Source organism: uncultured Comamonas sp. (assembly GCF_964277875.1).
Classification (GTDB): domain Bacteria; phylum Pseudomonadota; class Gammaproteobacteria; order Burkholderiales; family Burkholderiaceae_C; genus Comamonas; species Comamonas sediminis.
Genome location: NZ_CAXYJV010000044.1, coordinates 56582 through 113712 on the forward strand (window position 1 = coordinate 56582; position 57131 = coordinate 113712).

49 protein-coding genes (2 of these 49 running past the window's edge) are annotated in these 57131 nt (G+C 63.5%); 22 read left to right on the forward strand and 27 right to left on the reverse strand.

The genetic code is table 11. The features are described from left to right. The 6 genes from ACHWUQ_RS17865 to ACHWUQ_RS17890 form a co-directional block, all read right to left on the reverse strand. Positions 1 to 609, reverse strand: partial view of an arabinose transporter gene (locus ACHWUQ_RS17865; protein WP_394681937.1) — the 5' portion only. It extends 585 nt beyond the left edge of the window; 609 of the gene's 1194 nt are visible here — the first part of the coding sequence; its start codon is at positions 607 to 609; the stop codon falls past the left edge of the window. 229 nt (positions 610 to 838) lie between these two features. Continuing rightward, a complete protein-coding gene (locus ACHWUQ_RS17870) occupies positions 839 to 1279 on the reverse strand; it encodes a cyclophilin-like fold protein (protein WP_394681938.1) in 441 nt (146 codons plus the stop codon). A 95-nt stretch (positions 1280 to 1374) separates the two neighbouring features. After that, the gene (locus tag ACHWUQ_RS17875) at positions 1375 to 2463 is read right to left on the reverse strand and encodes an alpha/beta hydrolase (RefSeq protein ID WP_394681939.1); all 1089 of its coding nucleotides are present in this window, start codon (positions 2461 to 2463) and stop codon (positions 1375 to 1377) included. A gap of 18 nt (positions 2464 to 2481) precedes the next feature. Beyond that, positions 2482 to 3111 carry a cytochrome P460 family protein gene (locus tag ACHWUQ_RS17880; RefSeq protein WP_394681940.1) on the reverse strand — a complete coding sequence of 210 codons (630 nt, stop codon included), beginning with the start codon at positions 3109 to 3111 and terminating at the stop codon, positions 2482 to 2484. Beyond that, positions 3108 to 3902, reverse strand: coding sequence for a carboxymuconolactone decarboxylase family protein (locus ACHWUQ_RS17885; RefSeq protein ID WP_394681941.1), 795 nt, complete (start codon positions 3900 to 3902; stop codon positions 3108 to 3110). The genes ACHWUQ_RS17880 and ACHWUQ_RS17885 overlap by 4 nt, the downstream gene beginning before the upstream one ends. A 31-nt stretch (positions 3903 to 3933) precedes the next feature. Beyond that, complete coding sequence (locus ACHWUQ_RS17890; protein ID WP_394681942.1) at positions 3934 to 4401, reverse strand: cupin domain-containing protein; 468 nt, start codon at positions 4399 to 4401, stop codon at positions 3934 to 3936. Positions 4402 to 4963: 562 nt separating this feature from the next. On the opposite strand from ACHWUQ_RS17890, the gene ACHWUQ_RS17895 reads away from it, so the two are divergent. From ACHWUQ_RS17895 to ACHWUQ_RS17905, 3 genes are read left to right on the forward strand one after another with little or no spacing between them, the layout of a single operon-like run. Next, a complete protein-coding gene (locus ACHWUQ_RS17895) occupies positions 4964 to 5494 on the forward strand; it encodes a hypothetical protein (protein WP_394681943.1) in 531 nt (176 codons plus the stop codon). 5 nt (positions 5495 to 5499) lie between these two features. Further along, positions 5500 to 5982 carry a DUF6644 family protein gene (locus ACHWUQ_RS17900; protein WP_394681944.1) on the forward strand — a complete coding sequence of 161 codons (483 nt, stop codon included), beginning with the start codon at positions 5500 to 5502 and terminating at the stop codon, positions 5980 to 5982. A 42-nt stretch (positions 5983 to 6024) separates the two neighbouring features. Then, positions 6025 to 6744, forward strand: a complete 720-nt coding sequence (locus ACHWUQ_RS17905) for a dihydrofolate reductase family protein (RefSeq protein WP_394681945.1) — start codon at positions 6025 to 6027, stop codon at positions 6742 to 6744. 145 nt (positions 6745 to 6889) lie between these two features. Here ACHWUQ_RS17905 and ACHWUQ_RS17910 read toward each other — a convergent pair whose 3' ends face one another. After that, a complete protein-coding gene (locus ACHWUQ_RS17910; RefSeq protein ID WP_394681946.1) occupies positions 6890 to 7762 on the reverse strand; it encodes a LysR family transcriptional regulator in 873 nt (290 codons plus the stop codon). Between the two features lie 83 nt (positions 7763 to 7845). On the opposite strand from ACHWUQ_RS17910, the gene ACHWUQ_RS17915 reads away from it, so the two are divergent. Together ACHWUQ_RS17915 and ACHWUQ_RS17920 are read left to right on the forward strand one after the other, a co-directional pair. After that, positions 7846 to 8382 (forward strand): GNAT family N-acetyltransferase, encoded by a 537-nt coding sequence (locus tag ACHWUQ_RS17915; RefSeq protein ID WP_394681947.1) that lies wholly within the window; start codon positions 7846 to 7848, stop codon positions 8380 to 8382. 2 nt (positions 8383 to 8384) lie between these two features. Beyond that, positions 8385 to 9929, forward strand: coding sequence for an MFS transporter (locus ACHWUQ_RS17920; protein ID WP_394681948.1), 1545 nt, complete (start codon positions 8385 to 8387; stop codon positions 9927 to 9929). A gap of 1 nt (position 9930) precedes the next feature. On the opposite strand, the gene ACHWUQ_RS17925 is transcribed toward ACHWUQ_RS17920, so the two are convergent. The 7 genes from ACHWUQ_RS17925 to ACHWUQ_RS17955 all read right to left on the reverse strand — a co-directional run bounded on the left by ACHWUQ_RS17925 (position 9931) and on the right by ACHWUQ_RS17955 (position 19356). Next, entirely contained in the window at positions 9931 to 11163 is a 1233-nt protein-coding gene (locus ACHWUQ_RS17925) for an acyl-CoA dehydrogenase (RefSeq protein WP_394681949.1), read from the reverse strand. A 55-nt stretch (positions 11164 to 11218) separates the two neighbouring features. Continuing rightward, the gene (locus ACHWUQ_RS17930; RefSeq protein ID WP_394681950.1) at positions 11219 to 12523 is read right to left on the reverse strand and encodes an NtaA/DmoA family FMN-dependent monooxygenase; all 1305 of its coding nucleotides are present in this window, start codon (positions 12521 to 12523) and stop codon (positions 11219 to 11221) included. Positions 12524 to 12580: 57 nt separating this feature from the next. After that, positions 12581 to 14359: a dipeptide ABC transporter ATP-binding protein gene (locus ACHWUQ_RS17935; protein WP_394681951.1), complete on the reverse strand. Its 1779-nt coding sequence runs from the start codon at positions 14357 to 14359 to the stop codon at positions 12581 to 12583. After that, positions 14356 to 15276: an ABC transporter permease gene (locus ACHWUQ_RS17940; protein ID WP_394681952.1), complete on the reverse strand. Its 921-nt coding sequence runs from the start codon at positions 15274 to 15276 to the stop codon at positions 14356 to 14358. The genes ACHWUQ_RS17935 and ACHWUQ_RS17940 overlap by 4 nt, the downstream gene beginning before the upstream one ends. Further along, a complete protein-coding gene (locus ACHWUQ_RS17945; protein ID WP_312461900.1) occupies positions 15273 to 16190 on the reverse strand; it encodes an ABC transporter permease in 918 nt (305 codons plus the stop codon). The genes ACHWUQ_RS17940 and ACHWUQ_RS17945 overlap by 4 nt, the downstream gene beginning before the upstream one ends. Further along, complete coding sequence (locus ACHWUQ_RS17950; protein ID WP_394681953.1) at positions 16187 to 17725, reverse strand: ABC transporter substrate-binding protein; 1539 nt, start codon at positions 17723 to 17725, stop codon at positions 16187 to 16189. The genes ACHWUQ_RS17945 and ACHWUQ_RS17950 overlap by 4 nt, the downstream gene beginning before the upstream one ends. A gap of 89 nt (positions 17726 to 17814) precedes the next feature. Further along, complete coding sequence (locus tag ACHWUQ_RS17955) at positions 17815 to 19356, reverse strand: rhodanese-like domain-containing protein (RefSeq protein WP_394681954.1); 1542 nt, start codon at positions 19354 to 19356, stop codon at positions 17815 to 17817. Positions 19357 to 19638: 282 nt separating this feature from the next. Here ACHWUQ_RS17955 and ACHWUQ_RS17960 point away from each other — a divergent pair, with 282 nt between their 5' ends. Then, on the forward strand, positions 19639 to 21270 hold the full coding sequence (locus tag ACHWUQ_RS17960) for a phosphoethanolamine transferase (protein WP_394681955.1): 1632 nt from the start codon (positions 19639 to 19641) through the stop codon (positions 21268 to 21270). A gap of 24 nt (positions 21271 to 21294) precedes the next feature. Here ACHWUQ_RS17960 and ACHWUQ_RS17965 read toward each other — a convergent pair whose 3' ends face one another. Continuing rightward, entirely contained in the window at positions 21295 to 22512 is a 1218-nt protein-coding gene (locus tag ACHWUQ_RS17965; protein ID WP_394681956.1) for a sensor histidine kinase, read from the reverse strand. A 30-nt stretch (positions 22513 to 22542) separates the two neighbouring features. Then, positions 22543 to 23232 (reverse strand): response regulator transcription factor, encoded by a 690-nt coding sequence (locus ACHWUQ_RS17970; RefSeq protein ID WP_394681957.1) that lies wholly within the window; start codon positions 23230 to 23232, stop codon positions 22543 to 22545. Between the two features lie 820 nt (positions 23233 to 24052). Here ACHWUQ_RS17970 and ACHWUQ_RS17975 point away from each other — a divergent pair. After that, positions 24053 to 24205 (forward strand): hypothetical protein, encoded by a 153-nt coding sequence (locus ACHWUQ_RS17975; RefSeq protein ID WP_394681958.1) that lies wholly within the window; start codon positions 24053 to 24055, stop codon positions 24203 to 24205. Between the two features lie 69 nt (positions 24206 to 24274). Here the strand turns inward: ACHWUQ_RS17975 and ACHWUQ_RS17980 are convergent, their stop codons facing one another. From ACHWUQ_RS17980 to ACHWUQ_RS17995, 4 genes are all read right to left on the reverse strand, one after another. Continuing rightward, positions 24275 to 24445, reverse strand: a complete 171-nt coding sequence (locus ACHWUQ_RS17980; protein ID WP_312526742.1) for a hypothetical protein — start codon at positions 24443 to 24445, stop codon at positions 24275 to 24277. Between the two features lie 142 nt (positions 24446 to 24587). After that, complete coding sequence (locus ACHWUQ_RS17985; RefSeq protein ID WP_239812451.1) at positions 24588 to 24782, reverse strand: hypothetical protein; 195 nt, start codon at positions 24780 to 24782, stop codon at positions 24588 to 24590. Positions 24783 to 24984: 202 nt separating this feature from the next. Continuing rightward, complete coding sequence (gene ligD, locus ACHWUQ_RS17990; RefSeq protein WP_394681959.1) at positions 24985 to 27516, reverse strand: DNA ligase D; 2532 nt, start codon at positions 27514 to 27516, stop codon at positions 24985 to 24987. A 23-nt stretch (positions 27517 to 27539) separates the two neighbouring features. After that, positions 27540 to 28556, reverse strand: coding sequence for a Ku protein (locus ACHWUQ_RS17995; RefSeq protein WP_394681960.1), 1017 nt, complete (start codon positions 28554 to 28556; stop codon positions 27540 to 27542). Between the two features lie 298 nt (positions 28557 to 28854). On the opposite strand from ACHWUQ_RS17995, the gene ACHWUQ_RS18000 reads away from it, so the two are divergent. The 7 genes from ACHWUQ_RS18000 to ACHWUQ_RS18030 all read left to right on the forward strand — a co-directional run bounded on the left by ACHWUQ_RS18000 (position 28855) and on the right by ACHWUQ_RS18030 (position 34463). Continuing rightward, on the forward strand, positions 28855 to 29067 hold the full coding sequence (locus tag ACHWUQ_RS18000; RefSeq protein WP_394681961.1) for a hypothetical protein: 213 nt from the start codon (positions 28855 to 28857) through the stop codon (positions 29065 to 29067). A gap of 41 nt (positions 29068 to 29108) precedes the next feature. Beyond that, entirely contained in the window at positions 29109 to 29876 is a 768-nt protein-coding gene (gene otsB / locus ACHWUQ_RS18005) for a trehalose-phosphatase (RefSeq protein ID WP_394681962.1), read from the forward strand. Continuing rightward, entirely contained in the window at positions 29873 to 31306 is a 1434-nt protein-coding gene (locus ACHWUQ_RS18010) for a trehalose-6-phosphate synthase (RefSeq protein WP_394681963.1), read from the forward strand. The genes otsB and ACHWUQ_RS18010 overlap by 4 nt, the downstream gene beginning before the upstream one ends. 167 nt (positions 31307 to 31473) lie before the next feature. Then, a complete protein-coding gene (locus ACHWUQ_RS18015; protein WP_394681964.1) occupies positions 31474 to 32460 on the forward strand; it encodes an acyl-CoA dehydrogenase in 987 nt (328 codons plus the stop codon). Next, positions 32448 to 33206 (forward strand): PIG-L deacetylase family protein, encoded by a 759-nt coding sequence (locus ACHWUQ_RS18020; RefSeq protein WP_239812458.1) that lies wholly within the window; start codon positions 32448 to 32450, stop codon positions 33204 to 33206. The genes ACHWUQ_RS18015 and ACHWUQ_RS18020 overlap by 13 nt, the downstream gene beginning before the upstream one ends. Then, positions 33203 to 33781: a methyltransferase domain-containing protein gene (locus tag ACHWUQ_RS18025; RefSeq protein ID WP_394681965.1), complete on the forward strand. Its 579-nt coding sequence runs from the start codon at positions 33203 to 33205 to the stop codon at positions 33779 to 33781. Before ACHWUQ_RS18020 ends, ACHWUQ_RS18025 begins: the two co-directional genes overlap by 4 nt. Before the next feature lie 10 nt (positions 33782 to 33791). Next, the gene (locus ACHWUQ_RS18030; RefSeq protein WP_312415891.1) at positions 33792 to 34463 is read left to right on the forward strand and encodes a glycosyltransferase family 2 protein; all 672 of its coding nucleotides are present in this window, start codon (positions 33792 to 33794) and stop codon (positions 34461 to 34463) included. 170 nt (positions 34464 to 34633) lie between these two features. Here the strand turns inward: ACHWUQ_RS18030 and ACHWUQ_RS18035 are convergent, their stop codons facing one another. Then, positions 34634 to 40147, reverse strand: coding sequence for an Ig-like domain-containing protein (locus ACHWUQ_RS18035; protein WP_394681966.1), 5514 nt, complete (start codon positions 40145 to 40147; stop codon positions 34634 to 34636). 1027 nt (positions 40148 to 41174) lie between these two features. On the opposite strand from ACHWUQ_RS18035, the gene ACHWUQ_RS18040 reads away from it, so the two are divergent. From ACHWUQ_RS18040 to ACHWUQ_RS18060, 5 genes are all read left to right on the forward strand, one after another. Next, positions 41175 to 41840 (forward strand): hypothetical protein, encoded by a 666-nt coding sequence (locus ACHWUQ_RS18040; RefSeq protein WP_394681967.1) that lies wholly within the window; start codon positions 41175 to 41177, stop codon positions 41838 to 41840. A 635-nt stretch (positions 41841 to 42475) separates the two neighbouring features. After that, positions 42476 to 42745: a hypothetical protein gene (locus ACHWUQ_RS18045; protein WP_394681968.1), complete on the forward strand. Its 270-nt coding sequence runs from the start codon at positions 42476 to 42478 to the stop codon at positions 42743 to 42745. Positions 42746 to 42928: 183 nt separating this feature from the next. Beyond that, on the forward strand, positions 42929 to 43093 hold the full coding sequence (locus tag ACHWUQ_RS18050) for a hypothetical protein (RefSeq protein ID WP_312835513.1): 165 nt from the start codon (positions 42929 to 42931) through the stop codon (positions 43091 to 43093). A gap of 216 nt (positions 43094 to 43309) precedes the next feature. Continuing rightward, positions 43310 to 43483: a hypothetical protein gene (locus tag ACHWUQ_RS18055; protein ID WP_158400602.1), complete on the forward strand. Its 174-nt coding sequence runs from the start codon at positions 43310 to 43312 to the stop codon at positions 43481 to 43483. Between the two features lie 503 nt (positions 43484 to 43986). Continuing rightward, positions 43987 to 46188, forward strand: coding sequence for an ATP-binding protein (locus ACHWUQ_RS18060; protein ID WP_394681969.1), 2202 nt, complete (start codon positions 43987 to 43989; stop codon positions 46186 to 46188). Positions 46189 to 46282: 94 nt separating this feature from the next. Here ACHWUQ_RS18060 and ACHWUQ_RS18065 read toward each other — a convergent pair whose 3' ends face one another. The 6 genes from ACHWUQ_RS18065 to ACHWUQ_RS18090 form a co-directional block, all read right to left on the reverse strand. Then, entirely contained in the window at positions 46283 to 46786 is a 504-nt protein-coding gene (locus ACHWUQ_RS18065; RefSeq protein WP_312415868.1) for a DUF4142 domain-containing protein, read from the reverse strand. A 67-nt stretch (positions 46787 to 46853) separates the two neighbouring features. Beyond that, entirely contained in the window at positions 46854 to 47363 is a 510-nt protein-coding gene (locus ACHWUQ_RS18070) for a hypothetical protein (RefSeq protein ID WP_394681970.1), read from the reverse strand. An 85-nt stretch (positions 47364 to 47448) separates the two neighbouring features. Then, the gene (locus ACHWUQ_RS18075; RefSeq protein ID WP_394681971.1) at positions 47449 to 49260 is read right to left on the reverse strand and encodes a prolyl oligopeptidase family serine peptidase; all 1812 of its coding nucleotides are present in this window, start codon (positions 49258 to 49260) and stop codon (positions 47449 to 47451) included. Positions 49261 to 49503: 243 nt separating this feature from the next. Next, on the reverse strand, positions 49504 to 49683 hold the full coding sequence (locus tag ACHWUQ_RS18080; protein ID WP_312462305.1) for a hypothetical protein: 180 nt from the start codon (positions 49681 to 49683) through the stop codon (positions 49504 to 49506). Between the two features lie 188 nt (positions 49684 to 49871). Then, positions 49872 to 51035 (reverse strand): zinc-dependent alcohol dehydrogenase, encoded by a 1164-nt coding sequence (locus tag ACHWUQ_RS18085; protein ID WP_239812471.1) that lies wholly within the window; start codon positions 51033 to 51035, stop codon positions 49872 to 49874. Positions 51036 to 51076: 41 nt separating this feature from the next. Then, entirely contained in the window at positions 51077 to 51496 is a 420-nt protein-coding gene (locus tag ACHWUQ_RS18090; RefSeq protein ID WP_394681972.1) for a hypothetical protein, read from the reverse strand. 281 nt (positions 51497 to 51777) lie between these two features. Here ACHWUQ_RS18090 and ACHWUQ_RS18095 point away from each other — a divergent pair, with 281 nt between their 5' ends. The 3 genes from ACHWUQ_RS18095 to ACHWUQ_RS18105 form a co-directional block, all read left to right on the forward strand. Then, positions 51778 to 54177, forward strand: coding sequence for a catalase (locus tag ACHWUQ_RS18095; protein WP_394681973.1), 2400 nt, complete (start codon positions 51778 to 51780; stop codon positions 54175 to 54177). A gap of 110 nt (positions 54178 to 54287) precedes the next feature. Further along, the gene (locus tag ACHWUQ_RS18100) at positions 54288 to 55289 is read left to right on the forward strand and encodes a bifunctional heptose 7-phosphate kinase/heptose 1-phosphate adenyltransferase (RefSeq protein WP_394681974.1); all 1002 of its coding nucleotides are present in this window, start codon (positions 54288 to 54290) and stop codon (positions 55287 to 55289) included. Between the two features lie 392 nt (positions 55290 to 55681). Further along, positions 55682 to 57131, forward strand: the 5' portion of a protein-coding gene (locus ACHWUQ_RS18105) for a sigma-54-dependent transcriptional regulator (protein ID WP_394681975.1). The gene runs 2 nt beyond the window's last position; the window shows 1450 of its 1452 coding nt (coding positions 1–1450); it begins with the start codon at positions 55682 to 55684; the stop codon is cut by the window's right edge — 1 of its three bases falls inside, at position 57131.

Genomic DNA, 57131 nt, shown 5'->3' on the forward strand with positions numbered 1-57131 from the left:
CGGCGGCAGAGCTGGCAGGTGCCACAAGGCCACAAGCACCAGAAGCGGCAGCAGTGCCGTCACCAAGGCGATCGCGATAAAACCATAGGCCGAAAAGATTTGCGTGCCCACAGGTCCGCCGAGAGCCATCGCAGCGAACATCGCAGTGCCTACCCATGCAATGACCTTGCCTGCCTGTGATTTGTCAACCAGACCCAGTCCCCAGCTGACGCCGCCTGTGATGATGAAACTTTCTGCACCACCGAGCAATGCCCGGCCCAACAGAAGAATCGATACGGACAGCATGGGCTGGCTGGCAAAGACCAAAGACAACAGATAAAGCAGCCCGGATACGGTGGCAGCTACGAGACCTACCACCACCCCTCGCTTGGGGCCGTATTTGTCAGAAAACGATCCGGCCCAGACCCGTGATACCAATGAAGCGGCGAACTGTGCGCCTGCGACCAGCCCGACAACGAAGGTGCCATAGCCCAGATCACTTCTAACATGAAGGGGAAGAACAGGGAGAGCCAATCCGATGATCAGAAACCCTGCAAGCACTGCAGCCATGATGGGCAGGAGAACCCCCAGGCTAGAACGGGTGGAGGCGTTGGTTGTGTTGTTGTTCATGAGAAAGCCCTGTGACCCATTCGCGCGGCGCCCTCGCGTTACTTAGCGGCCGGCACTGAAGAATCTCCCGATAAAAATGGGAACACGCGCAAAACCCACCTAGGTGGCACGCCACCTGTGCGGCACACACTTGCGCGAAGGGAAAAATGTCCAGGAGAAAAAATTGACCCGCTGCAGCAAGCTGGTCAAGCCGCAAGCATGTCGTTGCAATTTTGTAGATGCGCCACCGTTATGGGGGCATCAGTTCAAACAGCACGTGGATGTCGCCCACGTTCGCTAGCTTCTCCACGCCGGAGTCAATGCGACCCACCTTCTGTAGCTCACTGATGCGCTCACCGTTCTGCGCATACATGATCACAAAGCTGTGGCGGGGCGCCCAATAGACGATGTCGCCGACGTCGTAGCCACTCGTCGTCTTTTGCTCAGCCGGTAGCGGCTGCGCAAAACGGTAGACGAGCTCACGGGAGTACAAATCCATCATGGGCACAGTAAGAGGGAACAACGCAGCCAGCGCTCTGCTGGTTGCGTTGTCCTGAAAGGTCGCAGTGAGCACCTGGCCTCCGGCTGTGATTTTGACTTTGATGCCACAGCTGGCCTTACCATCGGCGGCCATCACCGTCATGGGCAGGATGGCGGCCAATGCCATGGTCCATATCTTTGTTGTCGGCATGTCAATGCTCCTGGGTATGCGCCTGAGCGGAAGTCAGCTTCGTCAGAGCGCAGCACACTGGCCGCACCCCTCCGATGCTTGCAGAGCCAGCCTTCTTAGGAAGAAGCGGCATTGCGCAGATGCTGGTTAAAGAATGAAGTCAGCTTCGGCCAAGGGATGATCTCGGTGCGGTCGTAAAGATCAATGCGGTTAGCGCCATCGATGACAACCAGCTCTTTAGGCTCAGCCGCCAATTTGAAAGCCGTTTCGGTGTAACCACGCGATGGAGCGATGGCGCCCACCACGAAGAGAATAGGACGCGGCGAGATGGCCTCGATACCGTTGAACGGGTAGTAGTTCATGAACTTGGCGTAAGTAGCCGGCGTCGTCCTGCGATTGTTGGATGCGACCTTGCCACGCGCGGTTTCGTAAAAATCACGAGACTCTGCGGCTTCCAGGAACACCGGGTCGTTTTGGCCTGGGCCGTGTATGGGCTGGCCCGTCTCGAACTCCTTCCAGCGATTCGCAGAGGCGATCTGCAGATCTTTACTGCGCGTCTCAACCGTGCGTTCACCTCTGATTCCAGTGCGGTAGTACTCGCCCATGTCATACATGCTGACGGTCGCAACCGCTTTGATGCGTGGATCTATCTTTGCTGCCGCAAGGGAGAACCCACCGCTGGCACAGACGCCGATGACACCGATTTGCTCACGCGCCACGAAGTCTCGCGTCCCCAGAAAGTCAACCGCAGCGCTGAAGTTTTCCACATAGATGTCGGGCAGCACGGCGCCCCGGGGCTCTCCTGCACTTTGACCCCAGAATGACTGGTCGAAAGTGAGCGTGACATAGCCCTGCTCTGCCATCTTGGTGGCATACAGGTTGGCGGCCTGTTGGCGCACAGCACCGTAGGGATGACCGACCACCAATGCCGGTGCCTTCTTGTTGGGCTCCAACGCCTTGGGTGTAAACAAGGTGCCGACGACCTCCATGCCCAGGGTATTTTTAAAACGGACTTCCTGGCTGTTGACGTCCTTGCTGACGTAGAAGTTGTCTGCCCCTCGCGACATATCAGGGCCTGACGCATTCGCAAAGCTGGTGCCGCTGGCGAAGGCCGCTGCGGTGAGCACAGCGCCCCCCGCCAGAATTTTTCGGCGCTCGGTAGAAATGGGATCAGTCTTCAACTGGGGATGGTGTGTATGGGACATAGGATGTTCCTTGGGTTGTTATTGGTGGTTGGATGCAAGAGGAGTCGGCATCCGTCCAGGGTCCTGCTGAAGAATGGCAAGTGCATGGGTGTTCAGGGGCGGTTTGACGCCATCAGGTGCCGCAGCTACCAGGCGCAAAGTCCTCTCCAATCCGCTGACATTTGCACTCCGCATTCGGTCGAATGTGAAGACAAAATCGTTCTTCCCCTGTGGCTGGTGGCAGCCCATGCAGCGTGCTACGTTCTCAGAGCGATTGACAGATCGATCCGGTGCGAAGGACTGGAACTCCCAGTCGCCGTTGCGCACTTGCGGGTCATGCTTTTCTCCCCAGCCTTGGCGTTTCTCCATCACCACGTAGCGGAAAAGGCGGCCATCGCGGTAGTCCTCCATCGTGATGACAGTGCCACTCGGAAGAGGTTGGTTCTTCTTGGCAGCGTCAATGGCTTCGCTGCTGGTAAAAATCTCTTCTCGGATGTTCCCGCGCTCCACCGTGGCGTAGTGAACGCCGCGCTGGTAGCCCTCTGGAAACGCCACCCGCGTGTTGCCTTGTGACCAGGCATCATTGGCCACTGCTGTTAAAGCCATGAGCAGGGTTAAAGGCACGAGGCTGGCCTGAAGACCAGGTCGTCTGTTCGTGGGCTTCATCATGCGGGCCGCTTGGAAAAGGCATCCTTGACCACAGGCATTGCTGAAAAGACGTTGGGCCAACCGGCGTAGTAAGCCAGCTGGGTCAGCGTTTCAGACACCTCGCCCTGGGTCAATCCGTTGTCCATGGCTTTATTCAGATGAACCGGCACCTGAGCCACCTGACCGACGGCAATCAATGCGCTGAAGGTCACCAAGCTTCGATCTCGGGGGCTCAGACCCGGCCGCAACCAAAGATCGCGAAACAGCACATCCGTAGTGGCTTGAACCACGCCCGGCGCCACTGCGCCGAAGTTTGCTTCTACGCGTTCAGCACGGCTTGCCTCGGACTTCTCATCCAGTGCAAGCAGCCCGCCCTGCGCCGCAGGCAGTGCCTCTATGCCAATGCTGCGGTCCACAAACACCGACCGGGCAGCTGTCACAGCACTCATGGCATTGCCAAGGCTGGCATAGAAAGCCAGATGCGTAATGAGCTCGGACACCTCAGCGGGCGTCACGCCGTTGTCCAGGGCAAACGCGATCTGGTTGCCAAGCTCAGTCGATTGGTTTCGCGCGATTTGCGCGGACAGCGTGATGAGGCTGCGATCGCGGCGAGACAGGCCTGGGCGATTCCAGAGTCCAGCGTCAATCGTCTGCGCCGTGAATCGGGCCAGACCTGGTGAAACGGCTGCAATCTGCTCTGCCGATGGGCCTGTGCTTCGGGATGCTGGCTTGCCGGCTGGGGCTGGCTGTTTGCTGGCACAGGCCGTGAGCAGGAACGCTGCCGATGCGGCAAGCAAGAGGTGTGTTTTCATATCGTTCTTTCTAAAGCGTGCCCACACGCGCTCAACGCTTGCCGTAATCCGCATCACTGACTTGCTCCATCCAGGCGACGTTCTTGCCGTCCAGGTGGGGAGGGACTGCAACATGGCTCATCGCGTTTTTTTCAGTAGCCCCATGCCAATGTTTGACACCTGCCGGAATCCAGACCGCATCCCCGGCTTTCAGGGCTTGCACAGCCTGTCCTTCTTGCTGAACCCAGCCATTCCCCACCGTCACATACAGCCACTGGCCTGCGGGATGTGAATGCCACGCGGTGCGAGCCCCTGGTGCAAAGGCCACCAAGCCGGAGCCGGCGAATGCCGCGCTGCCCTTGGTCGTCAAGGCATCGATCGAGACGTTCCCAGAAAACTGCGACGGGTCACCGGGGCGAGTGGGATGTTGCCCACCGTGCGTGATCTCAATGCCTTGGGCATACACGGTGCTAGCAGCGACAGAAGCCAGTACGCCGGCGGTTGCCAAAATTTTCTTCATCTCAATTCCTTTATGGACAGGGTCATGACATCAGCAGCGCTTGCGTTATGAAAATTCTGTTGACGCTGAGGTTCCGAAACACCCTCGATCGCCTCACTTCATCCGGACTCAAGTGGCTGGCTCTGCCTCTGACGAGCAGATGAAATCCAGTTCAACGAAGGCTGAAAAAAGAAGGCATCGGGGCAATGAAGTAGTGAGTCTGACCACCACGATTCCTTTTGTTAAGAACCGGAATTCGATTGCAAATATGAGAATTTTTCATTAAAAAGACGCGTCGATATGGGTGATGACGGGCTGCGATCCAAGGGGCAGACAGCGCCCTTGCAACCACCGCCTCGTTTGGCACGTCGTCGTCACCAAGCTGGATACGCCTTTTTAGGGACCGCAACTCCATCGCAAGGCCGCATGCTTCTTGCGCAGAAGGTGGACTCATGAAATTCCTACATAAGTGCCATCGATTGCCGCAGGTACCGGCCTGCGGTTTTTGCACCTAGAGTGGGCACACCTCTTGGGCGGTCGCTCGTCCGCCTGGCTTTCATTGCCCCATCACTCAGGACATCAGATGAAGATTTCCAGCATCGCCAACGTATTTCTCAAGCTGCTTTTCGCAGTCGCTCTCGGATATGCATGGATGCCATACGCGTCCGCACACCACGGTTGGAGTTCCTTCAACACCCGCCATGCCTATTTCGCCGCAGGCACAGTGACCTATGTACGCTGGGGAAATCCGCACAGCGAAGTGCGCCTCAAGGTGGAGACCACGAAGCTGCCGGCCAATTGGAAAAGCCGTGCCGCCCCTCCCGGCGCAGACCCAGGCAGCGCTCTCGCGACCATGAATTCGGCCCGGCCCTACGGTGGCGAACAAAAGGAACTGCGCCTGGTGCTTGCAGGCCCCGAGTGGATGGAACGCTGGGGCCTGGACCGCGCGTTGAAAGTAGGCGAGAAAATGGAAGTCGTTGGATTTCTCAGTGCCAGCCAGGACCGTGAATTGCGTCCGATGATGTTCTGGCTAGCAAACGGTCAGGGCGTATGGCAGCAACTGACCTCACTGCCACAACAGCCAGAATCAGCGCCCGCCGCACCGTCGAAATAAACCGAATGTTCCGGGACATCTTGGGAGCTATTGAACGCTCAGGGGCTGGAGAAGTCGTACGCACTACCCCCGTCCTCTACCCTGTCCTGATGAGCTTGCATGTATTGGGCATTGCACTGCTGATCGGGCCAGCGTTCATCGTCGACCTGCGTTTGCTCGGCCTGGCACGCGGACACGTTCCCGTCACCGTCACCATGCGCCATCTGCTGCCGTTGTCGCATCTGGGATTTGGCATCGTCCTGTGCACCGGACTGCCCATGTTCAGCGCCATTGCGCTGGCGGTGGGCGAAAGTCCTGCTGCCGTTTGGAAGTTTGGCCTGATCGTTATTGCGGGCTTTAATATTCTCATCTTTCACCAGGGAATTTATAAAACCGTCATGACCTGGGACGAAGAGCAGACTCCACCAACATCGGCAAAAGCCGCAGCCTTGATTTCCATGCTGTGCTGGACGGGTACTGTTTTTGCAGGACGCTTCTTGGCTTATTAAAATACCTCATCCATTTACCCAACCATTTATACAAATATAAATATGCGACCCAAAATAATCTGCCACATGATAGGCTCGATCGACGGCCGTCTTATTTCCAACCGCTGGACGCCATTACCCGACAGTGCGGGTAAAAACAAGGTCTTGGAGATATACGAAGAATCTGCAGCAAAGTTGGGGGCACAGGGCTGGATCGTGGGGCGGAAGACCATGGCCGAGATGGTGCGGGGCGCAGAACATGCTTCCAAAACCTCGTCCCAAGCGACTGCAAGAACCAGCCACATGGGTAATCGCCAACAGCGCAATCTGGCCATTACGATTGATCCTTTGGGAAAGCTCCACTATGGCGTGGACCATATCGGCAAAGAGCACCTCGTCACTGTACTGGGCAGCCGAGTCTCGGAGGACTATCTCGCTGAGCTACGTGCCGACGGGGTTTCTTATCTATTTGCCGGAGATGATGGCCATGACCTTGCCACCGCCATGGGCTGCATCAGTGCTGATTTTCAAACCGAATGCTTGCTTTTGGAGGGCGGAGGAACCATCAATGGTGCATTTCTCAAAGCGGACCTCATTGATGAAATCAGCCTATTGGTTTATCCAGGCATAGACGGCTTGGCGGGCATCCCCAGCATATTTGATTACCAAGGCAAAGATGCCAACGAGCGGCCCGCTTCCGGACGAAGACTGCGGCTCATGTCAGTCGAAACGCTGGAAGCAGAAGTGGTTTGGATGCGTTATCGCGTTGAAAGACAGCAGTGATAACCCAAGTGATATCTATTCACTTGCTTAACATCATGACAGTGGAGTGTTAGTCGGCCCTAAAAATGCCGCATCCTGAAATTGGCGAAAAGTCAGCAATCCATTTATTAATACCAGGCCAGACCACAGATACAGCGGCGGAATATCAAATAGCCGCCAACAGCTGCCCAAAGCGCGTCTCCACATACTGCGCCGTCTGGCTGCGCTGCGCACCCTGGCGCCACAGCATGCGCACCGACAGCCGGGGCAGCGCCAGTGCCGGGCAAGGCACTTCGCGCAGCGCCTGGCGGTTGCCTTCGTAGTGCGCAATATTGACCGGCAGCACCGCCCAGCCCAGGTTGTCGGCCACCATGTCTGCGATGTTGTAGAAGCTGTCCGAGCGCCAGACGCGCGGGCTGTAGGCGCGCTCATGCACGTCCTCGGTATGCATCAGCAACTGCCGGTGCTGGGCCAGCGCCTGCAGGCTCACGGCCTGGCCATCGGCCAGCGGGTGGTCGGCGGCCACAAACACGCCCTGGGGCACGGTGCCCAGGTGGCGCTGCTCAAAATGGTGCAGCACGGGCCCCCGGTCGATGTGGATGGCGATGCCGGCGCGCCCCTGGGCCACATAGTCGGCCACCTCGGTGGCGGTGCCGTTGAGCAGCAGCAACTCCAGGCTCGGAAACCGCTGCGCCATCTCGCGCAGCATGGTCGCCACGGCGGTATAGGGCAGCGCCTCGTCAATCGCCAGTGCCAGCTCGGCATCGGCCCCGCCGCTGAGCGCCTGCGCGCGCTGGTCCAGCTGCTCGGCCTGGCGCAGCAGCTCGCGCGCCTCCAGCAGCAGCACCCGGCCCGCATCGGTCAGTTGGGCATTGCGGTGCGAGCGGTCAAACAGCACCACGCCCAGATCTACCTCCAGCATGCCCACCGCGGTGCTGACAGCAGATTGCGCCTTGCCCAGGCTGCGTGCAGCGGCTGAGAAAGAGCCGCTGTCGGCGGTGGCCACAAACTGCCGCAATTGTTCAATGGTCCATTCCATTGCCTGGCACTGTAACGCATTCATCTGTTTTATTGATGGATTCCAACTTTATCAATCTATTTTTATGGCGCAATATCCAGGCTATGCAATCGATCAACCAACAAGCACCCGCCCTGACGATGGCCTGGTGCCACGACCCCGCACAGTCGCCAGCGATCCTGGCGCTGTTCATGGGCCAGCTCAGTCCCCATTACATCTCCCATGGCGAGCTGCAGTCCCCGCGCGCCATCGCACCGGGCCAATGGAGCCCCCAGCTGGCCGACCACATGGCCCGGCAGATTGAGACCACCTTGGCCGCGCCCGAAGCCAACGCAATGCAGCGCATCGCCATCGCCCACCAGGGCGATGCGCTGGTCGGCATCGCCTTTGTCTCGCTCGACGAGGAGCAGCGCGCACCCACGCCGTTTGCCACCTTGGATGACCTGGTCGTCAGCCCCGCCGCACGCGGCCAGGGCCTGGGCCAGGCGCTGTTTGGCTGGGTCTGCGCGCAGCTGCAGGCTGAAGGTCTGCAACGCCTGTTTCTGGAAAGCGGCATCGGCAACCAGGGCGCGCACCGGCTGTTCGAGCGCCTGGGCTGCCGGCCCGTGTCCGTCACGATGATGAAAGAACTGGGAGTCTGACCATGGCACTGCATTCCAGAAGATGGCTGGTGCTGGCCATCGTATCCATGGCCCTGCTGCTGATCGTCGTCGACATGACGGTGCTCTACACCGCGCTGCCCACACTCACCCATGACCTGGCCGCGTCCACCTCGATGAAGCTGTGGATCGTCAACGCCTATGCGCTGGTCGTCGCCGGCCTGCTGCTGAGCACCGGCGCTTTAGGCGACCGCCTGGGCTACCGGCGCATGTTCATGCTCGGGCTGGTGGTCTTTGGCACCGCCTCGCTGGCGGCCGCCTATTCCCCCAATGCAGCCATGTTGATTGCCGCCCGCGCGCTGCTGGGCGTGGGCGCGGCCATCATGATGCCCGCGACCCTGGCCATCATCCGCATGAGCTTTCCCGACCAGCGCGAGCGCTCGGTGGCCATTGGCATCTGGGCCTCGGTCGCCTCGGGCGGCGCGGCGCTGGGCCCTGTCGTCGGCGGCGTGCTGCTGGAGTACTTCTGGTGGGGCTCGGTGTTTTTGGTCAATGTGCCTATCGTGGCGCTGGCGCTGGTGCTGACCGTGTGGCTGATTCCCGCAGACCGCCTCCAGCACAAGGCCAGCCTGGCTGGCTGGGACTACACCAGCTCGCTGCAGGCGATGGTCGCCATGGTCAGCCTGGTGCTCAGCATCAAGGAGCTGGCCAAGCCTGCGCCGTCACTGGGCTTTGCCGCGCTGATGGGCATCCTCAGCGCCGTGGTGCTGGCGGTCTTTATCCGCCGCCAGCTCAGCCGGCCCCAGCCGCTGATCGAGCTGCGCCTGTTCCGCATTCCCACGTTCTCGGGCGGTGTGATTGCCGCCGTGGTGGCAGCCGTCGCGTTGGTGGGCGTGGAGCTGGTGTTCAGCCAGCGCCTGCAACTGGTGCTGGGGCTGAGCCCGCTGCAAGCGGGGCTGGCGATCTTGCCGATCCCGGTGGCGGCCTTTGTGGCCGGCCCCATCGCCGGCTGGGCGCTGTCGCGCTTTGGCACGCACCGACTGATTCTGGCGGGGCTGTTGGTCAGCGCCGTGGCGCTGTGTGCATTAACGATGAGCCTCAACACGGGCGCCCACAGCCTGCAGAAAATTGCCGTGCTGGCCGTCCTGGGCCTGGGTGTGGGCGCCACCATCACCGCAGCCTCCAATGCGGTGATGAACAGCGCGCCGCCCGAGCACGCGGGCATGGCCGCCTCGGTCGAAGAGGTCTCCTACGAGTTTGGCGGCGTGCTGGGCGTCGCGCTCCTGGGCAGCGTGCTGTCTTGGCGCTATACCAGCAGCCTGGTGCTGCCGGCCAACCTGCAGGCCACCGGCGCCAGCGATGGCATCGATGCCGCGTTGCTGGCTGCAGAAAAGTTGCCGCCCGAGGCAGCGGCCCAGCTGCTGGGCCTGGCCCACGCGGCGTTTGACCAGGGCTTTATGGCGGTGATGGCCACTGCCGTGGTGCTGGTATTGGCCGCAGCGCTGGCGGTGGCGCTGCTGCGCAGCCGTGGTCAGCAACAGGCCACCGTGGGGCACCGCAGCGGCGCGGTGGCCAGCGAAGGGCACTGACCTAGAAAAAGTCCTTGTCGGGCAGCGGCTCGCCATGCACGGCCAGCTTGCCCAAGGCCAGCGCCTTGTACAGCGCCGGGTTGTGCGATGCCACGGTGCGGGCATTGCGCCAGTGGCGGTCCAGGTTCTGCGTGCGCAAGGTGGAGGAGGCGCCGCCCAGGTCAAACACTGCCGTGCCGGCCTGCAGCACCAGGCCATCGACGATGAGCTTGGCCTTGGCAGCCAGCACGGCGGCATGGTGGGCGGTGTCTTTCAGCGCGGGGTCGCCCTCCGCCGTGGCCAGCGAGGCATCCTGCGCATGGCTGGCCGCAGCCATCACTGCCTCAGCGGCAAACAGCTGGGCCGACAGATCGCCGACGATCTTCAGCAGCAACGGGTCTTCTGCCGGCGTATCGGCAGCGGCAAAGAAAAAGCCCTTGCGCGACCGCTTGTGCAGCATCGCCGACGCATCACGCACAATGGCCCGCAAGATGCCGGTGTTCACCGCCGTCAGGAACAGCTGGGGCAAGGTGCTTTTGTAGGGCCGGCTGTAGCCGGTGCCGGCGCTGTCCACGATGATCTCCTCGGGCTCCACCCGCACGCTGTCGAACAAGGTGGTGCCGCTGCCGGTCATGCGCTGGCCCATGGCATCCCAGTCATCGACCAGATTCACGCCTTCGCGCCGCGTGGGGATGATGGCAGTGACATCGCGCTCCTGCGCGTCGCGTGCCCGCACGATGACGAAATCCGCATACAGGCTGCCAGTGCTGTAGAACTTGGCGCCGGTCATGCGAAAGTGGGCGCCGTCGGGCACCAGGCGTGTGAAGGTCTTTTCGCCGCTTCTGGCCTGTGCCAGCTCGGTGTTGGCGAGGCCGAAGATCGCCCCCTGGGCCACCTGATCGCGCCAGAAATGCGCCTGCGCACTGACCGGGTTGCGCGCGAAGCGCTCCACAAAGACAAAGTGGTTGCGCAAGATATGCGCAACGTTGGAATCGGCTGCGCCCAGCGCTATCACCTGCTCCATCAGCCCCGCCATGCTGGCCCCTGTGCCGCCATCGGCCACCGGCAGGCGGTAGGCGCCAAAGCGGCGGTCCTTCAAGGCCTGGATCTGCGCAAACGGCAGAATGCGCTTTTCCTCGCGCTCGGCCGAGCCGGCGGCGATCTCGTCAAACAGCGCTTGCCAGTCGGTGCGGGCGGTTCCGCTGGCCGCGCTCTGTGCTGCGGGGGTCAGGGTCTGGGGAGGGTCGATTTTCATAAACGGTTCTGCAAAAAGCGCGGGCCGGGCCCGGCGGGGGTGTTGTAAGAGGGGCTCAGGCCGCAGCCAGCCCCAGGTTGCCGCGCAAGGTGCTGGCGTTATAGGTTTCGCGGTAGACCCCTGCCTTGCGCAGCAGCGGCACCACCTGGTCGACAAAGTCCTCCAGCCCCGAGGGCAGCACGTCATGCATCAGGTTGAAGCCATCGATGGCGCCACTGCGGAACCAGGTCAGCATGTAGTCGGCCACCTGCTCGGGCGTGCCGACGATGGTGTTGTGGTTGCTGCCGCCGCCGTTTTGCGCGCGGATCAGCTCGCGCACCGTCCAGCCATGGCTGCGCGCCTTGTCCAGCACATTCTTCGCAAAGGTGGTCATGCCGTTGCCTGGCAGTTGCAGGTCAGCGGGCAGCGGCTGGTCCAGGTCGGCATGGCCAAAGCGGGTCTGCAGCAGGTCGGACAGGTAGTTGAGCCCCTGCTCGATGGGCACCAGGTCGGCCAGCGCCCGGGCGCGCTGCTGCGCGGCCTGCTCGGTGCCGCCCAGCACGGTGACCAGGCCGGGGAACACCTTGACGGCGCTGGTGGCACGGCCCAGTGCCTTGAGCCGGGTATCCAGCGCTTGGCGGTAGCCTTGCGCCTGCGCTAGCGACGGCGCCAACGTAAACACCGCATCGGCATGATGGGCGGCCAGGTCCAGGCCGGCATCCGAGCCGCCGGCCTGCACCACCAGCGGCCGGCCTTGCGGGCTGGGCGGCACGTTGATGGGCCCTTCGACCGAGAAGAACTCGCCGTGGTGGGCGATCGGACGGATCTGCGCCGGGTCAAAGTACTGGCCCGTTGCGCGGTCGGCCACAATGCCGCCGGGCCCCCAGCTGGCCCACAGGTCCTTGAGCACCTGGCTGAACTCTGCCGCGCGCCGGTAGCGGTCGGCATGCGCCAGCGGCGCGCTGCGGCCAAAGTTGCGCGCAGCCTCCACATCGGCTGAGGTGACGATGTTCACCCCCGAGCGACCGCCACTGACCAGATCCAGCGACGCAAAGCGCCGCGCGATATTGAAGGGCTCGTTGTACGAGGAGGACACGGTCGCCAGCAGACCGATGTGCTGGGTCTTGGCTGCGATCAGGGCCAGCAGAATGCTGGGTTCGATCGCCGGAAACGGGCGATGCAGGCTGTTGCCGGGAAAGGCCGCGCGGTCCGAGAAGAACACCGCGTCAAAGCCGCCCCGCTCTGCCGTCTGCGCCAGGCGCACAAAGTAGTCGGGGGTCACCGGCCACAGCGGGTCGTTCTGCGGCCACAGCCAGGCAGCGGCATGGGCCCCTGCGCCGTAGATATTGAGGTTGAGGTGGAGTTGGGGGGGCTGGCTCATCGTGTTCTACACACTGTGGGAATCAAAAAATGGGGTCAGCGCAGGCGCTGCGCGGCATCAGGCCACCCGGGCCAGCGCGGGGCTGTCCGGCTCAGCCTCAGCGGGCCGGGTCTTGAAGCGGCTACGTGCGGGGTCGATGTCGAGCATCGCGTCCAGCAGACTGCGGGTATAGGCATGGCGCGGCGCGCCAAAGATCTGGTCACGCGGGCCGGCTTCCACCACCCGGCCCTTTTCCAGCACCACGATGTCGTCCGAGATCGCGTAGACGCTCTCGAGCCCGTGGGCGATGAACACCATGCTCAGCTGCAGGTCCTTTTTGAGCCGCTGCAGCAGCGCCAGGATTTCGGCCTGCACCGACACATCGAGGGCAGAGACAGGCTCGTCGCAGATCAGCAGCTGGGGCTGCACGCTGAGCGCCCGCGCAATGCAGACGCGCTGGCGCTGGCCACCGGAGAGCTCATGGGCAAAGCGGTCCAGGGCCGAGGCCGGCAGGCCGACCATCTGCAGCAACTGCGCCGCTTGCGCGCGCAGCTGTGCTGCCGCCCAGCCTGGTAGCTCGGCCAGCGGCTCGGTGATCAGCTGGCCAATGCGCATGCGCGGGTTCAGCGATGCATAGGGGTCCTGGAACACCATCTGGATGCTTGCGCCCGCGCGCACTGCCGGGTCGTTCAGATCGGCGCCATCAAAACGCAGCTGGCCGCCATCGGCCTGCGCCAGGCCGGCAATGAGGCGTGCGAGCGATGATTTGCCGCTGCCCGACTCTCCGACCAGGCCCAGGGTGCGGCCGCGTTGCAGAGAGAAGGACACGCTGTCGAGCGCCAGGTGCTTCTGGGCTTTGAAATGCCAGGCGCGGGGCTGCTGGTAGACCTTGCTCACGGCATCCAGCTGCAGAATCGCGGGCACATCCTGCGCAGCCTGCGGCGCTTGCACGCCGGCCTCTGCCAGCGGCTGGCGCACCACGGCAGGAATGCGCGGCGCCAGCGCCAGCAGCTGGCGCGTATAGGCCGCTTGGGGCCGGGCAAACAGCTGCTGTACCGGTGCCGACTCAACAATCTCGCCCTGGCGCATCACATGCACCTGGTCGGCCACCTGGGCGATGACCGACAGGTCATGGGTGATCAGCAGCACGCCCACATTCGACTGCTCGGCCGTGCGCACCATCAGCTCCAGCACCTGGGCCTGCACGGTGTTGTCCAGTGCGGTGGTGGGCTCGTCGGCAATCAGCAAGGCCGGCTCGCCCGCCATCGCAATGGCCAGCATCACCCGCTGGCGCATGCCGCCCGAAAGCTGGAAGGGGTAGTCCTGCAGCAGCTGCGCCGGCCGGGGCAGGCCCATGCGGGCCAGCAGGTCAATGGCCTCGGCCCGGCGCTGGCGCCGCGTCAGCTGGCGCTTGTAGTACAGCACCTCTTCGATCTGGTCACCAATGGTCAGCACCGGGTTCAGCGACGACAGCGGCTCCTGGAACACAATGCCCACATCGGCCCCGCGCAAGCTGCGCCATCCCGCCTTGTCCAGGTGGCGCAGATCGCGGCCATTGAGCAGGGCCTCATCCGCGCTGAAGCGGGCATTGCCCGGCAGCAGGCCCAGCACGCTCAAGGCCGTCAAGGTCTTTCCCGATCCGCTCTCGCCCACCAAGGCCACCACCTGCCGGCGTTGCACCTCCAGATCCACCCCGCGCACCAGGCGCAGCGGCTCGCCGCCATCCTGCGGTTGCAGCGTGACAGCGGCATTGCGGTAGCGCAGCACGGTATCTGTCAGGCTGGCCTGCAGCGCGGCGGGGCGAATGATGGCGCTGGCCGGGTTGGCCAGCTGGGCAAGGCTTGGGGCAGCAGTCATGGCAGGCGTGGGTCCAGGTAGTCTCTGAGCCAATCGCCCAGCAAGATGATGCTAAAAACCGTGGCCGTCAGCGCCACGCCGGGAAAGGTGCTGATCCACCAGCTGGTGGCCAGCTGCTGGCGTCCGTCGGCCAGCATCTGGCCCCAGGAGATGTCGGGAGGCTGGATGCCAAAGCCCAAAAAGCTCAGCGAGGACTCCGTCAGGATGACGGTGCCGATGTTCAAGGTGGCCACCACGACCAGGGCCGGCAGGATATTGGGCAGGATGTGGCGCAGCAGCAGGCGCGAGGTACGCACCCGGCTGACCCGCGCCGCTGCCACAAACTCCAGCTCCTTGACGCGCAACACCTCGGCCCGCGCAATGCGGGTGTAGATCACCCAGTTGGTGAGCGCTATGACCACGATCAGCGGAGCCAGGCCGGCGCCGGCCACCAGGGCCACCACCAGCATGAACAGCATGGCCGGAATCGCCAGGATGGCATCGACCACGCGCATCAGCATCTGGTCCAGCCAGCCGCCACGCAGCCCGGCCAGCACGCCAATGGCCACACCGACCGCCCCCGAGAGCGCGACCGCTGCCAGCCCCACCATCACCGAGCTGCGCGCGCCGTAGACGATGCGCGCCAGCATGTCGCGGCCCTGGCCATCGGTGCCCAGCGGATAGGCCCACTGGCCCTTGTCCAGCCAGACGGGCGGCAGGTAGCGCAGCGACAGATTGCGTTTGACCGGGTCGGCCAGCGGCAGCAGATCGGCGCCCAAGGTGGCCAGCAGGATCAGCAGCAACAAGATGGCGCCAAAGCGGCCACTGCGGCTGCGCCACAGCGCGCGCAAAAAGCGCTGCAGGCGCGGAGGCTGGGCCGCCACCGCTGGCGCATCGGCCTGCACGGCCGTGCCGGTGTTCAGAACCACGCCGCTCATAGTTTCATCCTCGGGTCAATCAGGCGGTAGACCACATCGGTAAGAAAGTTCACCAGCAAGGTCATCGCGGTGATCACCAGCACACTGATCTGGATCACCGCCATGTCCTTGGTGTTGATCGCCTGCACGATCAGCTGGCCCAGGCCAGGCCAGGCAAAAATGGTCTCGGTCACCAGCGCCCCGCCCAGCAGCGCCACGACGTGCAGCGAGGTCATCGTCACCGTCGGAATCGCGGCATTGCGCAGCGCGTGCTTGCCAATCACCAGCCAGTCGGGGATGCCTTTGGCATAGGCGGTGCGCATGTAGTCCTGGCTCAAGGTCTCAAGCATGCTGGCCCGCACCAGCTTGGCCAGGTCCCCGGCAAAAGCGGTGCCCAGGGTCAATGCCGGCATCACCAGATGCGCCCAGGTACCGCTGCCCGATACCGGCAGCCAGCGCAGACTCACGCCAAACACCAGGATCAGCATGATGGCGACCCAGAAATTGGGCATGGCCTTGCCCAGCACGGCCACGCCGGAGACCGCATGGTCCACCCAGCTGCCGCGCCGCAAGGCCGCTGCCATACCGGCCGGCACCGCGATCAGCACGGCCACCAGCATCGATGCAGCGGCCAGCAGCAACGTGGCGGGCAGGCGTTCGAGCACGATAGGCAGCGCCGAGCTGCCATAGCGGTAGGAGGTCCCAAAATCGCCATGCAGCAGGTTGCGCATGTAGTTGAGGTACTGCATGTGCACCGGCTGGTCCAGCCCCCAGGCGGCCACCATGGCCAGGCGGTCCGCCTCCGAGGCCTGGTCCGGGATCATCATCACGGTCGGGTCGCCGGCCAGAAACACCAGCGCAAACACGATCAAGGTGACCGTGAACAGCACTGGCACCGCCTGGAGCAGCAGCCGCCACAAGGCCGAGAAAATCATGCGCGCCGCACTTGTTCAGCTGGGATCATCTCGTCAAAGCGGCCGGCAAACTGCACCCGCTTGTTGACGCTGTAGATCGCCTTGGGGTAGAGCACGCCGATGCGGGCGCGGTCCTGGGTGATGATCTCCTGCGCACGCCAGATGATGGCCTGGCGCTCCTTTTCGCCCGTAGTGGCGGGCAGCTCGGCTGCCAGGCGCTCGAACTCGGCATTCTTCCAGTGCGGGTTGAAGCGCTTGAGCGAGCCCATGTTCAGGATGAAGGAGGCATCGGTGTAGGAGCCCATGCCCCAGAAGTAAATCTCGTCATGCGAGTCACTGCCCACGCGGGCGTTATAGATGCTCCACTCCTGCACTTCGAGCTGCGCATTCAGGCCCACATCCTGCAGGTAGCCGACGATGGCCTCGGAGACCTCGCGGTCCTTGATATAGCGGCCGCTGGGCGAGCCAAAGCGGATCTTCGCCCCCTTGGCGCCGGACGCCTGGATCAACTGGCGGGCCTTGTCGGGGTTGAAGGAGTTGGTTGCCGTCAGGCGTGTGTTGGCATTGGGAATCTCGGGCGGGAACAGGCCGCGCGTGGCGGTGGCGTAGCCATCGGCCACCACATCGGCCAGCTCCTGGCGGTTGATCGCCAGGTCGATCGCCTCACGCACCCGCGCATCGTGGGTGACCACACCGGGCTCGGTGCGCAGGTGCAGACCAAAGTTGCGCGCAATATTGAAGGCGACGATGCCGGTATCAGCATTGGACTTGAGGCGGCCGATATCCTCGGGCGGAATGTTCACCGCCAGGTCCACGCCGCCAGACAGCGCCTCCGCCACCCGGGTTGCCGTCTCGGGAATCGCACGGATCACCACACGCTCCCAGTGCGGCGCCCCACCCCACCACTGCGGATTGCGCGCCAGCACCAGGCGGTCGGCCTTTTTCCACTCGACAAACCGGTAGGGCCCGGTGCCGATGGGCTTGGCAAAGAAGGCCTCTTCGCTGCCTGCGGCCTGGAAGGCATGCTGGGGCAGGATCGAGCCGCCATTGCCGACAAAGTTGTGCAAAAAGAGCGGATCGGGCTTGCTGGTGACCAGGCGCACCCGGTGCGGTCCCAGCACCTCGACCTTCTCGACCGAGCGGAACTTCTCCACCGCGCTGAGCAGCTTGGGGTTGCCCTTCATGCGCTCGACGGTGAACTTCACATCGTCGGCGGTGAACGGTTTGCCGTCATGCCAGCGCACATCGCTGCGCAGCTCAAACACCCAGGTGCGCGGGTCTTCCTGCTTCCAGGACTTGGCCAGGCCCGGCGTGAAGGCCATCTTGCCGTTCGGAAATTCCTTGTTGACCAGGTATTCGTAGAGATTGACCAGCGCCGACTGGGTGCTGTTGTTCTCGTGGTTGGCGGGGTCGAGCGACAGGATGTCGTTGCTCTGTGCAATGGTCAACGTGGTGGACCCTGCGGCAAAGGCGATCTGCGGCAGCGCAAAGGGCAGCGCGGCCACGCTGGCGGAGGCGGCGGCGTTTTTCAGAAAGATACGGCGGCTGGTAGGCATGGAGTGTTCGAATCAAAAAGAGAGGGAGAAAGAGGCTGCCAACGGCCGCGCTACGGCCCCTGGCGAATGCAGGCAATGGAAGGTGCGGATCAGCGCAAACAGAACAGCGCCCGTTCCTGTGCATCGATCTGCGCGAGCAGGCCGGTTTCCCATTCCAGGTAGGCCCGTGCGGCCGCCTTGTTGCCGCTGTGGCGGTCATGCACAAAAAACAGGTAGTCGATGCGCTCGGCGTCGCTGGGCACATCGGCGCTGGCCACCACCTCCAGACCCGCGTGCCGCCACTGCGCGGGCCCCTCGGTCAGCACCAGCGCGGTGCCGCCCACATCGCGTGCCGCGGCGGCCGCCAGCGCTGGCTCCGCCGTGATGAACACGGTAGGACGGGCACCATCGTTACGCTGCAGCAGCGGCCGGATGGACCAGCGCGCGCCCGCAATATGGCCAGCGCGGTAGCTGGCGCTGTCGCGCAGATCGACCAGGTCATAGGCAGCAGGGTCTGCAGCCAGATCGGCACTGCGGATGCGGGGCAACGCCGCTGCGGCCGGCTGCACTGCGGGGATGGCAGGCAGCGCATCGGGCGTGGCCAGATAGGCCTCATGCCCCAGGCGGCGCAGCCAGACCGCCGTCATCGGCGCGCGCAGGCCGTCGGTATCCACCAGCACCAGGCGCGCATTGCGCGTTCCCAAATACTGGTCGGTGGCCTGCACCAGCTGGCCGCCGGGCGCATGGGCCACCCCGGCGATCGGGCTGGCAGCAAATTCTTCGGGCGAGCGCACATCCAGCAGATAGGTGGTGCGTTCCGGGTCGGCCAGCCAGGCAGCCAGGCCAGCCGCGCCGATCCGCTCCACGCCATGCTCGGCGCTCAGTTGGGCAAGGCGGGCGGCTACCTCGGGTGCCGGCGCACGGCGGTGTTCGGGGTAGCTGCGGCTTTGCCCATGGTCGAGCGGCAGGTCGTTCAGATACCAGCCCTGGGTGCCGTTTTCCAGCGCATAAATGGGGTTGGGCAGGCCCAGATCGCGCAGGGTCTGCGCGCCCACAATGGAGCGGGTGCGGCCTGCGCAGTTGACCACCACCGTGGTTTGCGCATTGGGTATCAGGTCTGCATGGCGCAGCGCCAGCTCCCCATTGGGGCAGCTGATCGCGCCGGGAATGCTCATCTTGTTGAACTCGGCCAGCGGCCTGCCATCCAGTACCACCAGCGGGTGACCCGATGCCTGCCATTGCTGCAGCTGCCGCGCGCTGATATGGGGCGTGCCCAGCGCGGCCTCGGCCAGCTCACCAAAGGTTTTGGAAGGCAGGTTGACGCCCTTGAACAGCACCAGGCCAGCGGCCTGCCAGGCGGCCACCCCGCCCTCGGTGATGGACAGATCGCTGTAACCCCAGGCGGCCAGGGCCTCTGCAGCGCGGCGGGCAACGCCGTTGCCGCCATCGATCAGGATGATGCGGGTGGACCGCCTGGGCACGAGGCGGTCGATATCGGCTTCGAGCCGGCTATAGGCCAGCGGAATCGCCAGGAACGGATGCCCCTCCCCAAACTCACCGGCTTCGCGCACATCCAGAAACGCGAACTCTTTGCCGTCCGCCAACAGGGCTTTCACGGACAGGGGACTCAGTGCTTGCATAAAAACCATCATCTCTCGGACACAGCCCCGGACGCAAAGGCGCCCGGGGGAGAGCTGCGATTGTGCGCAGGGGCCTACTCCGCGAAAACGAATTAAATCTACTTAGCATATTTGCTCAGCGACTATGGAGGTATTGCCAGCGTGTCCGGGTGCCGTCAAGAGGCTGCGCGCATAGTTGCCACGCCGCGGGGTGCTTAACAACTTTCTGACACTTGGTTTTTGACACTGCACACACCGTTCATTCCCAGGAACCTGTGCGTGCCAAGACCTTTTACCTCCATACGATTGAACCCCGTGCAGCTCAGCTGGGTCGCCGCTCTTTTTTTTACCACGTTGGGAAACCTGGTGCTGTGGCAAACCTTGTTCGCGAAGGTGGAAGTCAACAGCCTGCACAGCCTGCTGTTCATCCTCAGCCTGCCTGTTTTCCTTTTCTGCTTTTTGAATCTATTGCTCTCGCCTGTGCTGGCGCTGCCCTATGTGCGCAAGCCCATCCTGGTGTGCTTGGTGGTGGTCAGCGCAAGCTGTAGTTACTTCATGTACCACTACCAGGTGCTCATCGACCGCAGCATGGTTCAGAACTTCTTTGAGACCAACCAGGCGGAGTTCAGCTCCTATTTCTCCATTTCCCTGCTGCTCACCATCGTTGTACTCGGCGTACTGCCCGCAGCACTGATGGTGTCGATCCCGAGCAAAAGCCTCCCCAGTTCCTGGCACACTGCCTTTTGGTGGCTGGGCAATGTGGTGGTGGCAGCCACCATGCTGGCAACGCTGGCCATGCTGTTCTACAAAGACTACGCGTCACTGCTTCGCAACAACCAGGAAATCCGAAGCCAGGTCCTCTTCTTCAACTTCGTCCACAACACCAATAGCTACCTCAAGCGCAAGCACCAGGCACGCTCACAACCGATCCGGACCGTGGCAGAGGATGCACGGCGCACACAAAGCGCCACCGACAGCCGACCCAAGCTCGTCATTGCCGTCATCGGCGAGACAGCGCGGGCGCAGAACTTCCAGCTCAACGGCTACCCGCGCGCGACAAACCCTGAGCTCTCTCAAAGAGATGACATCATCAGCTTCAAAAATGTGTCTTCCTGCGGCACGTCCACCGCCGTGTCGCTGCCTTGCATGTTTTCGCGCCTGAGCCGGCAGCAGTTCGACCAGGTCCGCGCAGCGACCGAAGAGAACCTGCTCGATGTGCTGCAACGCACCGGCGTGGACGTTTTATGGCGCAACAACAACAACGGTGGTTGCAAAGGGGTCTGCGCGCGCGTGCCCACCGACAACATGCCCAAGCTGAAGGTGGCCGGGCTTTGCGTCAACAAGGATGGCACCTGCTATGACGATGTGCTGCTGCACGAGCTGGACGCCCGCATCCAAGCGCTGCAAGGGGATGCGCTGATCGTGCTGCACCAGCTGGGCAGCCATGGCCCGACGTATTTTGAACGCTTCCCTGCAGAAACCGCCAGCTTTCATCCTGTCTGCAATAGCAACCAGATTCAGAATTGCAGCAACGAAGCGCTCACCAACACCTACGACAACACACTGGTCTACACCGACCGCAAACTGAGCCAGGCGATTGCACTGCTGCAACGGCATGCGATCGTGCGCGATGTGGCGATGGTCTACCTCTCGGACCATGGTGAATCACTGGGAGAAAAGGGCATGTATTTGCACGGCACTCCTTACATCATTGCCCCTAAAGAGCAGACCCATGTGCCGCTGGTGATGTGGCTCTCACCAGAATTCGCCAAGAGCAGCCAAGTGGATGTCTCCTGCCTGCGCCAGAATGCGGACAGCGCGCACTACAGCCACGACCATTTCTACCACTCCATGCTGGGGCTCTTCAACATCGAAACCAGTGTCTACCAGCCGTATCTCGACCTGTTCTCGCCTTGCCGGGTAGCTGCCAACGCTCCCCGCTTTTGAGGGCTGTGAGCCCAAGCATGCCCTCTACCACTCCAGACCAAAGCGACAACCTCGGCTGCTGCTGTGCACCACCATACGCCAGCCCAGGTGGGCCACCATGCGTTGCGCGATCGACAGACCCAGTCCTTGCCCACGGGCGCTTGCGCTGGGCGCAAAACGCTCAAAATGCTGCGTGTCCATACCTGCAGGCAAGCCTGGCCCCGTGTCGGAGACCACCAGGCTGCGCGCACTGAGGGTAATACGCACTTCTCCACAGCTGGTGTATTGGCAAGCATTGCGCACCAAATTCCAGACCACGCTGCGCACCAATTCAGCGTTGGCGCTGGTTCGCGCCTCTGCCAATACGTCCAGTACCAGCAAGACAGGTTTGTCGGCCACCCAGGGCTGGCAGCGGTCTACGCAATCTTGCACTAAGGGAAGCAGAGGGATGACAGTGCGCGAGAGCTTTTGCGGCTCCCGAGATAGCAGCAAATAGCTCTCCAGCTGCAACTCCATCTCTTGCGCCGTGCGCACAATGCGCGCAGCGCTGGCAGTCAGGGCACTGTCCTGAGGCAGTTGGTACACGAGTGTCTCCGCTGCACAAGCAACAATCGCCAGCGACGTGCGCAACTCATGGCTGGCATCACTCACAAAGCACTGCTCACGCTGTAGAAACTGTTCGGCCTCCTGCTGGCGTTGTGCAATGGCGCGCGCCAACACCCCAATTTCATGGGTTTCATGGAGAAATGGAAACGACTTTTGCTTGCGCTGCAGGGCATAAACCAGATCGCTGATGGGCGCCACGGCTCGCTTGGATACCCAATGGCCTGCCCACGCTGCGCCCAGCAGGCACAGCAGGATAGCCAGCAAGGCATATCCTGCAATAACGCGTTCAAAATAGCTGCGCCGAGCATCGGTATGAACGAGGAAGTACGGCTGCCCCTGGATGTCAAATACCAACAGGTGCCAGCGGCTTCCGTCAACTTTGTGGTAACCCACGCCATAGTGCCTGAATGACTCTGCCACGTTGCGCATGTCATAGAGCTGGTAGTCATCGGCCATGACGGGAGACTTGCCCTGCTGCATCGCACGCTGGATACGGTCCTTCTCCTGGTGCAAATGCTCCGAGATGATGCATTCTTTCCGCGCCTCTGCATCCAGCCACTCCGCAGCGGCGATCAGGGCCAGTGCCGCCAACATCAACAGGACAATGCCGCATGTGATGCGCACTTTAAGCGTCATCTGGTTGGCAAAACGCATCATGCTGACCACCTCCTCGGCAATCGATCAGGGCTATGCCGCGTCCTGGCCCCGGTCCAGGCTCCAGCCGATGCCGTGCACGGTTTTGATAAGAGCCGATGAGAAGTTCCTGCCAATCTGCTGGCGCAGATCATGGATATGGGTGCGCAAGGCATCACTTGCGGGGGGCTCATCACCCCAAAGCAGGTAGACCATCTCCTGCTTTCGGACCACAGCCGGTGCCGTGCGCATCAGGCAGAGCAGCAGCTTATGGGTCGTTGGCGTCAGGCTGATGTGCTGGCCCTGCCGCCAGGCTTGCGGCAATTGGGTGTCCACCGTCAAATCCTCCCAGACCAAGCTGCCTTGTACCAACCTGCACTGGGCGCGGCGCACCATGGCCTGGATACGTGCATGCAGCTCTTGCAAAGAGAAGGGTTTGACGAGGTAGTCATCGGCCCCTTGTGCCAAGCCGCGCACGCGGTCATCGACGCTGGCCTGCGCCGTGAGCATCAGCACCGGAACCGGGTTTTGGAACTCTTGGCGCAACCTTCGGCACAGCGCAAGACCGTCGAGTTGCGGCAGCGTCACATCCAGCAAGACAGCGTCGTAGTCATTCTGGGTCGCCGTCCTGAGCCCTGTCAGCCCATCGCGGGCATCGTCCAGCACATAGCCCAGCGGCTCCAAAAAGGCATACAGACAGCCCACCAGCTCGGGGTTGTCTTCCACAATCAGCACTCGGGTCATGGTCAATAGGCATTTGGAATTGCTTGAATGATCTAGTCCCGGCAGGCTGGGGAAGATGATTGAAGCTATTGAATCAATAGCAGCACAGAGGGTCTCGGTTACGTTTTAAAAAGAATCTGAAGTTATAGAGAATCCCGAAACTAGCGGCATTGCGCTGCAAGGCATGACTCTAATCTTTATTTATCGTTAATTTCTATTCATTTTTGATTATTGATAAATTTAATGAAATTAGTTCAACTTGGGCTCACTGGGCTCTGCGTTGGTAGAGGCCTTGCTTGTTGACTCTGCACCACGCCGGGCCATCGCCGGGCCCAGGATCAGCAACAGCGCCAATGCAGCCCAAGCCGTTGCCAGCCAATGATTGGCCTGCAGACCCCCGCCATGCACCACCTGCCCTCGCCTCCCAGGCGCTCAGTGCAATGCCGGTGTTGAGCATCCCGACATACAGCGCTGCCGCGGCCTCCATCATCCAGCTCATCTAGTCGACGCCCCCGCCAACGATGATGGACGTCGCCAGCCCACCGCCGCTGCTAGCACCAAGTGCGTTGCCAATCCACCCGCTACCGCCCCAGACCCCCCATGCACAAACCCAGCAGCACGTGGGCGGCCAGCATCCAATCCCAGCTTGTTATTAAGGCCGATGAAACGCAGCCCAGCTGTCTGACCAGACAGTCAAGCCGCCGGGCACTGCGTTGACGGCAGCGCACCGCCGGCCACTACAGCCTTGCAAGCAACCCGACTACAGTCCCCAGGGCCTGGCAGCCTTAACCTGACAGGGCAGCGAAACAGATGCTGTGATTCCACTTTCAGGAGACCCCGAATGACCTACCAGCAGCAACGCAACCAGAACCCCAATGGCCAACAACCTGCAGAAAAGCAGCAGGACCAGCAAAACCAGCAACGCCCTGCGCAGCAGCAGCAACAAGGCCGCGAACAGAACCAGCGCCAGCAAGAGCAGTCGCAGCAGCAATAAGGCCTGTGCGGCAGCCTGTCTCAGGTAGGCATGAAAAAGCCCGCAAATGCGGGCTTTATGTCGTGTCGCTTAGCGGCGAAATTGCGCTTGGTAATGCTTCAGTGCCAATTCCACATCCTGCAGACGATCATATTGCGGCGAGCCCAACAGGGGCTCCAGATCCCGCAAACCAATCACTTCCAGTTCCAAACGCTCGTACTGCGCCTGTGTAGTCACAAGCAGGTCCTGTGCTTCTCGCATCAGACCCCCTTTCCACCCGAGCATAAACGGTGCAAAAGTGTTTATATATTCAGGTTATTCACCTTAACGCTTTTCTAGCAGATTGCAAAGTTCTTTTACATATACCAACGCCGGCAACCGGTGTTTGGCACCGATGCCCGGCTCACTCGTCGGGCAGCTTCCAGCTGCCGGCGGTAATCGGCCGGGTCAGCTGCTCGATTTTGGCGTCGATCAGCGACAGGCGGGCGTGTTCAATCGTGCCTTCGGCCGGCAACTCTGCCAGCAGCTCCGCACCCTGGGCTTTCAGGGTGTCCAGATAGGCATCTTTTTCCTGGTCGTTTCCGGTTTGCGTAGACATCTCTGGCCTCCAATGCTTTATGGTGCAGAAACTGTAACAAAACTACCAAGAATTTCTAGTCAGAAAACACTAAATTACAGAGAGAACCCATAAATTCCTACAGGCCCATCGGAAAGCGCTGCGCAGTTATTTGACTGACGGATAGCCATTTCAATATCCATTCAACAGCCGAAAGACCGGCTGCTCGCGCGCGCTGGCATCGTTAGCGCTGGGATGCGGATTGTTCAGCCGAATAGCCGAGCTGCTTCATCGCCGCGGTGATCGATACGGCTGCGGCGCTGTAGCCATCCCAGGGTGCATTGCCCTTGCGAAAACGCTCTTCCACCGAGGTGATGGACCAGTGCGCACCGCTCGTGACCTGATCCAGCTCGGCCCATTCGATAGGTACCGACACTCCCATCCCTGGCCGCGCCCGTGCCGACCAGGCGCTGACCGTGGTCGCGCCCCAGCCATTGCGCAGGTAGTCAACAAAGATCTTGCCTTTGCGGTTGCTGGGCCCGCTTTTCGCGACAAAGCGCTGCGCGATGGTCTCGGCCAGATGCTGCACGATCGCCTTGGAGAAACCCTTGACGGTGTCCCAGTCATGGCGCCGCTGGATCGGGACCACCACATGCAGGCCCTTGCCGCCGCTGGTCTTCAAGAAAGCAGGCAGCCCCAGCTCCTGCAGCAGCACCCGCACCAGTTCGGCGCCCTCCTGCACCGCAGACCAGGGCACGCCCTCGCCGGGGTCCAGATCAAAGGTCATGCGATCAGGCCGCAAGATCTTGTCGCGCTGGGCATTCCAGGTGTGAAACTCGACCACATTGAACTGTGCCGCCTGCAGCAGGCCCTGGATGCTGGCAATGCTCAGCAGCGGCGGATGCTCCGGATCCAGCGACTGGGGCAGCTGAACGATTCCCGCCATCTCGCGCGTCTGCAGATGCTTTTGGAAGAAATGCTCGCCCGCCACGCCGTCGGGCGTGCGCATCAGCGACGTGGGCCGGCCTTTGAGGTGCGGCATCATCAGCGGGCCGACCCGCTCGTAATAGCGCACCAGGTCCAGCTTGGTCACGCCGGTGGAGGCGTCCATCACGCGCTCCGGGTGGCTGACCTCGATCGCTGCAGCGGGCGCAGGCTTTGCTTTTTGCGTTGGGGGCATCGTCGCACTCTCCTCCCTGGTGATCTGGCGCGCAGGCTTGTCCTGCCGCAAGCCATGGAAAACTGCCTGGCGCACCCGGCCTTGTGCTGTCCACCCGGCAAACGCGACTTCGGCGACCAGCGCTGGCTTGACCCACTGCGCCTGGTAGTCAATGCGCTCAGGGTCTGCAAAGGGGCAGACGCGCACCTGGATGCGCTCGAGTTGCTGGGTCAGCTCGCGCAGGCTGGCCTCATTGAAGCCGGTGCCGACATTGCCGGCATAGACCAGCCGCCCGTGGCCATCATGCACACCCAGCAACAGCGAGCCCAGCCCGGTGCGCGATCCCTTGGGACTGGTGTAGCCGCCAATGACGAACTCCTGCCGCTTCTGGCATTTGAGCTTGATCCAGTCGGCCGTGCGTCCCGCGTGGTAGGCGGCATCCTTGCGTTTGCCGATGATGCCCTCCATGCCCAACGCGCAGGACGAGGCCAGCAGCTGCGCCGCATCCCCTGCGAAAGCCTCACTGAGGCGAATCGCGTCGCCCAGCCCCTCGCTGGACTGCAGCGCCGCCTGCAAGTTCTCGCGCCGCGCCTGCCAGGGCTGGCCGCGCAGATCGTGGCCATCGGCAAATGGCAGGTCAAACAGGTAGTAGACCAGCGGGGTCTGGGCGCTGCCATCGAACGCATTTTGCAGCAGCTGAAAATCGGGCAGCCCCTGGGCATTGAGTGCCACCACTTCCCCATCCAGCCAGGCATCGGCGAGGGGCAGCCGGCCCAGCGCCTGCGCCAGGCCGGGCATCTTCGCCGTCCAGTCCTTGCCATTGCGCGTCCATAGCTGAACCTGCGCACCCTTTTTCCGCGCCACCATGCGGTAGCCGTCAAACTTGAGCTCCCAGGCCCAATCTTCGGCATCGGCAGGCGGGGCATCAACCAGCACGGCCAGCTGGGGTTCCAAGGTCTTGGGCAGCGGCGATGTCTTGGTCCTGGTACTCGCCTTCACATTGGCCCTGGGCTTTGCCGGAACAGCGGGCGTTGCACGACCTGGGGCCTGGGCAGACGACAGCGGCGGCGCCAGGCCTGCCACGCTGTCGGGCTGGGCCTCGACCACCTCGAACTCTTCGGCACTGCGGGCAAAGTCGTCCGCCTCCTTGATCAACAGCCAGGGCGGCTGCCGGTCGCTCTCCTTGCCCTTCATGCGCACGAGGGTCCAGCGGCCTTGCAGCTTGTGGCCCTGCAACTCAAAGTGCAGCTTGCCTTTGCGGTAGCCCTCCAGCGGGTCGGCCAGCGGCGTCCACAGGCCCTTGTCCCAGACGATGACCTTGCCTGCGCCATAGTTGCCTGCGGGAATCTGGCCTTCAAAACGGTTGTACGAGATTGGGTGGTCTTCCACCTGCACAGCCATGCGTTTGTGGCTGGGGTCGAGGCTTGGCCCCTTGGGCACCGCCCAGCTTTTCATCACGCCGTCGAGTTCCAGCCGCAGGTCGTAGTGCAAATGGCTGGCCCAGTGTTTCTGGATGACGAACTGCAGCTGGCCGGCGACCGGTTCACCGCCCTCGGCCGGCTCGGGCGTGACCGCGAAATTGCGCTTGCTCTGGTATTTGGACAAGGAGCTGGGCATGCTGAAATCCTCCTACCAGCAGCTCAGGCGCTGCGGCGCCTGGGCGCAGCCTTGGCCGTCTTGGAAGTCTTGGACACCTTCGCAGTGCCGGCCCGGCCTTTGCTTGCAGCACTGGCGGACTGGGTGGCCGTGGCTGCCTTCTTCTTCGCGGGCGCCGCCTTGGGTTTGGACGCCGCCGGCGCAGGCTTGGCATCCCCGGTGGTTTTGGCGCCCGCTCCACCGGCCAGGCTTCGCTTGAGCAAGGCCGTCAGGTCCAGAATCTCGGCGCCTGCCGACAGCTCGGGCTTCTGCTCCACCTTGGCAACCTCTTCGACATCGCCCGATTTGACCTTGGCGTCGATCAGCTTGTGGATCTCCTCCGAGAACGAGTTGCGGAAGTCATCGGCATTCCAGGCCTGGGCCTTGTCCTCGATCAACGCGACCGCCATGTCCATCTCGGCGCTGGAAATGCCCGCCGCCTTGGCGGTCATCGGCGGCAGATCGAGCTGTTCGAACGAGCGGATATCGCCGCCCCAGCGCAGCAGGTTCAACACCAGCGCCCGCCCACACGGCACCAGCACCGCCAGGTGCTGCTTGGTCTGGATCACCACCTTGGCCACCCCCACCTTGTTGGTCTTGCGCAGCGCTTCGCGCAACAGCGCATAGACTTTCTCGCCGCGCTTGAGCGGCGCCGTGTAATAGGGCCGCTCCAGGTAAATCAGCGGAATCTCGTCGGCATCGACAAAGGCCTCGATCTCGATGGTCTGCGTCGTCTTCGGAAACGCCGCGCTGATCTCCTCAGTACTCAGGATCACATAGCGTCCGTTCTCATACTCGACGCCCTTGACGATGTCGCTGCTCGCGATCTCCTTGCCGGTTCGCTTGTTGATGCGTTTGTAGCCCACCGGCTCCATCGAGCGCTTGTCGAGCCAGTCAAAGTCGATGCCCGAGTCGCGCGTGGCCGTGTACAGGCCGATCGGCACATGCACCAGCCCAAAGCTGATGGCGCCTTTCCAGATGGTGCGTGTCGATGTTGGAGCGTTCCCTTGCTGGTCTTTCATGCCTGCCTCCTGTGGTTCGCTCCAGTGTGAACGTCTGGCCCCGGACCCTGTGAGAGGAAATGACAACTTGCGCAGCAGACGCGGGACGACGGGCCTGCCGGAGAGGTCCCACAAGCCTGGCGAGGCTATCGCAGGCATCGCGCTGCACGGCGCAGCAACGCGCCCGCAGGACTCCAAGCGCGGGCGCACAAATCCTACAGACCTGCGGCGCTGGCCGGGTCAATCTACAGGACATGCGGTCCCCGCCCGTGGCGGCGCTGACCGTTGGACCATCCACCCTTGATTTGAGGAGCGCACCATGGCCACTGCCCAACCCACCGGCGAACCCCGGAATTTCCCCGAAGACGAATCGATGGACCCGGTCGGCGAACCGTATCCCGAGCAGGAGCCGCTGACGCCCGATCCCGGCGATGACCCGCCCCACCCGCCCTTCTCCCCGGACAACGAGCCCGACATACCGCAGGACCCTGAAGCGGAGCGGGTCGTGAGCCCCGAGCCATTGGATCCCTGACAGCGCTTCGCTCCGTTCCTGAACCTGTTGCAAAGGCTGTGATGCCCACTGACCCGCTGATGCCGCCCTATCCGCAGCCGGATATGGCGCTTTTCCTTGACTTCGATGGCACCCTGGTGCCGCTGGCAGCGACGCCCGACAGCATCATCGTGCCGCCGGGACTGGTGCCGCTGCTGCAGCAGTTGCAGACCGTGCTGGGCGGCGCTGTGGCGGTCATCTCTGGCCGCGAGATTGCCGCCGTTGACCGGTACATCCATCCGCTGCGCCTGCCTTGCGCAGGCAGCCATGGTGCCGAGCGCAGACGGGCAGATGGGCAGCAAAGCCAACTATTGGGCGATGGTCTGGAGCACATCGCTACTGCCTGTTGGCAACTGGCCGCGCGCCACCCTGCGTTGTTGGTGGAGCCCAAACCCAGCGGTGTGGCGCTGCACTACCGCCGCGATCCGACCCTCGAGCCGCAATGCCTGCGGGTGCTGGAGGCAGCCGTCGCAGGACGCCCCGACTGGGTGCTGGTGCGTGGCAAATGCGTGATCGAGGCACTGCCGGCAGGCATCAACAAAGGCGCCGCCATTGCGGCGTTCATGCAAGAGGCACCATTTGCAGGCCGCACGGCCTGCTTTGCAGGAGATGATGTGACGGATGAAACCGGTTTTTCAGTGGTCCAGCAGCAGCAAGGGGTGGCCATCAAGGTCGGGCCCGGCGCCAGCTGCGCCCGCTATCGGCTCGGCGGCGTACCCCAGGTCCATGCCTGGCTGCATACCGCCAGTGCGCAGCTCACTGCGCGGCGCAGCCTGGAGGCGCGCGTATGAGCCGCCTGGTCATTGTCTCCAACCGCGTCGCAGACCCGCATGACACTGCGCCGGGCGGGCTCGCGGTGGCGCTGGAAGAGGCGCTGCAGCGCCAGGGCGGCCTCTGGTTTGGGTGGAGCGGTGCCGTCACCGACAGCGACACGCCACACATGCACTGCGAACAGTGGCATGACGTGACCCGGGTCACCACCGAGCTGCGCCGCCAGGACCATGACAGCCACTACGCCGGTTACTGCAACAACATGCTCTGGCCGGTGTTCCACAACCGGCTCGATCTGGCGGCCTTCGACGCGAGTTATTGGGATGGCTACCGCCGCGTCAACCAGCAGTTCGCCCGGCAGCTGCTGCCGCTGCTGCAGGAGGACGACGTGGTCTGGGTGCATGACTACCACCTGATCGGCCTGGCAGCGGAGTTGCGGGCGCTCGGATGCCGCCAGCGGATCGGCTTCTTTTTGCACATCCCGTTTCCGCCGCCGGTCATCTTCATGGCGCTGCCGCAGCACGAGGCGCTGATGCAGTCCCTGATGACCTATGACCTGGTGGGGCTGCAGAGCAAACAGGACCTGCGGCATTTCAGCAGCTATGTGGTTGACCAGGCGCGCGGCCAGGCACGGCCTGGCGGCCACTTCCAGGCTTTTGGCAAACGCACCCGGTGCGAGTCGTTCCCGATCGGCATCGATGCCCAGGCCTTTGCGTCGCTGACAACGACCAGCGAGGCGCTGCAGGTCCATGCGACGATGCAACGCGAATACAGCCAGCGCCGTCTGGTGCTCGGCATCGACCGGCTCGACTACTCCAAGGGCCTGCCCGAGCGCATCTGCGCCTTCCGCGATCTGCTGGCCCGCCATCCCCAGCACCGGCGCAGTGCCACGCTGGTGCAGATCGGCTCGCCCACGCGCGAAAGCGTGCAGGCCTATGCGGAGATACGGGCACGGCTCGAGACCTTGTGCGGGGCCATCAATGGCGACTTCGGTGAGCTCGACTGGATGCCGGTACGCTACATCCACCAGGTGCTGACCCGCGCCCACCTGGCGGGTCTGTGCCGCGCCGCCGCTGTCGGCCTGGTCACCCCGTTGCGCGACGGCATGAACCTGGTCGCCAAGGAGTTTGTTGCCGCCCAGGATCCGGACGACCCCGGTGTGCTGGTGCTGTCCCGCTTTGCCGGGGCGGCGGAGCAGCTGCACGAAGCGTTGCTCGTCAACCCCTACGACATTCATACGACGGCCAACACCATCGACCAGGCGCTGCAGATGCCGCTGGACGAACGCCTTGACCGCCACCGGCGGCTGCTGGCGCGCATCCAGGCCCAGGATGTGCATTGGTGGTGCAAGCGTTTCTTGGCAGCGCTTGCGCGGCCCACGACGTTCGGCATGCCGCCTCCCGCGCGCTACGCCTTCGAGCGCCATTCCACCGCGGTCAGCCGGCACTGACAAGGAGTCGGTGGGCCGTCCTTCCACGTCCACGCGGTATGCCATGCAGGATACATGGATGTGCATGTTTCCAGCCCCCGCCCCCGCTGTGCGGCCCCTGTCCGGTGCCGTAACGGGGCGGCCTCAAAATGATTGATTCCGACGATATATCCGACCTCTTGGACCGCATGCCCCAGGCGGAACCCATGGCCCAGCTGCGTGCGCTGATCGACCAGCAGCTGGACCAGTTGCCGCTGCCCGGCCATGGCCAGACACTGAGCCGCTGGCAAGCGCTGGCGAGCGTAGCTGCCTGCAATTTGAGCCTGGCCAAACTCTATGAAGGCCATACCGATGCGCTGGCGATTCTCGCCGAACTGGGCGCCACGGCCCTGGCGGGCAACCAGACCTGGGCCGTATGGGGCGCAGAGCCGCCCGGCAACCAGGTGCAGGCAACGCCGCTGAACACCGTCCATCGCCTCGATCCCGGAAGCCCGGTCCAGTTGTCGGGCACCAAGGCCTGGTGCTCCGGCGCACGCAGTGTGGACCATGCGCTGATCACCGCCTGGCTTCCCGGCGCGAAACGCTGCCTGGTGGCGGTCGCACTGGACCAGCCGGGGGTCGAGGTTACCGGCGACGGCTGGGAGGCCGTCGGCATGGCCGCCAGCGCCAGCGTCGATGTGCGTTTGAAGAACGCATCCGGCACGCTGGTCGGCAAGCCCGGCGATTACCTGGCCCGCCCCGGTTTCACCCATGGGGGCGCCGGCGTTGCGGCCTGCTGGTATGGCGCCAGCACCCGCATCGCCGACTACCTGCTTGCCAGCGCCTGCACCAGCGAAGACCCGCATGCGCTGGCGCACCTCGGTGCGGTCGATGTCGCACTCAGCAGTACCGCTGCGCTGCTGCGCGCCACTGCCGCCCGCATCGACACCCGTCCTGACCAGGGCTGGCACCTGGAGGTCAATCGCAGCCGTCTGGCGGCCGAGTCGGCGGCGCAGCAGGTGTTGCGGCGTGTGCCACGCGCGCTGGGCCCGGGGCCGCTGTGCAAGGACCGCCAGCTGGCGCTGCTGCTCGCCGATCTGCCGATCTTCATCCGCCAAAGCCATGCCGAGCGCGATCTGGCAGCGCTGGGCCAATCCATTACCGAACAGAAAGACACCCTTCCATGGAAGCTCTGATATCCCGTGAGATTTTCGGCGAAGGCACACCTGAACTGCAGTGGCAGCCCTGGCTGGCCCAGGCACCGCTGGCCGACGATCCCTTGTCCGGTCTGCTGCAAGGCTGCCAGCGGGTGGTCATCGTCTCCCCCCATCCCGATGATGAAATCCTGGCGACCGCCGGCATCATGCAGCACTGTGCCGATAGCGGATTGCCCTGCACGGTGATCGCCGTCACCTCCGGCGAGGCCAGCCACCCAGGTTCGCGCCTGTGGACGCCCGACCAGCTGGCCCAGGCCCGCGAGCGAGAAAGCGCGCAGGCACTGGCGCTGCTATGCCCCGGCAGCCAGATCATCCACCTGCGCATTCCCGACGGCCAGGTGCAGGACCACCAGCCCCAGCTGGAGTCGCGCCTGCAGCAACTGCTGCGGCCGACCGATGCGGTGTTCTGCCCCTGGCGCTACGACGGCCACCCTGACCACGAGGCGACCGGCGAGGCCTGCGCTGCGGCGGCCCAGGAAGTCGGCAGCCGCCGGTTCGAGGTGCCGATCTGGACCTGGCACTGGGCCAGCCCGGGCGATGTGCGGGTCCCCTGGCAGCAGGCCGTGCGCATTCCGCTCAGCGCTGAGCAGCTGGACCGCAAATGCCTGGCCGTGTCCTGCTTCCGCACCCAGCTTCTGCCCGATCCGTCGACCGGCCGGCCCGCCATCCTGCCCCGCTGGGCCACGGCGCGCCTGCTGCGCAACTTCGAGGTGGTACTGCGATGAGCCAGCGCCAGCATTTTGAGGCGTTGTACCAGGCCTGTGCGGATCCCTGGAACGTGCAAACCGCATGGTACGAGCGGCGCAAACGGCAGTTGCTGATGGCTGCACTGCCGCGCGAGCGCTACCGCCACGCGTTCGAGCCAGGCTGCGGCAATGGTGAAATGACGATAGCGCTGCTGGAGCGATGCGACCAGCTGGTCGCCGCCGACTTCTCCGAGTCCGCGATCCTGCTGTGCAATGCGCGCATCCAGCGCGAAAGCCGGCGGGACCTGCATCTGCAAAAGCTGGAGGTGCCCCGGCAGTGGCCGCAGGTGCCCGAAGGCGGCTTTGACCTGCTGGTGGTGTCCGAACTGGCTTATTACCTCAGCGACTCGGAGCTGGGGCTTTTCAGCGAGCGCTGCCTGCAATCGCTGGCGCCCGGCGGCCATTGGCTGATGTGCCACTGGCGCCACGAGGCCGCTGACCTGTTACAGGCCGCAGACACGCTGCATGCGCAGATGGGCGCCAATACCGCGCTGCGCAGCCTGGTGGAGCACCGCGAACCCGATTTCTTGCTGGACGTCTGGGAAAAACTCTAGAGGGCACACCATGATTGGCATCTGTATACCTGCACATGACGAAGAGGACCTGGTGGAGGCCTGCCTGCACAGCGTCCTGACGGCGGCCGCGCACCCCGACCTGGGCGGCGAGGCCGTCAAGGTAGTGGTCGTGCTCGACAGCTGCACGGACGGCACCGCTGCGCTGGTGGCGAAATGGCCGGTCGTCGCCTTGTCAGTGGACGCACACAACGTCGGCCGTGCCCGGGCCGCAGGCGCCCGCCATCTGCTGCACCACCAGGCCCGCTGGCTGGCCTTCACCGACGCGGACACCTGTGTCGCACCCGACTGGCTCGCAGCGCAACTTTCGCTGGGCGCCGATGTCGTCTGCGGCACGGTCGAGGTCGACAGCTGGGCCGCCCATGGGCTGCAGGCCCAGGCCGCGCGCAGCCGCTTCGAAGCCAGCTACCAGGACCGGGAAGGGCACCGGCATGTGCACGGCGCCAATCTCGCGCTGTCTGCCAGCTGTTACCTGCAGGCCGGGGGTTTTGATGCCCGCGAATGCGGCGAAGACCAGGCGCTGGTCGACAAGCTGGAAGCACTGGGCGCCCATATCGCCTGGACGGCACGGCCGCGCGTTCTGACGAGTGGCCGTCCTTTCTCGCGCGTCGAACATGGCTTTGCCGGTGCCATCCGGCTCCATCCGGCGCAGGCGCTGCGCTGAACGCGCCAGCCTGCCCTTTTGAACCTGCCGCGCCAGGCACCAGCGACGCGCTGAAAACAAGAAGCAGACATCAACAGGCCACCTCTACGGTGGCCTGCTGTTTTTTAGCTCTTTCCGCCTTCTGGCGGGACTGGCGCCCAGTGCCAGGCCAGGCGCCAGGCCCAGCGATATCAGCGCCGCCTGGCTCGGGCAGGCAGTTGGGTCCAGCCCCCTGCCAGCAAAAGCAGCGCCAGCAGCACCAGGGCCGCGTCTGAACCCAGAGGCACCGGGATCACCTCACCAGAGACGATGGCATCGCTGTCGGTGGCCGTACAGGGGGCATCCACCGTGCAGCGGCCACCCTCCAGCACGGCACTGTTGGCGGCAGTGCCACCGGCGGCGCCGTTGACCTTGGCGCGCACGGTATAGCTCACCTGGCCACCGGCAGCCACGCTGATGGCACTGCAGGTCAGGCCCGTGCAGGCGCCCGGGTCGGAGCCCTTGTCATCACCCGTTTGCCCGGTGATCGCCACATCGCTCAGTCCGCTGCCCGGGGTGTCCGACCAGCGCAATCCACTGACTGCCACACTGCCGGGGTTCGAAATACTGACGGTATAGGTCACCGTGCTACCCGCGGTCACGCTGCTTGCGTTGTTGGTCTTGCGCAGCACCAGCCCCGGCTGGGCGCTGACGGATGTCGTGGCGCTGGCGCAGTTCGCTCCCGCGCAGCCAGGACCCGGCACGGCCGGCGTGCCGCCAGCAGGGTCCACCGAGGCGTAGTTGGTCAGATTGCCTTCCACATCGGGCGCAGTGGCAGTCAGCACTATCGCTGCGGTGCCACCGTTGGCCGGCACCGGGCTGCCCACGGCGCAGCTGAGCAAGGCACCAGCGCTGCCCAACGGTGTGCAGACGCCGCCGGTGGCCGCCGTAGCCACCATGCCCGCTGGCAGCTGGTCATAGACCAGCACGCCTGCAGCAGCGTCGGTCTGGCCACTGTTGGACACCGTCAAGGTGTAGCTGAGGCTTTCACCACCGACCACCGACCCGGCACTGGTCTTGCTCAGTGCCAACGCAGGCGGTGTCAGGCTGACGTTCACCCCCGTGGAGGCGGAATTGTTGCTGCTGTCAGGGTCATAGCTGTTACTCCGGCCAGCGGTGGTGATGCTCACCACGCCGGGACTTGCCGGCGTGAAGGTGGTCGTGCAGCTGATGGCCGCGCCACTTGCCAGATTGGCCACCGGGGGGGTCACTGGCGCGCCGTCGACCGTGCATACCGTGCTCACATTGGTGGCATCAGCGGGCACGCCAGAGACCACGCAGTCCGCATTGCGCGCCGCCGCAGGGCCTTGGTTGGTACAGCTGCTGACAACGGTGACAGGGCTGCCCACGGCCACATTGACCGGCGGCTGCGTCGCTACCACCACATTGGCAGAGGCTGCGGAGGTGCTCACCGTGCAGTCAGCCCCGCAAGCGCCTGGCAGATCGCTGGTAATGGCATTGCTGATCGCCGCCTGCGCCAGTGGCGTATCCACCAGTACCGTGAAGCCCACCACGGCACTGGATGCGGCTGCCACCTGGACCGTTTGCGTGCAGCTGGTGCCTGCGGTCGTGCATTCGCCCGCACTCCAGCCTTCTGCCGTACCGGCGTAGCTGGTGCCCGCCGAGACGGTCTCCGTCAATGTGACCTGCCCCGGCGTACCGCCACTGTTGGTCACGGTGATGGTGTAGGTCAGGGTATCGCCGGGCTGCGCCTGGTAGCCGGCGGGCGACGCTGCGCCATTGACCTGGGTCAGCGCCTTCGCGATGCTGAGCGCTGCAGCGGTGCTGACGGAAGTGAGCTTGCTGGTGCAATGCGATGCATCCGTGCAGGCGGCACCCGGCTGCGGTGCCGCACCGCCGTTGTAGGGATCACCACCACCAGCGGCCGACGCGTGGTTGGTGACACCGCCCGTCGCACCACCGATGGCTGCAGCCGTGACGGTGACGGGCAGGTTGATCGTATCGCTGGCGCCGCCGGCAATGCTGGCCGCGCTGGTGCAGTCCACCTCCTGGCCGCTGACGGTGCAAACCCAGTTGCCGTAGGTGCCCGCTGCCGGGGTGATGCCCGCTGGCATGCTGTCACGCACGGTGATGGGGCCCACAGTGCCCACGCTGGCGTTGGTGTTGGTTACGGTCAACGTGTACTGGGCGCCTGCCTGGCCAACCACCCAGGGGCCATTGTCGGTCTTGCTCAGCTGCAGGCTGGGCGCATCGACGGCCGTGGTGTTGGTGACCTTGCAGTTGTCCGTCGTGGGGCAAGTGGGGTCACCACCGCCTTGCACGCTCGCTGAGTTGCTTACGCTCGGTGATGCGCTCGCCTGGGGGGTGACGGGCAGCACAAAGCTGATGCTCGATCCGGCCGCCAGGCTCGCGGCGCTCACGCAGTTCACTTGCTGGCCGGCGGCGGTGCAGCCTGCGGGCAAGGTGCCCAGGGTCATGCTCGATGGCACCAGGTCGGTCACCGTGATGGGCGCGTTGGTGGGCGCCGTACCGGTGTTGGTCACCGTCAAGGTGTAGCTCGAAGGGACACCGACCGACAGGCTACCGGCCGTTTTGGCCAGCGTGAGCTGGGGCGCATCCACTGCGGTGGTGGACTGGGGCTTGCAGCGTGCGGGCAGGTCAGCCGTGGCCGTGCCTGCTGCGCACAGCGGATCACCGCCGCCGGTAGCGGTCGCCTGGTTGCTGACCGATTGGCCGTTGACTGCGTTTTGCGCCGTCACACCGATGGTGAAGCTGGTGCTGGCACCACTGGCCAAGCCGGCCGCTGCCGTGCAGACCAGCGTCTGGCTGCCCGCTGGCGCTTGCGTGCAAGCGGCAGGAAGGCTGGCCGTATCGATGGTCAGGCCCGCCGGCATGGTGTCGGTCACCACCGCTGCCTCTGTGGTGGCAGCCGTGCCGGTGTTGCTCAGGGTCAGCACGTACTGGGCAGGCACACCAACGGTGAAGGCACCGACGGAGCTTTGCTTGGTCAAGCTCAGCTGCGGGGCGGTCACGGGGTTGTCGGTGGTGCCGCTGCAGTGGGCCTCAGCCGGGCAGCTGGGGTCGCCGGTGTTGGCATCGGCCTGCGCGGTGTTGACCAGGCTTTGGCCAATGGCACTGGGCTGGGGCGTCACGGGAATCGTGAAGCTGACCGCGCCGCCGGTGGCGATGCCAGCAGGGACCTGGCAAGTCACGGTCTGGCCTGCGGCCGTGCAGGCTGCAGGCAGGTTGCCGATGGCCAAGCCGGCCGGGATATCGTCGGTGATGGTGCCGGCCAAGGTAGGTGCCTGGCCGTTGTTGGTGGCCGTGATCACATACTGGCTGGCAACGCCCACGACAAACGGGCTGCTGAGGGTTTTGACGACATCCAGTCGGGGCGTGTTGACGCTGGTATTGACCGTGCTTTGGCAACCAGTCGTACAACTGGCGCCACCGCCGGAGACAGTCGCAGAATTGCTGACCAAAGCGGATGTGCCATTGGCCACGCTGACCGGTGCATTGATGACCGGGGCGTTGGAGCCCGGCAGCAGCACCGCATTGGTGGTACAGGCCAGTTGGCTGGACGAGCTGGCACTGCAATCCCAGCCCGTTGCGGTAACAGGCAGGTTGATGCTTACACCGGCGGGCATCGTGTCATTGACGGTGATGGGGCCCACCGTGCTGCTGGTGCCGCTATTGCCCACCAAAATCGAGTAGGTGCCGGGCTGGCCAACGGCAAAGGCCGCAGGGGTTGCCGATTTCTGGATACGTAGCGCTGGCGCGCCGCTGTTGGTGTTGGTGGTGGTGCTCGTCTTCGCGCAAGGCAGCACGCTGCAGCCCACCCCGGCCGGGGGCGTGACCGAGGCGCTGTTGACGATGTCACCGGTGGCGCTCAGTTGCGCCACGCCGCTGACATTCACCGTCACGCTCTGGCCGCTGGCCAGGTTGACGCCGGTCAGGTTGATGGCGTTGCCGGTGCCGCTGCTGCTGGCCCCGCAGTTGGCCACCGGCGTGCAGCTCCAGCTGCTGACTGCCACATTGGCCGGCACATTGTCCGTCACCGTGACGCCATTGGCATCGCTGGGGCCGGCGTTGCTGACGACGATCTGGTAGTTGAGGGCTTGCCCGGGCAGATAGCTGCCACTGGGACTGGCCGATTTGGTGATGCCCAGATCGGCCTGCACGGCCACTGCCGTACTGGTGCTGGCGCAGCGTGGATCGCCGGCGCTGCAACTGCCCGGTTCCGGCGCATTGCCGCCGTTGGCCGGGTCTCCGCCGCCGCCCACGGTGGCACTGTTGGCCACACCGGGCACCGCGGCGGCGCCCACCGTCACCGGCAGGGCAATCGCAGAGACCGCGCCAACCGCAATCGGCGCGCTGCTGGTGCAGCTGACCGCCTGGCCGCTGACCGCACAGTTCCAGCCGCCGTAGGTGCCCGCAGTCGCAGAAATGCCTGCCGGCAGGCTGTCACGCACGGTCACCAGGCCCGAGGTGGGCGCCGTTCCGGTGTTGCTGACGCTCAATGTATAAAGCGCCCCGCTCTGCTGCACCGCCCAGGGCCCGTTGCTGGATTTCGCCAGGCCCAGCCGGGGCGCCGGTGTCACCGTGATGATGATGTTGGCATTCGCCGTCAGTCCAGCCGCATCGGTGATTTGGTACGGTACGGTCACCACCCCGGTGAAGCCAACCGCTGGTACAAAGCCGTAGTCGCCCGCCGCGCTGACCGACAGCGTTCCGCCCGCCAGATTGCGCACACAGGGAAAGGCGGTGCAGGCAGCGCCGTTCAGACCGACCAATGCCACATTGGTCCCGGTATCGTTGGCGAAGATCGAAGCCGTCCCGTTGACTGGCACATCCATCAAGGTGGATTGGGTGTCGTCCGCTGCGAGCAGCAGCGAATTGGTCATCTGGCAACTGATGTTGGCAGCGGGATGGAGCACGCTGACTGGCAGGGAAATGGTATTGCCTGTGCGGCTGCCCAACAGGCCGGTGTTGCCGGTGATGGCGCTGTTGGCATCGGTGCAGGAAGCCGTTGCCAGGCGCCAACCCGGTGGAGACGCCGGCAGCGTTTCCGCGATGCTGACCGGCAATGTGGGATTGGGAACGTAAGCGGGGGCGCTGGTGACGGGCGTGTTGACAGACGTGGTCGTCAGCGACGCCGTGGGCGATGAAAGGTTGGTATGGGCAAACGCAAAATTGCCGGTTGCCCCGTAGCTCACTTTGCTTGTCGTGACGCAGGTCGGTATCGAGGCCAATCCATAACCTACCAGATCACCGTTGGCCAGGCCGGAGGTCGTCAGTGTCAGACTGGAGACGAGACTGCTGGAGTTACCGACAACGGCACCCGATTCTCTGACGGTCGGCGACGGGTTGCCTCGCGAGATCACACCCGTCGCGGGGTTGTAATTGAAGACATCATACGGTGCACCACCACCGGCCGACATCGTCGACAAAGAGAAATGGCTGGGGCTGGCCCCGCCGGTCACGGCCAGAGTCATGCTCGGCGTATAGGTGGGTGTCGACGCAATGCCGATGTCAAAAATGAACAGCGCTATGCGATTGGCAGGCACCGGAGGGGAAAACGTATAGCTGAGCACCGTGTTGCCGGTGGCTCGCAAAAAGGCCGGTGTCGTGACCGATCTCTCCAGGCCCTGGACATTTTGAAATGTCACGGTGCCGCCGTTGTTGAACGTGGAGGCGGTGCTCATCGTCACCGATGCGGTGCTGTTATAGCCCACCAGTGGAAACGTCTGCCCCGAGGCAGCGCTGTTGCCGCCGAGGTCACAGGTCTGCGCCCGCGCAGACCATGCACAAACCAGCAATACCCATAGCACCAGCCATCTCGAGCCTGAAGGCACATTAAAAACACCAATGGTTCTTTTCATCGGAAACCTCAAATGGTTAGAAGTCACTCACCGAAAAATCAAATGGCAGCGTGCCTCTGCACGCACATGCGGCACCAATTATTTAAAACATCTATCAATTTAAGTACTTTAATAATTAATGGGCATTATTAATATTCTAACCAGCCTGGCCCCAAATACAATTCATTTAATGGTCTTGTAGCAGGAATACTGCAAATGCTATGGAAAAATAGGTGTAAACCAGGGGATCGGCCGCATGCCTCATGGCATTTCGCGGCTGAAACTTGAAAAAGGTATTGACAAAATATACAAACGTATAGGTCGCGCGCAGCGCACTGAAAATACCTTCGCGGTATTCGGGCGCAGGCCAGGCATTAACGCCGGGCATTCACCATCGCTGCGCCCACTTTGCGCGGTATCGCCAGTTACAGGGCGTTGGCACCGGGTACCAAGCATCCTGGTCCACGGCTGCTTCTGTTGAGCGATGAGAGAACCGCATTTGTTGCCAGAACAAAAACCACACCCGTCGACAGGCATTTGGCGACGAACCGCAGGTAACCACCAACACCCGCTCCGTACGGTCCCATACGCCTTCATTGAAACGCCAGCTGGACCGCGGTTCGCTCTAGGGAGCGCTGCGAAACAGCGCAAGCTTCGATAGTTGGCCGTTAAAGCGTATCCAGAAGTAAATTTATTGAATACAGGGCGCCATCGTTCAATTCCCAAACGCACCCTCACCAGTAATGAGCGTTGGCATGCCTTCTCCGCCCCTCAAACGCCTACGACTACACAAGACATGCCCTACAAACCGGGATGGTCAGGAGCCATAAATTGGAATGACCGACCGAGCGGTCGACAACAGGAGCACACGATGAGCACCAGGTATTTTGACAAGCAGGGACATGGCCGAGATGACCCCCATGGAGGATCTGACATCAGGCACTCGGACGGCGATAGTGGATATGCGGATCCCAGCCAGGGCCCACATGGCACCGCGACAAACGATAGCGGCGACGCCGAGCGCGGCAGCTTTGGGTCTTATAGGTCCAGCCAGGCACAGGACCGCAGCTACCGGGAGCAAGGCTGGGGCGACAACCGCGGCTGGAATGCTGAGTATGAAAGGCGGGAGAACGGGGGGCGATTCTCAGCCTCGCCGGACTGGCGCAGCGGGGCCGCTGATCCTTCCATCGCGCAGCCCGACGATGTCTATCCCCAATATGGCATGCGCCGCAGCTCCGGCGCGGGCAGCAGCGACGAAGGCAGCTTTTCCGGGAGCCGCCATCCATCTGGGGCCCACTCGGCCTACGGCCCAGGCCAGGACGCGCCAGGCCGGCAGTATTCCCAGCATGACCAGGATTATCACCAGTGGCGCCAGGAGCAGATCGCGAATCTGGACAGCGATTATGAAGCCTGGCGTGGTGAGCGTTATCAGACATTTTCCGATGACTTCAACCGCTGGCGCGGCAGCCGCAACCGCAGCAGCCCCAACACGGACCCCTCCCCCGTTTCCGTCAACAAACGCAAGCCCTCCCCGTAAATGACTTATCGCCGGCAGCCTGACAGCGCCGGCTTTTTAATGCATCGCTAACAGCGCACAGGCTGGGGCAATCCGATCAAGCTGGGTACAAAATTCTCCGTGGTTATTAAAAAAATAAAACATGTCATTAACCCATCGATTCAAATAAGGCACCGGAACGCCGACCGGACCTTTTTTGAACCTGCTTTTTCAGACGCCTCACCAAGCTGTGTCGGCCTTGCGCCCACCCCCTTCGCCCTGCTCTGGGAAACTCCGCGAAATCCTCGCCCCTTCGGATCGACGCGGATGGCGATAGGGCGCAACGCGTCTTTTGCAGTCCATAGCGTGTCCTTGGCAACAGAGACAAGCTAGCGGATCGCCTGCGTCCGCACGCTGACTGGTCAGCGCGTTTTGCAGAGGGTGCCTCAATCGCCACCGCCTGCCGCCCGCGTAGGCCTGCTGCGCACATGGCGAGACCGCAGATCGCCGAATAACGCGCACGCCGTGCGCGCCCTGGCAAGGCATCCATTGCCGGCCATTTCCCCGCGCCTGCGTTACACGTGCCTCCACCCCGCTTTTCACAGCGTGGGGAACTGCGCTACCATTTCTTCCGTACTAATTACAGGACCTATCACCTTATTCATCCAACCACTGCTATGAGCTTGTACGACACGATTGAATCGGCTTTCCTCCAGGTGTTGAAAAGCGGGCGCACTCCTCACCGGCTCCATCTCACCGAGGCAGGTCTTCAAACGCTGATCAGCGACCCAACGTTGGGAGCATCCTGGACACCCAGCATCCCGGATTTCTGGGAACAACGGGTATTGGGGATGCCATTGCAAAAATCCTTGGCGCATAACGCCATCGAAGTGGAGGGCGAACTCGTGCTGCTGGACAGGCAGCCTCCTTCTCCTAGCGCAAAGTGACTGAGGGCGGCTGTGCGGACAGCCCATCCCGCATGCACGCAGGGAGTTGAGGAAGTTGAGGCAGTTGCGGCGCATTCGCCGCACTACGACCATGCGAGAACAGCGACTACACCGCGCAGGCCCCTTCGCGCCTAAGCTGGTCTTGCAGCCTTGACAGCTGCGTGTACCGATGAGGAGATAGCGATGACGAACCGACAGCAAGGATTCCAAAGCCCCAATGGCGAAAAGCCCGAGGATGAAGCCAAGATGCAGGACCAACTGAGGCTCCCCCCCGAGCACCAGGAGCGCGAGCACCAGGACGGGGGCGATGCCGAACGCGAGCGCCAGCGCCAGCAGTCGCAGCAGTGATGGCTCGGCATTCCTCTTACTGTACGCCCGCTCATGCGGGCATTTTTTTGCTCACTGTAGACCAGACACTGGCGGTAACCGGGACAGCTGCGATGGCTGCAATGGCAAAAGCACTACAGGCAGTCAGCTAAAACCTTTTGACATTCCTCAGACGATGCCTACACTGCCCCCCCGCTTGAGCGCAGATGATGGAGCCATCGAAGAAAGGAGTTCGTCATGCAACACCAGCCATCATTTCCGATGCTGACCATGCCAACCCGACCCTTAGTCGCGCAGCGTGGTGAGAAGCAAAACCGCTATGTTCCCGCCGTGTCCACGGACATCAGCAAGACCTTCGAAAAATACCGCCGTCTGGCCGCCCTCCAGAACGCCAAGCAGTTGGCAACGTAGACGCGTTCGCAGACCTGCGCACTGCGCGATGCAGATAAAGCATTGTCAATGCGCAGTTGTCTGGAGCGCACGACCGTGAGATGTCCGTGCGCTGAATGTCTGCCTGAGGTTCTCCAACCTCCCATTCCGTTTCCTGCCGAGTTCATGCATTTCCCCTCCATCCGGTTCAAGTTGGCATGAACGGCTTCTCGCAAGCATCGGCTTTCTTATCGCAATGACCTGACGGCCCTCTGCGTTGTCCGAAGCCCGCTGGCCCTGCCAGCGGGCTTTCGCGTTGCACGCCGTGCTCTACTCCTTTCACCGGACCATGTCCAGCCCGGGAGCCGCCTAGGTGACTCCTACGCCGTATAGAGGCACCTGCTGACTCACAATTGTTCATATTGTGCGGACAATGGGTGACCGTCCTTACTGCCGCCATGGCCTGCGGAATTAGCCCTCCCTGTTCTCCATGCCTTTGTAGCGATTCCCTCGTACGGCCTCGCTGTACCTATTTGGAGAGCCCCTTGGATTCACCATTTCAACTGGCCCAGCAGATGGCGCAGCTCGACCTGGAGCAAAGGCAGGCGCTGCTGATGATCGCCTCAGGCGCACCCATTGCCACGTGCCTGGATGCGCTGACCGAGGCCGTGGGGCGCCTGGCTCCGGGCACACGGGCCTGTGTGCTGCTGACCAACCATGACCGCAGCGAGATGGCCGGTGGTTATTCCTCGCATTTTCCGCCGTCTTTTTCAGAGTCGGTCCGGGGTCTGCCGATCGGCGAGGCCCTCATCGGCACCTGTGGCACCGCGATCTACGCCGGCCAGCCGGTCACCTGCGCTGACGTTGAAAATTCATCGCAATGGTCCCCCGCTTGGCGGCGGCTGTGCCTGGAAAACGGAATTCGCGCGTGCCACTCCCACCCGGCCCAAGGCCATGGCTCCAGGGCTGTCGGCTCTTTCTTTCTGTGTCTGGGCGAGGCACGCGAGCCCAATGCCTGGGAGCGCCGCGTGGCCGAATTCGGTGCGTTGGCGACCGGCATCGTCGTCGAACGCGAACGCGCTGCGGCGCATCTGCGCAAGGAGCTCGATTCGCTGGCCCGCCTGCAGGCGCTGAGCGCCGAGCTGGTCGGGCCGGGCCAGTTCGAGCTGCTGCTGAAAAAGATTCTGGCGGCGGCGGCCGATATCTCGGGCACCGATAAAGGCAATATCCAGATCTGGGATCCTGCCAAACGCAGCCTGCGCATCGTCGTGCACCAGGGCTTGGGCGAGCGCCTCGTCGCACACTTTCTTGAAGATGGCTGGGATGCCAGTTGCGGTGAGGCAGCGCGGAATATACAGCGCCTGGTCGTCCCCGATGTGCTGGAACTCGAAGCACTGCGTGGCACCGTCGGGCTGGAGATCGTCGTCGAGGATGACATCCGCGCTATCCAGTGCACCCCTTTGCTGAGCCGCGATGGGCGGCTGCTGGGCATGCTCAACAACCATTACCGCCAGCCCGGGGGGCCCTCCCCCGATGCGCTGCGCTACATCGATCTGCTGGCGCGCCAGGCAGCCGAACTCATTGAGCGGCACCAAAGCGAATCGGAGTTGGCACAGGAGCGCCAGCACAAGGACGAATTCTTGGCGATGCTGGCCCATGAGCTGCGCAACCCGCTGGCACCGATGCGCAACATGCTGGAGGTGCAGAGGCGCTCGCGCGGCAACTGGCAGCAGGTGATGGAGGCCAATGAAGTCATGGAGCGCCAGCTCCAGCAGCTGGTGCGCCTGGTGGACGACCTGCTCGATGTCAACCGCATCAACCGCGGCAAGCTGGAGCTGCGCATGGAGAACGTCGCGGTGGAAGACGCCGTTCGGCAAGCCGTTGAAATGTGCCGCCCCGCGCTGGACGCACGGGGCCACCAACTGCAGTTGACACTGCCTTCGCAACCCGTGGCGGTCAATGGCGACTCTGCCCGGTTGACGCAGATCCTGGGCAATTTGCTGACCAATGCGGCCAAATACACGGCCCCGGGCGGGCTCATCCAGTTGCAGGTGGAGAGCAGTGGTCCTCGCGTACTGATCAGCGTCCAGGACAACGGCTCGGGCATCCCCCAGGACCAACTCGACCATATCTTTGCAATGTTCAGCCAGGTGGACCGCAGCCTGGAGCGTTCACAGGGTGGGCTCGGCATAGGCCTGATGCTCGTCAAGCGGCTGGTGGAGATGCACGGAGGAAGCGTCCAGGCGCACAGTGAAGGCCTGGGCAGGGGAAGCCGCTTCTGCGTCGCTTTGCCGCAGGCTGAGCTGGAAACCCCGCCGCTGCCGCTGCCACTCGCTCCACGCGACAGCATCCCGCGCCGCGTGCTGATTGCCGACGACAATGCCGACGCAGCGATGTCGCTGGCCACGATACTCAAAATGGAGGGCCACCATGTGCAGACCGTCTGCAGTGGTGCCCAGGCACTGAGCCAGGGCCAGGTCCTGCAGCCTGAAGTGGTGCTGCTGGACATTGGCATGCCCGACATGAATGGCCTGGAAGTCTGCCGCCGCATGCGCCAGCTGCCCTGGGGCCGGGCCATCACCATCATCGCGTTGACCGGTCTGGGCCAGCAAGAAGACAGGCGCCAGTCCGAGGAAGCAGGCTTTGACGCCCACCTGGTCAAGCCCGTCAACATCAAGCTGCTGACCGACATGCTTAGCACGTTGCCAATGCAAAAGCTGATGGCATCGTTTGGCACCGGCATGTGAGCCCCGTGTTAGCCCGTCCGGTAAAGCGGGCAGCAGACCTGCGCTGCTGCAATGCCGTACGCTGGGCAGTTGCCGCAGCCTGGGCCGGTACTGCCTATTGACCCTGGTTCTTTTTCATGCCCAGCGCATGTGCGCGGTGGGCCTGGAGGGCCGGCAAGGTCTTGGCGGCAAAGGCCCGCACCTGGGCATCATCTGCGGACCTGCTGGCCTTCTCGAAAAGCCCGATGTCGTGCGCATGGTCGTTCAACCCCACCTCATCGATAAAGGTCTGGTCGAAGTTTTTCGCTTGCGCCACATTGGCCAGGCGCTGGGTTTTGTCATTCGGCAGCGTTGTCGGTAAACGCACGCCCTTGCTGCTGGCGAGCGCCTTGAGTTCCGCGTTGGCCGCCGTGTGGTCCTTGACCAGCGTCGAGCCGAACGACTGGACCGCCGAGCTGGTGCCCTTTTGCTGCGCCAGATGGCCTGCCTGGACCTCGTACAGACCCCCGGCAGCGGCCTGCTGCAAGAAGGCCTCGTCCTGCTTGCTGACGTCGGCTTGCGCCGAGGCCGCCCATGCCAGACCGCAGAGAATCGCTGAAAAACGGGTGATGGTTGTCATGGCTGCTCCTTTGAAATACACGGAAAGGGGAACGTCGGTTGGCTGGGATGGAATGGCCCTTGCGGGCTCAGTGGCCGCCATCACCGGCAGGCGCACTGTGGGTGGAGCCGTCGGGCACCGCACCGCTGCCCCCGGGCGCAGCCCCACCGGAGGCTGCGTTGTCGCTCGGCGCAGCGCTGGTGGCAGGCGGCGCGCTGGCCGCACCTGGGCCAGCGGCACCTGGGCCGGCCGCACCTGAGCCGGCGGCACCCGCTCCCGCGCCACCGCTGGCGCCTCCAGCGCCGGAATCGGGCGCTTTCGGCGTCACGCCCAGGTCCGGGTCCTTGCCGGTGATCGTGGCGCCATGGCCCTGGGCATCCACCCGCGCGGCATTGCTGCCTCTTTCCGGGCTGCCGGCACCCGGGTAGGTTGCGCCCGGTCCGCCAGGCTCTGCAGGCGGTGGCGGCACCTTGGGGACGGGAAACGCGGAGTCTGCCTTGTCGCGGTCACAGGCGCTCAGCGCCAGCATGCTGGCCAGTGCCAACGCCAGCCCCGGCAATACCCGCCGGGCCCGGCTGGGCGATTTGTCTGCATTCATCTCGGTCTCCTGGTTGCTGGGCTGTTGGCGGCTGCGGACACAAGGTCACCGCCGCTCAGCCCTCGATTGAAAAAGCGCATCCCGGTCATGCCTTTGGCAGCGAATCGGCCATCCAGGCCCGCATGCGCTCGAGCAGATCGACCCGGTGCGACGGCTTGCCGGACACCGCGAACGAATGGCTGCCTCCCGGATACAGCACCATCTCGGTTCTGGCCTGACCCAGGTAGGCCAGCTTCACATACAGTTCTTCGGTCTGCGAACGCGGGCAACGCTGGTCTTCCAGCCCCTGAATGAACAAGGTCGGTGCCGTCGCATGTTCGATCGAAAAGGTCGGCGACAGGCGGTAGACCGTGCGGCGGAAATCTTCCTGCGGCAGGTCCATCGAATAGGTATCCGAGTAGTACCCGCTGTCCGACGTGCCGAAATGGGATTCGATATTGGCGACAGGCGCACTGACAACGGCGGCTTTCAAGCTGCTCTCATGCGCGATGCTGTAGGCCGCCATGAATCCGCCATAGGAGTTGCCGGTCACTGCCACATGCGCGTCCACCAGATCGTCCGCTTGGAGCTGACGGACAATATCCAGGTGTTGGGGCAGGTCCAGCTCGCCCCATTTGCCGCGCAGGCGGCCACAAAACGCTCTGCCGTAGCTGCTCGATCCCACCGCGTTCGCCGACACCACCGTCCAGCCCTGGGATGCCAGCATCTGCCAGTAAGCGTGCGATGCAAATGTCAGGTCCACATAGCTGGCAGGGCCGCCGTGAAAATCGAGCAGCAAGGGCCTGGTGGACGGAGCAAAACACCCCGATGCCTTGTCCGGACGCAATATCCAGGCATCCACAGACTCCTTGCCTCCGTTGCCATCGGGCACCTGAAAACGGCGGTATTCGGCCACCATCGCGTGCCGGTCATTCCGCCAGTCGTTGAAATGGCTGATGGCGCGTTCCTGCGCATCGCCGGGCCCTTGGAAATAGACTTCCTGCGGATGCACCAGGTCTTCCCGCGTATACGCCAGGCCATTGGCCTGAACCAGCGCGCCGACATGGAAATCTCCGCCCCGCAATATCCGGACCTCGCCCGCAGGTATGGCTATCGAGGCGGCGCACTGCAGACCGTTCTTGACCTGCACAAAGCCCAGTGAACGCGAATCCTTGGACCAGCACAGATCGCCGGCCAGCACCTCCAGCGATGCGGACCCGAGGCCGCTGACCTTCTTGCTGTGCAGATCGATCAGCCACAGCCGGTTCTGGGCATCGCCGGCCTGCTCGGCCCCCATGAAGACGATCCAGCGTCCATCGGGTGACCAGCTCGGCGAGGCGCTGTTGCTTTGCGCCACACTGAGGCGCTCGGACTGCGCGACCTGGCCGTCCTGCAAATGCAGCAACCAGATATCGGTGCAGTGGTATTCGTTGTCTGCCTCACGCGTCCTGGCAATGCAGATGCTGTTGCCGTCCGGGCTCCAGGCGGCCGCGCGCACATCGTAGTCACCTGCGGTCAGCTGCGTGGTCTGGCCGCCGGGCACCGCCACCAAAAACAGGTGGTTGCGGGTATGCAGCGTGTAGTCCCTGCCATCCATCTTGTACGGCAGCCGCCAGCAGCGCTGCGGCGCATTCAGATCCGGGGCTGCCCGATGGGCGCCGTCGCGTTGGCGCGCACCTTCGCGGCCCGCGTCGGGGTCCACGGTGACATTGCCCAGCGCCAGCAGTGCCTGGCCATCGGGGCGCCAGCGGATATCGTTGGCGCCACGGGCCAGGTTGGTGATCTGCCGGGCCTCACCGCCCTCACCCGGCATCAGGTACAGCTGCGCGGTGCCATCACGCCGGTCCGACAGAAACGCGATCTGCCGGCCGTCCGGAGACCAGCGCGCCGCCGTATTCTTGGACGGCTCAGCCGTCAACTTCCGCGGTGCTGCCCCCGGTTCGGTGGGAAGCAGCCATATATCGGAGAGATAATCATCTTTGTCCTTGTCCGCATATTGGACTGTGCACAGCACCTGGTTATCTTGGGACATATCCAAGCCGGAGATAACCTGGTCAAGAAAAACATCATCGGGCGTGAAAGCATCGGGCATGGGATAGAACCTGGAAGCGATGAGGTCATCAAAAAGCGGCTTGGTAATGGCTACCAAGCCGCAGGCCGCTTAGCGCTGCTGACTGCCTTTGTTGGCGTCGTTCTTGCTGCCTTCGCTCTTGTTGCCTTGCTGGTCTTGCTTGCGCTGGCTGCTGTCCTGGTTCTGCTGCTGCGCGCCGCCGCGTTGCTGCTCGGACTTGGCGTTGTTGTCCTGCTTCTGGTTCGTATCATTGCGATGTTGCTGGGTCATGATTCTCTCCTGGAGGAATTACCGAAAAGAGCTTCGGCACACCGATTAATGCAGGATCCATGCCATGGGAACACGTTGAGGGAAATGCCGTTGTGCCGGGCTTTACTCCCGCAGCGGAGAGAAAGATTTGCAGAAACAATTGCAGGCTTGCGCATGAAACCACACTACCCCGGCAGTGCCTGCCCGCATCAGGGCGTCAATATCACCTTGCGGCAATGGTCCTGCTGCTTGTCGAAAATCTCATAGCCCTTGACGATATCGGCCAAGGCCATGCGGTGGGAAATGATCACCTCGGGGTGCATCGCGCCGCTGAGGATATGGCCCAGCAGCTCCGGCAGGTACTTTTGCACATGGGTCTGGCCCATCTCGAAACACAGCCCCTTTTCAAACGCATCGCCGAACAGGAAGCCGTGGATGAACCCGGCATAGACCCCCGGAACGCTGACCACGCCGCCCCGGCGCGTGGCGGCAATGCACTGGCGCAGCGCCTTGCCGCTGGAGCCTTCGATCCTCAGGTTCGTCAGCAAGGTCTCGACCGCGCTGCCCTTGGCCTCAAAGCCCACGGCGTCGATCGTCGCGTCCACCCCCCGGCCCTTGGTCACTTCGAGGATGAAGTCGGCCGGGTCGTCGATCTTGTCGAAATTGATCGGCGTGACACCATAGGTCTGCCGCGCGAAATCGAGGCGCTCATCGTTGTCGTCGACCATGAAGATCCGCTCCGCACCGAGAAAACGGGCACACAGCGCCGCCATCAAGCCCACCGGCCCGGCGCCAAAAATGGCCAGCGATGAGCCCGGGCTCACGCGCGCGTTCAGCGCCGCCTGGTAACCGGTCGGCAAAATATCGGACAGAAACAGCACCTGCTCATCGCTGAGGGCCGCCGGTATCACGATGGGCCCGGTATTGGCCTTGGGCACCCGCGCATATTCCGCCTGGCCGCCGGAATAGCCGCCGTAGAGGTGGCTGTAGCCGAACATGCCCGCGCCCGGCCGGAGTTTTTTCTTGTTGAGAATCGCCCCGCGCCCGGGGTTGGTCTCTTCGCAGGCGGCAAACAAGGCCTTGTCACAGAAAAAGCACTCGCCACAGGCGATGACAAACGGCACCACCACGCGGTCGCCTCTCTGGACATGGCGCACTGCGGGCCCGACCTCCTGCACCACGCCCATGAATTCGTGGCCCAGGATGTCCCCGGACTCCATGTCCGGAATCTTGCCCCGGTAGATATGCAGGTCCGAGCCGCAGATCGCCGTGGCGGTGACCTGGATGATGATGTCCTCATCGTCGCGAAGAACGGGGTCGGGCATCGATTCGTAGCGCACATCCTTGGCAGCGTGGTAGGTCAAGGCTTTCATAGGGGGTTTCCTTCGGTGTCGAGGTTCTTGGGCGCCGGGTTTCAGCGGACGGGGGCAGGTACAGGGGTCCGTCCGGGAGCGGGTCGGTCAGGCGGTGCGCCGGGGGCACCGTTGGCCGCAGGGGCAGCAGGCGCCGTGGACGCATCCGGAATGCCATCGCGGTCTGGCTGCGGCACAGCCAGGCGCCCCGATGCGTCGTGGTCCGGGCGCGTGTCATGCCGCCTGTCGGCATCGGGAAGCGTCTGGCGGCTTTCATCGGGTTCCGGATCGGTGCTGCGGGGGGCCGGAACAGCGGGGCGCTCCGGCACCCGGCGCTCGGGCGTCCGGTCGATGATCGCGCCATGCGACGCATCCGCGTCGGGGGCCGCAGCCGCTTGGGCATACCCCAGCGGTGGCAGCAGCGCCGCCGCCAGTCCCAGCACGGCAGCGAGGAAAGGTGCACGGTCATAAGAAGGGGTCATAGGGCTCTCCTGGGTGATGCAGGGCATATGCCCCGGCAGGGCATAGATCCTCGACATGCCACCGGCAATTGGCGTGCCTGGCCGCGAGGAGATGGGTTCTGCCTTGGTTTCTGCCGCCGCAGGCCCGCAGGCACGGCATTTGCCCTGTGTGGGGAGCCGTCCGTTGCCGCAAGCCTCTTGTGGCATGCGGTACAGGCAGATGCCTACCAGGCCGAAGGCGCCGTCGCGCTCTGTGACCCGTTCGCGGGCCTGCTCTTCCCTCCCCCATGAAAAGGTGTTCCATGCCCAAAACCACTGATTCCGTGTCCAGCCCCAGCACCCAAGCCGCACCTGCGCGCAATACGGACAGCGGGCCGGCTGCCAGCGGGGCGGCCGATCTGCTGTCGCTCAAAGCAGCGCAAACCGAGGAACTGGCCGCAGCCCGCCCCTACAACCCCAACAAGGCGGGCGAGCATGGCTTCGACAGCGGCCTCAGCCCGGCGCCCGGCGCACATGCCGATGCGCCATCCCGGCTTCCCACCGCCAGCACGCTGTCGGAGCTGGAAACCTCGGCCAAGACCGGCAGCATCGCGCCCGCTGGCACGAACGCGACCATCGGCACGCTCGACCGGGTGCGCGTGGACTCCGAGGGCCAAGTCCTGACCACCAACCAGGGGGTGCCGGTTGCCGACAACCAGAACTCGCTCAAATATGGCGAGCGAGGGCCTGCGCTTCTGGAGGACTTCATCCTGCGCGAGAAGATCACGCACTTCGACCATGAGCGCATTCCTGAGCGCATCGTCCATGCCCGAGGCTCTGGGGCCCATGGCTATTTCGAATGCTACGAGCCGTTGACCGACCTGACGCGTGCGGCGCCTTTTCAGAAGGCCGGCAAGGTCACCCCGGTCTTCGTGCGCTTTTCAACGGTGCAGGGTGAACGCGGCTCCAAGGACACGGCCCGCGATGTGCGAGGCTTTGCCGTCAAGTTCTATACCAACGAAGGCAACTGGGACCTGGTCGGCAACAACATGCCGGTGTTCTTCATCCAGGATGCGATGAAGTTTCCCGACCTGGTCCATGCCGTCAAGCCCGAGCCCCACCACCAGATGCCCCAGGCCGCCAGTGCGCACGACACGTTCTGGGACTTTGTGTCGCTGATGCCCGAGTCCACCCACATGCTGATGTGGCTGATGTCGGACCGGGCGATACCGCGCAGCTATGCGACGATGCAGGGCTTCGGGGTGCACACCTTCCGGCTGGTTAATACGGAAGGGCAGTCGGTGTTTGTCAAATTCCACTGGACGCCGATGGCCGGCACGCATTCTCTGGTGTGGGACGAAGCACTGAAGATCTCTGGCGCCGATCCCGACTACCACCGCCGCGATCTGTGGGAGCGCATCGAGGCCGGCGCCTACCCCGAGTACGAACTGGGCGTGCAGGTCTTCACCGAGGAAGAAGCCGATGGCTTCAGCTTCGACATCCTGGATGCCACCAAGATCATCCCGGAAGAGCTGGTGCCTGTGCGCCCCGTCGGGCGCATGGTGCTCAACCGCAACCCGGACAACTTCTTTGCCGAGACCGAACAGGTCGCGTTCTGCGCCGCCCATGTGATCCCGGGCATCGACTTCTCCAACGACCCGCTGTTGGCCGGCCGCATCCACTCCTATGTGGACACCCAGATATCTCGGCTGGGCGGCCCCAATTTCCATGAAATCCCGATCAATGCACCGGTCGTGCAGGTGCACAACAACCAGCGCGATGGCATGCACCGGCAGGCCATTGCGCGCGGCAAGGTCGCCTATGAGCCCAATTCGCTGGCCGGTGGCTGCCCGTTCCAGGCGGGCGCCGCGCAGGGCTTTGTCTCGGTGCCAGCGCGCATGCAGGCGCAGGAGGCCCAAGGCAAGGTGCGCGCCAAACCGGAGAAGTTTGCCGACCACTACACGCAGGCCAAGCTGTTCTTCGATAGCCAAAGCCCGGTCGAGCAGGCCCATATTGCTGCCGCCTTCCGTTTCGAGCTGAGCAAGGTGACGGTGCCCGCCATCCGCGAGCGCATGGTCTCGTCGCTGCGCAATGTCTCCGACGCGCTGGCCATGCAGGTCGCCCAGGGGTTGGGCATTGCGGCGCTGCCCGAGGCCATGCCGCTGGCGCTGGTGCAACCCGCCACGCCCGAGGTGTTGCAGTCGCCCGCGCTGTCGCTGGTCTCGCGCCCCGGCGAGATGCATATCCAGGGCCGCAAGGTCGCCATCCTGGTGGCGGACGGCTCCGATGGAGAGAGCGCCGTCGCATTGCACCAGGCGCTGTTTGCGCAGGGCGCGGTGCCCCGCTTTGTCGCGCCGCGCATCGGCCCGGTGGCAACCGCTGACGGCGTCGCGATCGATGCCGATGCATCGCTGGAGAACGAGCCGAGCTTTCTGTTCGACGCGCTGGCGCTGGCCAATGGGGATGCAGGGGTGCAGGCGCTGGCCGCCAATGGCTATACCGCCGAGTACATCCTGAACCAGTACCGCCATTGCAAGCCCATCCTGGTGATGCCCGATGCCTCGGCGCTGATGCAGATGGCCAAGATTCCGACGTCGCTGCCCAGCGGCGAGCAGGACCCTGGGGTGGTGATGGGTGCGACGGCCTCCGATTTCGAGGACTTCGTCAGCGCGATCACCCAGCATCGCCATTTCGAACGCGAGAGCGATCCACCGCGTGTGTAAGCGCCGGGCAGGCTGGCCGGCGGGCCCGGCCGGCCTGCGCCCGGAGCCGGCACATGCCCGCCACCGAACCGGATGTTCCGCTTCGACAAGCATTTTTGCAGGAGCACATGATGACTTATCTCCCTCTTGATGGCTATCCATCCGGCTTCCTGCCTTCCCGCGTGGCGCAGCCCGTACTCGTCGTGGGCGATGGCATGCTTGACCGCTACTGGGACGGCCAGGTGGACCGCATCTCCCCCGAGGCGCCGGTGCCAGTCCTGTCGATGCACCATGAGTGGCAACGCGCAGGGGGCGCGGCGAATGTGGCCGCCAATCTGGCGTCGCTCGGCAGTGTCTCCACCCTGGTCACCTGGCTGGGTAGCGATGCAGCAGGTGACCAGTTGAGCGGCCTCATTGAGGCGGCCGGTGTGACCCTGAAGGCCGTACGCAGCCCGCAGGCCACGACGACCCAGAAGATCCGGGCCGTCTGCAGCCACCACCAGCTGCTGCGCGTCGACATCGAGCAGCCCATTCCGCCAGACGCGCTGCAGGCGCTGTGCGCGCTGGTGGCCGAGCTGCTGCCGCAACACCCCTGGGTGGTGCTGAGCGACTACCACAAAGGCGTGCTGGCCCAGTGCGACCAGCTGCTGCAACAGGCCCGGCAACAGGGCTGCCAGGTGCTGGTGGACCCCAAGGGCAACTGCTTTGACCAGTATGCCGGTGCCTGGCTGCTCAAACCCAATGAAAAGGAAGCGGCTGCCGTCACCGGCAGCTGGAGCGATGACACCGAGTTCGCCTCTCTGATGGAAGCGCTGCGGGCGCGGCTGCGCCTGGAGCATCTGCTCGTGACCCGGGGGAGCCGGGGCATGTCCCTGTTCAGCGCTGGCCAGCCTGCGGTGCACATCGCGTCGGCAGCGCATGAGGTGTTCGATGTCAGCGGCGCGGGCGACACGGTGCTGGCCGCGCTGGCGGCCTGTCTGGCTGCGGGCGAGCCATTGCACGATGCCGTACGGGGTGCCAATGCCGCTGCTGGCCTCGCGGTAGCCAAGTTCGGTACCGCCGTAGTGACAGAAGCGGAGCTGCTGCAGGCGCGGGCCCAAACTGCCCGCAAGGCGCGGTTGCCGGCGCACTGACGCCACCCCTAACGCCCGCGCAGCACATGCCGTGGGCACCTGGCAGTGGGATGGCATGGCATTCTCGACGCGCCATGGCGCCGTGCCGACCCGACAGCAGCCACGCTATCGGTCCGCTGCCTATGTAGCTATAAACAATCGTTATAGATTTTACGAATAAAAATACCTAGCGCCACCGCAGCCGCCTTCACCAGGGTCTTCGCCTGCCAGCACACCATGCGATAGCGCCTCCTGTAGCCAGCGTCAGTTGCGGGACAGGATTCTCCAGATTTCTCCTACAAGGCAAATAGCATCTTCACCTAAATTGACACTTTTTCACACAGTCTGTCGCCGCCTTCGGTGCCATCATGACAGTGTTGATTGTCTGTGGGGGTCGTGGAGGAACGAGGGTTATGAAGCATGTATTGATCGTCGATGACGATACCGACTCGGCAGCCAGTATGCGGGCCTTGATCGCCGACGATGATTTTTCGGTCGCCGTGGCGCACAGCTTGCGCGACGCGCGGCGCCAGATGGCGCTGCAGCAACCGGCGCTGGTATTGCTGGATATCCAGCTGCCTGACGGCAGTGGTATGGACCTGCTCAAGGACGCCGACGTCGTCGGCGATGCGTTGGTGGTGCTGGTCACCGGCCATGCCAGCCTGGACACCTCGATCGCGGCCCTGCGCCATGGCGCTACCGATTACCTGGTCAAGCCGGTGCAGTTTCCCCGGTTGAAAAAAATTCTGGCGCAGCTGACCGCGTTGTCACCCGCGTCCCGCCCGCTGAGCGCCGAAGCGCGCGATGCGGCACTGGCGCCCACGATGACCGCGCAGGGCCAGTTTGGGCGGCTGTGGGGCCGGGCGCCTGTGATGCAGCGCATCTATGCGCAGATTGCCCGCGTGGCTCCCACGTCCATCACGGTCTTCATCACCGGCGAGAGTGGGACCGGCAAGGAGATGGCGGCGCAGACCCTGCATGACAGGAGTGCCCGCAGCACCAAGCCGTTTGTCGCCGTCAATTGCGGCGCGATTTCTCCGAACCTGATGGAGAGTGAGTTCTTCGGCCACGAAAAAGGCAGTTTCACCGGCGCCGACCGGCAACACCAGGGCTTTTTCGAGCGCGCCGCCGGCGGAACCCTGTTTTTGGACGAAGTGACCGAAATGCCGCTGGACCTGCAGGTCAAGCTGCTGCGGGTGCTGGAGACCAGCACTTTCCATCGCGTCGGCTCGGCCCAGAGCCTGCAGGCCGATGTCCGTATCATTGCCGCCTCCAACCGCTGCCCTTTCGAAGCGGTCAAGGAAGGCCGGCTGCGCGAGGACCTGCTCTACCGCCTCAATGTGTTTCCGCTGCAGATGCCACCGTTGCGCGAGCGGCTCAGCGATGTGCCCCTGCTTGCCGAGCATTTTCTGCGTGCCATATCGGCCCAGGAAGGCGAGCCCAAGAAGCTCGGCGCAGGCGCCATCGCGCAGATCACCAGCTACCGCTGGCCGGGCAATGTGCGCGAGTTGCGCAATGCCATCCAGCGGGCCTACGTCATGGCCGAGGGCGGCGTCATTGACGAGGAATGGTTGCCCAAGACCGGAACCGGCGCGCCGCTGGCGGTGATGGACGTCCAGGAGCCGGCACAGATCCGCCCGCTGGCGGCAACCGCCGCCGCCGGGGACCCCGACACGCCGCAGCCGCCGGCAGCCGAGGCCACCTTGCAGCTTCCGGTAGGTATCTCGATGGCGACCGCCGAGCGCCAGCTGATCGAGGCGACGCTGAAGGAATGCCTCTACCAGAAGGAGCGCACGGCCGCCGTGCTGGGCATCAGTCTCAAGACCCTGTACAACCGCCTCAAGGGCTACACCAGCCCCCAGT

Bases quoted from the DNA above. Each gene is read 5' to 3' on its own strand.
- ACHWUQ_RS17870 (WP_394681938.1), bottom strand. From the start codon at position 1,279: ATGCCGACAACAAAGATATGGACCATGGCATTGGCCGCCATCCTGCCC.
- ACHWUQ_RS17875 (WP_394681939.1), bottom strand. From the start codon at position 2,463: ATGTCCCATACACACCATCCCCAGTTGAAGACTGATCCCATTTCTACC.
- ACHWUQ_RS17880 (WP_394681940.1), bottom strand. From the start codon at position 3,111: ATGATGAAGCCCACGAACAGACGACCTGGTCTTCAGGCCAGCCTCGTG.
- ACHWUQ_RS17885 (WP_394681941.1), bottom strand. From the start codon at position 3,902: ATGAAAACACACCTCTTGCTTGCCGCATCGGCAGCGTTCCTGCTCACG.
- ACHWUQ_RS17890 (WP_394681942.1), bottom strand. From the start codon at position 4,401: ATGAAGAAAATTTTGGCAACCGCCGGCGTACTGGCTTCTGTCGCTGCT.
- ACHWUQ_RS17895 (WP_394681943.1), top strand. From the start codon at position 4,964: ATGAAGATTTCCAGCATCGCCAACGTATTTCTCAAGCTGCTTTTCGCA.
- ACHWUQ_RS17900 (WP_394681944.1), top strand. From the start codon at position 5,500: ATGTTCCGGGACATCTTGGGAGCTATTGAACGCTCAGGGGCTGGAGAA.
- ACHWUQ_RS17905 (WP_394681945.1), top strand. From the start codon at position 6,025: ATGCGACCCAAAATAATCTGCCACATGATAGGCTCGATCGACGGCCGT.
- ACHWUQ_RS17910 (WP_394681946.1), bottom strand. From the start codon at position 7,762: ATGGAATGGACCATTGAACAATTGCGGCAGTTTGTGGCCACCGCCGAC.
- ACHWUQ_RS17915 (WP_394681947.1), top strand. From the start codon at position 7,846: ATGCAATCGATCAACCAACAAGCACCCGCCCTGACGATGGCCTGGTGC.
- ACHWUQ_RS17920 (WP_394681948.1), top strand. From the start codon at position 8,385: ATGGCACTGCATTCCAGAAGATGGCTGGTGCTGGCCATCGTATCCATG.
- ACHWUQ_RS17925 (WP_394681949.1), bottom strand. From the start codon at position 11,163: ATGAAAATCGACCCTCCCCAGACCCTGACCCCCGCAGCACAGAGCGCG.
- ACHWUQ_RS17930 (WP_394681950.1), bottom strand. From the start codon at position 12,523: ATGAGCCAGCCCCCCCAACTCCACCTCAACCTCAATATCTACGGCGCA.
- ACHWUQ_RS17935 (WP_394681951.1), bottom strand. From the start codon at position 14,359: ATGACTGCTGCCCCAAGCCTTGCCCAGCTGGCCAACCCGGCCAGCGCC.
- ACHWUQ_RS17940 (WP_394681952.1), bottom strand. From the start codon at position 15,276: ATGAGCGGCGTGGTTCTGAACACCGGCACGGCCGTGCAGGCCGATGCG.
- ACHWUQ_RS17945 (WP_312461900.1), bottom strand. From the start codon at position 16,190: ATGATTTTCTCGGCCTTGTGGCGGCTGCTGCTCCAGGCGGTGCCAGTG.
- ACHWUQ_RS17950 (WP_394681953.1), bottom strand. From the start codon at position 17,725: ATGCCTACCAGCCGCCGTATCTTTCTGAAAAACGCCGCCGCCTCCGCC.
- ACHWUQ_RS17955 (WP_394681954.1), bottom strand. From the start codon at position 19,356: ATGATGGTTTTTATGCAAGCACTGAGTCCCCTGTCCGTGAAAGCCCTG.
- ACHWUQ_RS17965 (WP_394681956.1), bottom strand. From the start codon at position 22,512: ATGATGCGTTTTGCCAACCAGATGACGCTTAAAGTGCGCATCACATGC.
- ACHWUQ_RS17970 (WP_394681957.1), bottom strand. From the start codon at position 23,232: ATGACCCGAGTGCTGATTGTGGAAGACAACCCCGAGCTGGTGGGCTGT.
- ACHWUQ_RS17975 (WP_394681958.1), top strand. From the start codon at position 24,053: ATGACCTACCAGCAGCAACGCAACCAGAACCCCAATGGCCAACAACCT.
- ACHWUQ_RS17980 (WP_312526742.1), bottom strand. From the start codon at position 24,445: ATGCGAGAAGCACAGGACCTGCTTGTGACTACACAGGCGCAGTACGAG.
- ACHWUQ_RS17985 (WP_239812451.1), bottom strand. From the start codon at position 24,782: ATGTCTACGCAAACCGGAAACGACCAGGAAAAAGATGCCTATCTGGAC.
- ligD (WP_394681959.1), bottom strand. From the start codon at position 27,516: ATGCCCAGCTCCTTGTCCAAATACCAGAGCAAGCGCAATTTCGCGGTC.
- ACHWUQ_RS17995 (WP_394681960.1), bottom strand. From the start codon at position 28,556: ATGAAAGACCAGCAAGGGAACGCTCCAACATCGACACGCACCATCTGG.
- ACHWUQ_RS18000 (WP_394681961.1), top strand. From the start codon at position 28,855: ATGGCCACTGCCCAACCCACCGGCGAACCCCGGAATTTCCCCGAAGAC.
- otsB (WP_394681962.1), top strand. From the start codon at position 29,109: ATGCCCACTGACCCGCTGATGCCGCCCTATCCGCAGCCGGATATGGCG.
- ACHWUQ_RS18010 (WP_394681963.1), top strand. From the start codon at position 29,873: ATGAGCCGCCTGGTCATTGTCTCCAACCGCGTCGCAGACCCGCATGAC.
- ACHWUQ_RS18015 (WP_394681964.1), top strand. From the start codon at position 31,474: ATGCCCCAGGCGGAACCCATGGCCCAGCTGCGTGCGCTGATCGACCAG.
- ACHWUQ_RS18020 (WP_239812458.1), top strand. From the start codon at position 32,448: ATGGAAGCTCTGATATCCCGTGAGATTTTCGGCGAAGGCACACCTGAA.
- ACHWUQ_RS18025 (WP_394681965.1), top strand. From the start codon at position 33,203: ATGAGCCAGCGCCAGCATTTTGAGGCGTTGTACCAGGCCTGTGCGGAT.
- ACHWUQ_RS18030 (WP_312415891.1), top strand. From the start codon at position 33,792: ATGATTGGCATCTGTATACCTGCACATGACGAAGAGGACCTGGTGGAG.
- ACHWUQ_RS18035 (WP_394681966.1), bottom strand. From the start codon at position 40,147: ATGAGCACCGCCTCCACGTTCAACAACGGCGGCACCGTGACATTTCAA.
- ACHWUQ_RS18040 (WP_394681967.1), top strand. From the start codon at position 41,175: ATGAGCACCAGGTATTTTGACAAGCAGGGACATGGCCGAGATGACCCC.
- ACHWUQ_RS18045 (WP_394681968.1), top strand. From the start codon at position 42,476: ATGAGCTTGTACGACACGATTGAATCGGCTTTCCTCCAGGTGTTGAAA.
- ACHWUQ_RS18050 (WP_312835513.1), top strand. From the start codon at position 42,929: ATGACGAACCGACAGCAAGGATTCCAAAGCCCCAATGGCGAAAAGCCC.
- ACHWUQ_RS18055 (WP_158400602.1), top strand. From the start codon at position 43,310: ATGCAACACCAGCCATCATTTCCGATGCTGACCATGCCAACCCGACCC.
- ACHWUQ_RS18065 (WP_312415868.1), bottom strand. From the start codon at position 46,786: ATGACAACCATCACCCGTTTTTCAGCGATTCTCTGCGGTCTGGCATGG.
- ACHWUQ_RS18070 (WP_394681970.1), bottom strand. From the start codon at position 47,363: ATGAATGCAGACAAATCGCCCAGCCGGGCCCGGCGGGTATTGCCGGGG.
- ACHWUQ_RS18080 (WP_312462305.1), bottom strand. From the start codon at position 49,683: ATGACCCAGCAACATCGCAATGATACGAACCAGAAGCAGGACAACAAC.
- ACHWUQ_RS18085 (WP_239812471.1), bottom strand. From the start codon at position 51,035: ATGAAAGCCTTGACCTACCACGCTGCCAAGGATGTGCGCTACGAATCG.
- ACHWUQ_RS18090 (WP_394681972.1), bottom strand. From the start codon at position 51,496: ATGACCCCTTCTTATGACCGTGCACCTTTCCTCGCTGCCGTGCTGGGA.
- ACHWUQ_RS18095 (WP_394681973.1), top strand. From the start codon at position 51,778: ATGCCCAAAACCACTGATTCCGTGTCCAGCCCCAGCACCCAAGCCGCA.
- ACHWUQ_RS18100 (WP_394681974.1), top strand. From the start codon at position 54,288: ATGACTTATCTCCCTCTTGATGGCTATCCATCCGGCTTCCTGCCTTCC.